Here is a 57671-nt window from a genome sequence, read left to right on the forward strand (position 1 = left end):
AGGAATGGCCGCGTCCCTGGTCTTCAAGGCGTCGACAAGCGAATCGATGACCACGGCGGAAAGAAAGGGACGCGCCGCATCGTGGATCAGCACATGTGTTGCCGCGCCGACCGCTGCGAGCCCGTTCGCAACCGACTCGCGCCGCGTCGCACCGCCGACGACGATCGTCGCATCGCCCCCAAGCGCAACGACCGCAATGTCCTGCTGCCCGTCGGCCACCACGACGATCGTCTCGGCAATCGCCGGATGCGCGGCGAACGCGTCATACGAATAGGCGATCATCGGTCGCCCGCCGATGCGCGCATATTGCTTGGGAACCGCGCCCCCGGCGCGCACGCCGGTTCCGGCGGCGACGATGATCGCGACGATACGCTGTCCATGGGCCATCCCCGCGCCCTAGCGGTTCGTCCCGACGCTCGCCAGTCTTGCGGCACACCGCAGGACAGGGTAGGGGGATGCCTCTTTTTCAGGCACATCCATGCGTAACTTGACCCCCATCCAGATCGGTCCCGTCCGGATCGAAAGCCCCGTCGTGCTCGCGCCGATGACCGGCGTCACCGATATGCCGTTCCGCACTTTGGTGCGACGCTATGGCTCCGGCCTCAACGTCACCGAGATGGTGGCGAGCCAGGCCGCGATCCGCGAGACGCGCCAGTCGCTGCAGAAGGCGGCGTGGGACCGGCTCGAGGAACCGGTGTCGATGCAGCTGATCGGCTGCACGCCGTACGAGATGGGCGAGGCGGCCAAGCTCAGCCAGGATCGCGGCGCGGCGATCATCGACATCAACATGGGCTGCCCGGTGCGCAAGGTCGTCAACGGCGATGCGGGCTCGGCGCTGATGCGCGACACAAAGCTCGCCAGTGCGATCATCGAAGCGACGGTCAAGGCCGTCGACGTCCCCGTGACGCTGAAGATGCGGATGGGCTGGTGCCACGACAGTCTCAACGCGCCCGATCTCGCGCGGATCGCCGAGGACCTCGGCATCAAGCTGATCACCGTCCACGGCCGCACGCGCAACCAGATGTACAAGGGCAGCGCGGACTGGGGCTTCGTCCGCAAGGTCAAGGACGCGGTGAGCGTGCCGGTGATCGTCAACGGCGACATCTGCACGATCGAGGATGCCGAAGCGGCCATGGACCAGTCCGGCGCCGACGGCCTGATGATCGGTCGCGGCAGCTATGGCCGTCCCTGGGTGCTCGGCCAGGTGATGGAATGGTTCGCCACCGGCCGCCGCATCGAAGACCCGTCGATCACCGAACAATATGACGCGATAGCAGGCCATTACGAGGCGATGCTCGAGCATTACGGGATCGAGACCGGCGTCAACATGGCGCGCAAGCATATCGGCTGGTACACCAAGGGACTGCCGGGTTCGGCCGAGTTCCGCAACAAGGTGAACCAGGTTCCCGACCCCAAGCAGGTCAAGGCGATGCTGGCCGAGTTCTACGCTCCCTGGCGCGAACTTGCAGCGGCGTGACACCAGCTTACGCGGACGGCCGGGCTTCGCCGACCTGTTCGCGGCCTTGCCGGTCGCGGTCGTCGTCGTCGATCCCGATCACCGCGTCGCGCATGCCAACGCGCTCGCCGAACAATTGCTGAACCTGTCCGAGCGGCTGATGATCGGTCAACCGCTCGACGCGATCATCCCGCCGCCCGACGATCCGCGCAACCGCGATGGCCACGGCCTGGCTGTCTACGACACCGAGATAGCGACCGCGCGTGGCGTGAAGATTCGCGTCGATTTCGCCGAGACGCAGATCGCCGACTATCCCGGCTGGCGCGCGATCACGCTGCATTCCGCCGCGACTTCACGGCGGCTCGGCCATTCCGCAGACCGCGCTGCCGGCGCTAGGGCTGCGGTCGGCGCCGCGGCGATGCTCGCCCATGAGATCAAGAACCCGCTGTCGGGCATCCGCGGTGCGGCCCAACTGCTCGGTGCAGGCGAACTCACCACGCTGATCGTGACCGAGGTCGACCGCATCGCCGCGCTGATCGACCGGATGCAGGATTTCAGCGACACGCGGCCCTTGCCGCTCGCCAGCGAGAACATCTACCCGCTGCTGGGTCATGCCCGTCGGCTCGCGCTGGCCGGGTTCGCACGCGGCATCGTGATCGAGGAACGCTTCGATCCGTCGCTCCCGCCCGCACAGATCAACCGCGACGCACTGCTTCAGATCGTCATAAACCTCCTCAAGAACGCCCGCGAAGCGGTTAGAGACGAACGCGAACCACGCATCGTGATGACGACCGCCTACCGCCACGGCATCACCGTCAGTTCGGCGCCGGGCAAACCGCGCCTGCCACTGCCGATCGAGATTTGCGTGTTCGACAACGGCCCGGGCGCGCCCGCCGATATCGCCGACCATCTGTTCGATCCGTTCGTGTCCGGCCGTCGCGAAGGGCAGGGGCTCGGCCTCGCGCTCGTCGACAAGCTGACGCGCGACATGGGCGGCATTGTCCAATACGCCCGCGAAGGGAATCCCGAGATGACCGTCCTCCGCTTGCTGCTTCCCAGAGCGGCATCATGAGCACTGTCCTGGTCGTTGACGACGACGCCGCAATCCGGACCGTCGTCGGACAGGCGCTCCGCCGGGCGGGACATGACGTCACGGTCGCCGACAGTTTGGCGCAACTCGAACGCGCGCTGACCGCGTCGCTGCCCGACGTCCTCATCACCGATGTCATCCTCCCCGACGGCGACGGCATCGACCACGTCCGCAGCGTCGCCGCGCGCTTTCCGTTGCTCCCGATCATCGTCCTCTCGGCCCAGAACACGCTGACCACCGCGGTCCGCGCCGCAGAAGTCGGCGCCTATGAATACCTCCCCAAGCCGTTCGACCTCGATGTGCTGACTCGCGCCGTCGCGGGCGCGCTGGCCCGCGGCGGGATGGCCAGCGAGGACGCGCTGCACGACGCGGATCGCGCACTCCCGCTGATCGGTCGGTCTGCCGCGATGCAGGACGTCTATCGGATCATCGCCCGCGTCGTGTCGAACGACCTGACAATACTGATCTCGGGCGAATCAGGCACCGGCAAGGAACTCGTCGCGCGCGCGATCCACGATCTCGGGCCCCGCAATGCGGCGCCGTTCGTGGCGATCAACATGGCGGCTATCCCGCGCGAACTAATCGAAGCCGAACTCTTCGGGCACGAGCGTGGCGCGTTCACTGGCGCGGCGACGCGCAATGCCGGTCGGTTCGAACAGGCGTCGGGCGGGACGCTGTTTCTGGACGAGATCGGCGACATGCCGATGGAGGCACAGACCCGCCTGCTCCGCGTGCTACAATCAGGCGAGTTCACCAGCATCGGCGGTGCGCGGACGATCCGCGTCGACGTCCGCATCGTTGCCGCCACCAACCGCGATCTCAACGCGCAGGTTGCCGCGGGGCACTTTCGCGAAGATCTTTTCTACCGCCTGAACGTCGTGCCCATCCTGCTGCCGGCGTTGCGCGAGCGACGACAGGATATCGCCTTGCTCGCGCGTCACTTCCTGGACCACGCCGCGGCACAGGGTCTTCCAAGGCGCCAACTCGCAAGCGATGCACTGACTGCCCTCGGCGCGCACGACTGGCCCGGCAATGTCCGCGAGCTCGAGAACCTCATGCGCCGGCTGGCGGTGCTCTCGCGCGACGAGGTGATCGCGGCCGACGCGATCCGCGCGATGATCGGAACATCAGCGACCGCCGATCAAGCCGCCGATGTCGACATCGCCCATGCAGTGCGTGCGCTGATCGAGCGGATCGCCCGTGACGATCCCGCGGCACTCGATGACGGAAGCTTGTACGACCGCGTGATCGGCGAGGTGGAACGTCCGCTGATCGAGGCGATGCTGGCGCGGCATGGTCAAAATCAGCTGCGGGCCGCGCGGGCGATGGGGATAAATCGCAACACACTGCGCAAGCGGCTCGATACGCTCGGCATCACGGTTGCCGACATGCGTACGAATGATCCGGATCAGCGATGAAATCGCGCATTATGTGGTTTCAAGGCAACGATTGACGTTGTACCGAAGCAACGATGATCGCTTCCGCGACGCTACCGATGGATGAAGACGGGCCTCTGCACCGGTTTGCGGTGACGCCTGCGATCGAGGCGCTGGTCCTCGCGGTGGCGATTGCGATCGGCGTCGCGAGCTACTTCATCATCACGGGCACTGACGCACCGCAGCGCCTGATCCCGCCGCCGCTGGTGGCGCTGCTGCTCATCGCCAATCTCGTGCCCGGGATCGCGTTGCTGATGCTGCTCGGCCGCCGCGTGGCGATGCGCCGGGCCGCACGGTCACCCGTAGGCGGCGGTGGACGCCTCCACGTCCGCCTTGTCGCGCTGTTCTCGATCGTCGCGGCGCTGCCGATGCTGCTGGTGACGATTTTCGCCTCGCTGCTGTTTCAGTACGGCGTTCAGTTCTGGTATTCCGATCAGGCACGCGGGATGCTCGAGAACGCAACCGGGCTCGCCCAGTCGTCCTATGGGCGCCAGCTCAACCGATGGCAGGAAGCCACGGTCACGATGGCAAGCGACATGTCGGCGTATCTGCGCGAACGCTCGCTGCAGAGCCCCGACTTCTCCGGTTGGTTCCTCCAACAGGTCTATTATCGCAGTCTTTCGGAAGCGGCGTTGTTCAAGGTGTCTCCACAGCAAGGCATCCAGACGCTGGCGATCGTCAACCCCTACGAGATCGACTTTACGCGTCGCGTCACGCCCGCGGCGATCGCTGAGCTTCGATCGGGCAAGAGCGCGGTTCTCGCAGTAACCGGCGATCGTATCCAGACGATCACGCTGCTGCCGGGATCGGACGAGCTGTTCCTCTACGCTGGCCGCGTCGAGGATACGAAATCTTTGTCCGAGCAGACGACGCGCGCAAACGAAGTGCTGAAGAGTTATCGGTCGCTGCTTGCCCGTTCGCGCAGCCTGCAATTGCGGTTCAACGCGGCGCTGTTGCTGATATCGCTGCTGATCGTCGGGGTCGCCGTGTGGATAGCTCTGGCGGTAGCGGATCGCCTCGTGCGGCCGGTCGGCGAGCTGGTCGACGCCGCCCGCCGGGTCGCCGCGGGCGATCTGACCGCGCGCGTGCCCGACCCGCGCAGTCGTGACGAGGTCGGTACGCTGGCCAATGCCTTCAACCAGATGACGGTGCGCCTCGAAGAACAGAACACCGAACTCGTCACCGCCAACGGCCAGCTCGAAAGCCGCCGCGCGCTGATCGAGGCGGTGATGGCGGGTGTGTCGGCCGGCGTCATCGCTACCGGTCGTGATCGTACGATCACGATCACCAATGCATCCGCGACGGGGTTGCTGGGAACGGGGGCCGGCAGCGTCAATCTCGTCGGGCGCAAGCTCGGCGATGTCGCGCCGGAACTCGACGCGATGCTCGACAGCGGCGACAGGGAGGCGATCGTCGAGGTCGGGCAGGGGGGCGAGATGCGCACGCTCGCCGTCCGGATCGCGCGACCCGCGACCGGACCGATCCTGACCTTCGACGACATTACGCAACAATTGCTCGATCAGCGCCGCGCCGCGTGGTCCGATGTCGCCCGCCGCATCGCGCACGAGATCAAGAACCCGTTGACGCCGATCCAGCTGGCAGCCGAACGGCTGCAGCGTCGGTATGGTGGCAAGATCGAGGCGCAGGACGGCACGTTCTCGCGGTTGACCGACACGATCATTCGCCAGGTTGGCGATCTTCGCCGCATGGTCGATGAATTCTCGTCGTTCGCGCGCATGCCCAAGCCAGTGTTCCGCGAGGAATCTCTGGTCGATGCCGCACGCCAGGCATTGTTCCTGCACGAGGTCGCGCATCCGGCGATTAGCTTCCAACTGGTGCAGGACGATCCCGGCCTCGCGCTGGTTTGCGATCGGCGGCAGATCGGCCAGGCGCTGACGAACATTGTCAAGAACGCGGTCGAAGCGATTGAAACACGGGGCGAACCCGGCGGTTCTGTGACGATGACGTTGACCAGCGATGCGAACACGGTCGGCATCGCGGTCGCCGACACCGGCATTGGCCTGCCGGCGGAACGCGACCGAATTGTCGAGCCCTATGTGACGACCCGTGCACGTGGCACGGGGCTCGGCCTTGCCATCGTCAAGAAGATCATCGAGGAACATTGCGGCACGATCGGCTTTTCCGATCGGCCGGGGGGCGGTACACTCGTCACCATGATCTTCGACGCCAAGGCGCTGGCCGCGCTCGACCAAGGGGCTCCCGCATCCGAGTTGGCTGGGGAGGGCCGACTCGACACTATGACCCGCAACCGGACATGATTTAATGGCGCTCGATATTCTCGTCGTGGACGACGAACGTGACATTCGCGAACTCGTGGCCGGCGTCCTGGAGGACGAAGGCTATGAGACCCGCGACGCTGGCGACAGTGATTCTGCCTTGGAAGCGATTGCCGCACGGCGTCCCTCGCTGGTGCTGCTCGACGTCTGGCTGCAAGGCTCGCGTCTCGACGGGCTGGAACTGCTCGACGAGATCAAGCGTCGCGATCCGTCGATCCCTGTGCTGGTGATTTCGGGCCACGGTAATCTGGATACGGCCGTCGCGGCGATCCGCCGCGGCGCGTCCGACTTCATCGAAAAGCCGTTCGAGGCCGAGCGGTTGTTGCTGATGGTCGCACGCGCGACCGAGACCGAACGCCTCCGTCGCGAAGTGGCCACGCTGCGCGCGAGTGTCGGTCGTGAAACCGACCTGACCGGCAGCTCCGGCTCGATCAACGGCGTTCGCGCGACGCTGAAGCGGGTAGCGGCAACCGGCAGCCGCGTGCTGATCATGGGCGGGGCAGGAGTCGGCAAGGAAGTCGCCGCGCGCCTGCTGCACGGTTGGAGCCTGCGGACCGACGCGCCGTTTATCGTCGTTAGCGCTGCGCGGATGACGCCCGAGCGGATGGACGAGGAACTGTTTGGCGTCGAGGAAGCGGGCGATCTCGTCCGTCCGGGCCTGTTCGAGCAGGCGCATGGTGGCACGCTGTTTCTCGACGAGATCGCCGACATGCCGATCGCGACGCAAGCGCGGATTCTCCGTGCCCTGACCGACCAGAGCTTTACGCGCGTTGGCGGTACGCGTGTCGTCAAGGTCGACGTCCGTGTCGTCTCGGCAACCGCCCGCGATCTGGTCATTGAAATAGCGGAAGGCCGTTTCCGCGAAGACCTGTATTACCGGCTCAACGTCGTACCGGTAATGATCCCGCCGCTGTCCGATCGTCGCGAGGACATCCCCGCACTAGTCCAGCATTTCATTGCGCATTACGCATCCGAACGCCGCGTGCCGACGCCGGAAATCGCGCCGGATGCGATGGTTGCGCTGCAGTCCTACGACTGGCCCGGAAATGTCCGCCAACTTCGCAATGTCGTCGAGCGTACGATCATCCTTGCACCGGGAGACCGGATCGGTCGCATCGATCTCGATCTGTTGCCCGCCGAGGTCCTGGGTGATCAAGGCGATATCGGATCGGCCGGATCGACCGCGATCATGGGGTCGCCTCTTCGTGAAGCGCGCGAGACGTTCGAGCGCGAATATCTGCGGGTTCAGATCCGGCGCTTTTCCGGCAACATCTCGCGCACCGCAAGCTTCATCGGCATGGAGCGTTCGGCGCTGCATCGGAAGTTGAAGCTGCTTGGCATCACCGAAACGCGCGAGGAATAGACGCCGCATTTTCGCCGCCCTCTGGATATAATAGGGCGGCGATCATAGATCAGTATCCGTGCCCGGGATCCGGGTGCATCTCCGACGCCGGGAAACGGCGCCTCGCGGGCAAAGTCCCGCCAAAAACAAAGGGTTATCCCATTGGCCGATAAACCAGGCTCGCTTCAGGATCTGTTCCTGAACGCACTCCGGCGCTCCAAGACGCCGGTCACCATGTTTCTTGTCAAAGGCGTTAAGCTGCAAGGTATCGTTACGTGGTTTGATAATTTTTCGGTTCTTCTCCGTCGTGATGGGCAGTCGCAACTGATCTACAAGCATGCCATCTCGACGATCATGCCTGCTGGACCCATGGACGTGTCGGCGATCGTCGATGCCGTTGGAGAGAACCAGAAGAAGCATCCGTTGTTGCAGGAGATATTCCTCAACGCCGTGCGCAAATCCGAAGACAGCGTGACGATGTTCCTGATAAACGGCGTGATGCTGCAAGGCCAGATCGCAGGCTTCGACCTGTTCTGTATGCTGCTTCAGCGTGAGGGTATGGCGCAGCTCGTCTACAAGCACGCTGTATCGACGATTCAGCCTGCGCGCCCGCTGAACCTGGCGGAAGAGCCAACTGATACGGATGACGCCGATGATTCGGACGGTGACGATTGAGTAGCGGGTTCGAACGCGATCGGGACGAGTTCGCCCGGGGCACACGCGCGATCGTCGTTCTCCCCGATCAGGGGGACGCGACGCGTGATGTCGATGCTCGACTGGAAGAAACTGCGGGGCTCGCTGCTGCGATTGGTGTGAAGGTCGTCGAGCGGATTGCGTATCGTGTTCGTCAAGCCAAGCCGGCGACGTTGATCGGGAGCGGGCAGGTTGAACTGCTCGCGACCCAGGTACGGATGGAAGAGGCGGGGCTCGTCGTCTTCGATGCGAGCCTGACGCCGATCCAGCAGCGCAATCTTGAAAAAGCACTTGAAGTGAAGGTCATCGATCGCACCGGACTGATCCTCGAGATCTTCGGCGAGCGTGCAGCGACGGCCGAGGGCCGTTTGCAAGTCGAACTCGCGCACCTCGATTACCAGGGTGGCCGACTCGTCCGGAGCTGGACCCATCTCGAACGCCAGCGCGGCGGCTTCGGCTTTCTCGGTGGTCCGGGTGAAACGCAGATCGAGGCGGATCGTCGGCTAATCCGCGATCGGATGGCGCGCTTGAAGCGTGAACTCGAGCAGGTTAGCCGAACGCGTGGGCTCCACCGTGAACGACGTCAGCGCGCACCCTGGCCCGTGATCGCGTTGGTCGGCTATACCAATGCCGGAAAGTCGACGCTGTTCAATCGGCTGACTGGTGCCGACGTCATGGCGGAAGATCTCCTCTTCGCGACGCTTGATCCGACGTTGCGGCAGATGCAGCTACCGGGCGTCGACAAGGCGATCCTCTCGGATACGGTCGGCTTCGTTTCGGATCTTCCAACCCAGCTGGTTGCGGCGTTCAAGGCCACGCTGGAAGAAGTCGTATCTGCCGACCTGCTCGTTCACATCCGCGATATCGCGCACCCCGATACCGAGGCGCAGCGCGCGGATGTAGAAACTGTGCTAGCCGAGATCGGTGTCGACGAGAATACTCCGAGGTTCGAGGTATGGAACAAGCTCGACTTGCTCGATGCAGATACGCACGACGAGATTGCCGGGCAGGCGGCGCATCGCGACGATGTCGTTGCGATCTCGGCGCTTAGCGGGGAAGGGGTGCAGCATCTCGTCGAGCAGGTGGCGGCGAAGCTGACCAACGCGCATCGGCGGTACAGCATCGCCATCGAGGCCAGCGACGGTGCGGGCGCTGCGTGGCTTCATGCGCACGGCGAGGTGCTCGGTAGCGTCAACGATGAACTCGAGACCACGTACGACGTTCGGCTATCCGAGACCGATTATGACCGGTTCATCCGCCGCGACGCTTGATGGTGGCCCATAATTCTTCCTTCTGATCGAGCGTCGAGCCAGCGAACGCCGCGCCGCCTTCGACCTCGATCGCTCGGAAGCGCGCCTCGAACTTTGCATTGCCTGCCCTGAGTGCGGCCTCAGGGTCAACGCCGAGATGCCGTGCCCAGTTCGTCACGGCAAACAATAGGTCGCCGACTTCCTCCGCTACTGTATCCGAACCAGCCTTGCGAACCTCCTCGATTTCCTCAAAAACCTTCGCTAGTGGACCCGTCGCATCAGGCCAGTCGAACCCTACGCGCGCCGCGCGCTTCTGCAGCTTCTCTGCACGAGCTAGCGCCGGCAGGCCACTTGCCACGCCAGCCAGCGCACTGCCATCGGCGCGGTCTGAACGCTCTGAGGCCTTGATCGTTTCCCAACCCGGCGACGTCCTGGCATCGCCGAATATATGGGGGTGCCGGCGTTCCATCTTGTCACTGATCGCGGTGACGACATCGGCCAGATCGAATGCGCCGGACTCCTCGGCGATCCGACTGTGGAACACTACCTGAAGCAGCAGGTCGCCAAGTTCGTCCTTGATGTCCGCATGGTGGTCACGCGCTATTGCGTCGGCAACCTCATACGCTTCCTCGATCGTATAAGGAGCGATCGAGGACCACGTCTGTGCTCGATCCCATTCGCAACCCTCCACCGGATCCCGCAATCGCGCCATGATGGAAGTCAGTCGTTCAATCATGAGAGATATCCGAAGTTAGCTAAATTTTGATTACTGAAATGAGATCGATAACATACATTATGTAAAATCTAAGCATGGATTGGGGTAAGTATGGGGGTGTTTTTCTCAACCCGCCACGACCCGAGTTTAGACAGAAAGTTCATGCCGATCACATCGGTATCGTCGAATGAAGGCGACGTGACGATACCCAGATCGGTCGTGGTGATCGTTCCGATCGTGACGCGCCTAACCGTCCCAGTGCGTGCCGAGACGTGGCCGTTGGCGGTCGCTATGATCACCGGGAACGGACTTTCTTCGCTGTCCAGCCCGGCCGCCTTCGCAGTGGCCGCCGACAGCGCGGTCGTGGTCGCTCCGCTATCGATCAGCATTCGCCGTCGTACGCCGTTCATATCGACATCGGCCCAGAAATGCCCGTCCTCGGCCATGCGGATCCGCGTTGCAGTCCCACTGATCTGCTGGTCGGCAAACAGCGTTTCCAGGCCCGACAACCGGTCCCGTTGGCTCGCGAACAGTAACCCCACCGCGAAAATCGCTACCCAAGCCAGCGCTTTCGTCAGCGGCAACCGACGCGCGACAAGTGCCGATAGCGGCAGGATCAGCATGATCGCGTACAGCGCGAATTGGGCGGCGAGGTCGAGTGTCACGCCGTCAGCACCATCCCGTCATAGCCCGGCTCGACACCTGCGGGCAGTTCGTGGCGCAATGTGGCGTAGTCCATTGTAGTGTCCATATGGATCAGTGCGGTTTGCGTGGGTTTCAGGCGTTCGACCCACTCCAGCACGGCGGGCAAGGCCATGTGCGTGGGATGCGGGCGGCGGCGCAATGCGTCGACGACCCAGATGTCGAGATCCTCATACAGGATGGCCATATCGTCGGTCATCACGTTGAAGTCCGTCGCATATCCGATCGAGACACCGTCCGCCTCGAACCGCAGGCCGGCGGCGTGGATGCTGCCGTGCGGCTGGTCCGTGACGCGGATGTCGATCCCGCCGATCGTCAGTCGATCGGGCAAGACCTCGGCGGCGATCGTCGGTGGATAGCCGGGGCGACCGTGAAAGGCATAGGTGAAGCGCGCGTCGAGTGCCGCCAATGTGAACGGCCGTGCATAGCCGCGGACCGGCGTGCCGGTCGCGTGAAAGAGTTGCCGCAGGTCGTCGATGCCGTGGCAGTGATCGGCATGGTCGTGCGTCCAGATCACCGCATCGACCTGGTCGATATCGGCGGCCAGCAGCTGCTCGCGCATGTCCGGACTCGTGTCGACCAGAATCCGCGTGCCGTCATGCTCGACCAGCGCGGAGGCACGCGTACGGCGGTTGCGGGGCTCGGCCGGGTCGCACTCGCCCCAGTCGTTGCCGATCCTCGGCACGCCGGAGGACGTGCCGGAGCCGAGGATCGTGATCTTCATGCGTCCGCCCCGTGCACCCGTGTCTTACCGAACAGCGTGTGGAAGTTCTCGGCGGTACGACGCGATAATTCCTCGACTTTTTCGCCGCGCAGGTCGGCCAGGAACTGCGCGGTGTCGGCGACGAAGCCAGGCTCGCCGGTCTTGCCCCGATGCGGTACCGGCGCGAGAAACGGCGCGTCGGTCTCGATCAGCAGCCGCTCGATCGGCAACCGCGCGGCGGTCTCCTGCAGGTCACGCGCGTTCTTGAACGTGACGATCCCCGATATCGAAATGTAGAGGCCCATGTCCAAGGCCTTGTCGGCGAAAGCACCGCTCGCGGTGAAGCAGTGGATGACGCCGGGATACGCCCCCTTCCCCATCTCGTCCGCCATGATCGCTGCGGTATCGTCCTCGGCATCGCGCGTATGAACGACGATGGGCAGCCCGGTCTCGCGCGACGCCGCGATGTGCGCGCGAAAGCTGGCCTGCTGGCGGGCGCGATCCGAGGTGTCGCGAAAATAGTCGAGGCCGCTCTCGCCCAGGCCAACCACGCGCGGATGCCGCGCGCGCTCGATGAGCTTGGCGGCATCGACGTCGGGATACACGTCCGCCTCGTTCGGGTGGATGCCGATCGTCGCCCAGACGTCAGGCTCGCGCTCGGCGGTCGCGACGATATCGTCCCATTCGCTCTCGCGCGTGGAGATATTGAGCATCGCGGTCACGCCGCGCGCCCGCGCGCGGGCAAGCACCGCCTGCTGGTCCTCGACAAGACCCTTGTAGTTCAGATGGCAATGGCTGTCGGCGAGCATCAGGCCCCCGCAGGCAGTTCGAGACGTGGGAACACCGGCGCGGGCGGTGCGATCAGGACGCCGGAAGCAGCGATGCGGTCGTACCAGCCATCGTCGTCGATCGCGGCATGATCACGCTCGGTCGCGCCGATCTGGTCGAGCACCTTCCCCGCGGACTCGGGCACGACCGGCAGGATGGTGATGGCGAGCATCCGGATCGCGCGGACCAGCGTGCGCAACACGGCGTTCATCCGCTCGGGATCGGTCTTGCGCAAGGCCCAGGGAGCCTGCGCGTCGATATACTGGTTGCACGCGAACACACCGCGCATCCACGCCTCGATCCCTTGCGACAGCGCGAGATCGGTGAAGCCTGACTTAAAGCCGGCACAGGCGATGATGACCTCCTCGATCAGCATGCCATCGGCATCCTGGACCGTACCAACCGTGGGAAACTCACCGCCCAAGTTCTTGGCGATGAAAGACAAAGTCCGCTGTGCAAGGTTGCCGAAGCTGTTGGCCAGCTCGGCATTGACGCGCGTCACGATCGCCTCGGGCGAGTAGCTTCCGTCCTGACCGAAACTCACGTCGCGCAGGAAGAAATAGCGTAGCGCATCGACGCCGAATGCATCCGCCAGCGCCATTGGATCGACGACGTTGCCGACCGACTTCGACATCTTCTCGCCGCGGGTGAGCAGGAAGCCGTGGCCAAACACGCTCTTCGGCAAAGGAATACCCGCCGAGAGCAGGAATGCCGGCCAATAGACCGCGTGGAACCGGACGATGTCCTTGCCGATTAGATGGATATCGGCCGGCCAGTATTTGGCCTTGTCGCCGCTCATGTTGGGATAGCCGATCCCGGTCAGGTAGTTGGTAAGCGCATCGACCCACACATACATGACGTGCCCAGGGCTGCCGGGTACGGGCACGCCCCAGTCGAAGCTGGTCCGCGAAACCGACAGATCCTTCAAGCCACCCTCGACGAAGCGCATCACCTCGTTGCGCCGGCTCTCGGGCCGGATGAAATCGGGATTGGCGGCGAAGAGATCGAGCAAAGGCTGCTGATATTTCGAGAGGCGGAAGAACCAGGTCTCCTCGGCGGTCCATTCGACCGGCGTGCCCTGCGGCGAGCGGCGATCGTCGCCCTCCCCGGTCAGTTCGGATTCGTCGTAAAACGCCTCGTCGCGGACCGAATACCAGCCCTCGTAGCGATCGAGATACAGGTCGCCCGCGTCCGCCATCGCCTGCCAGATCGCCGCGCTCGCTGCGTAGTGATCCTCATCGACGGTACGAATGAACCGGTCATACGAGATGCCCAGACGGTCTGCCATCTCGTGGAAATACGACGACATTTCGTTGGCAAGGTCACGCACTGGGATATCGCGTTCGCGCGCGGCCTGGACCATCTTGAGACCATGCTCGTCGGTGCCCGTCTGGAACAGCACGTCGCGCCCGGCCTGACGCTGGAAGCGCGCGATCGCGTCGGCGGCAATCATCTCATAGGCGTGGCCGATATGCGGACGCCCGTTGGGATAGTGGATTGCGGTGGTGATATAGAAAGGATCGGCCATGCCGCGCTCCTAGAGCATCGTCCCTAACAGGTGAAGCCTGTGCAGCCCGATCAATGGCGTAATGTCGCGACGATCCCCGCCATCTCGAACACCGTCGCCTGTGCGTCGAGCGACAGGCCGATGGCCGCCGCCGCAAGCTCGCGTGCCGCGGCATGTGCGTCGAGTGCGGCACGGAGCGCCGGCCCGGACCGGGTTCGTGCGGCATCGGCAACGAAGGCAGGCGCACGGTCGAGGAACGCCTCGTACCGCGGTTGTGCCGCCTTGAGCCCCAGCGCCTTGGCCAGTTTCAACCGGCGCCCGTTATCCCGGTCGCCATCCTGCGCGATCGCGGCGATGGCGTCGTCGATCGCGGCGATGTCGAGCCCGGCATAGCGAAGCGCGCGGCCGGGCGCGCCATCGCTCGCCCGAACCAGCGCGGCAACCTCGCCTTCGTCGGCATCGGGTTGCAAGGTCCGGATCGCGGTCGCGACCTCGCCGTCGGTGAGCGCCTCGAACCGCAGCAACCGACAGCGCGAGCGGATCGTCGGCAGCAATCGGCCCGGCGCATGGCTGACGAGCAGGAAGATCGTTCCCGCCGGCGGTTCCTCGAGGTTCTTGAGCAGCGCATTCGCCCCGCCCCGCTCCAGATCGTCGATCGCATCGATCACGACCACGCGCCTCGGGCTCATCGACGGCGTGGTCGCGAATAGCGGTTGCAGCGTCCGCACCTGCGCGATCGTAATGCTGCGCGCGAGATCCTGGTCGGGCTTGTCGAGGTCCTTCGGCAACCGCGCGAGCACGCGGAAGTCGGGGTGCGACCCGGCCTCCATCAGCGACCGCGTCCTGTTTCCCGGCGGAACCTCGAACCCGGCCGATCCGCCGTCGGGCTCGGCCGCATCCGCCAGCATCCGCATGGCCGCGGCCCGCGCGAAGCTGGCCTTGCCAACGCCCTGCGGCCCGGCGATCAGCCACGCGTGGTGCAACGATCCCCCGCGCATCGCCGCCATGAAGGCAGCCTGCGCGGCGGTGTTGCCGATGATCGGCGTCATGCGCGAAACGTCGTCGGCGCCGGGGTCATCAGCCGAAGAAGCCGGTCAGTCCTGCCCATGCACGACCGAAGAAGCCAGCGACCGCGACGTCCTTCTCGGCGACCAGCGGCATAGTCTGCTGGAGACCGTCGGACGTGGTGACGACGAGATCGGCGATATGCTGGCCAGCCTTGATCGGTGCCTTGATCGGACCGTCATAGACCACCTTGGCGGTCATGGTCGGCGAGGTCCCCGCGGGCAGCGTCACGGTCAATGCCTTGGGCGCGACGAGCCCGACCGACGAAGCATCGCCCATCTGGACCGCGGCGGTTTCGATCTTCTTGCCCTTCGCGACGATCGGCTTCGACTGCCATGCGCGGAAGCCCCATTCCATGAAGCGCACGGATTCTTCCGCGCGCTGGCCCGAACTGGTCAGGCCGGCGACGACCATCACCAGGCGACGGCCATTCTGGACCGCGGACCCGGTGAAGCCATAGCCGGCTTCCTCGGTATGCCCGGTCTTTAGGCCATCCGCACCAGCGACGCGCCCGAGGATAGGATCGCGGTTCGCCTGGGTGATGGCGCTGCCGCCCATCGTCTTGCCCCAGGTGAAGTCGCGCTTCGAATAGAACTGCTTGTACAGATCGGGATAGTTCGTGATCGTCGCGGCGGCGAGCTTGGCGAGGTCATGTGCCGTGACATAGGTCACGCCGTTGTCGGGCCAGCCGTTGGCGGTGCCGAAATGGCTGTCCTTGAGGCCGAGTTCGGCCGCCTTGCGGTTCATCCGCTCGGTGAACGCCTGCTCTGACCCCGAAATCCCCTCGGCGAGCACGATGCACGCGTCGTTGCCCGACAGCGTGACGATGCCGTACAGCAGGTTGGCGACGCTGACGTTCTCACCCGACGACAGGAACATCGTCGAACCCGCGGACGGACCATGCCATTTTGCCCAGGTCTCGGGGCGGACGGGCATCATCTGGTCGAGCTTCAGCTCGCCCTTCCTGACCATGTCGAACGCGACATAGACGGTCATCATCTTGGCGAGCGAGGCCGGCGGCATGCGACGATCCGCATCGCGCGCGAACAGGACCGCACCCGATGACAGATCCTCCATATAGGCGATCGGCGCAGCGGTCTGGAATTGGGGCGCTGCGGCAATGGACGGATGCGCCAACGCGAGGGCGACGAGCGGTGCGACGATCAGCTTCTTCATGGGGTATTCCGTGAGCAAAAGGGAACTCAATCCGTAGGCAGGACTTGTGCATCGCCATAGCCGCGCTCGGCGACCGCGTCACGCGCGCGTTGCAGGCTGGCGGCATCTTTGAACGGGCCGATGCGAACCCGGTACAGGCCCCCGCCTTCGACCACATCGGCATCGAGGCGTCGCGCCAATGCGGTCGCGCGGCCCGCGTTCGAGAAGGTTGCGACCTGCAAGACATATCGTCGTCCAGCTACCAACACGGGAAGTGGCTTGCGGGCGGGAAGCATGTCCAGGCTCGCCGCCTGAGTGAAAATTGGATTGCGCTCGCTGGCGGCTTTGCCGGCGCGTAGCAACGATGCGTCGTGTGCCGTCGGGACGATCGCGCGGATACGGACGGCTGCGACCTGGCGCCGGTCCGTCCCGAGCACATGCGCCGCGGCGCGCGAGAGGTCGATCATACGGTCGCGACGCCCTGGCCCGCGGTCGTTGATCCGGACCAGGATCGAACGGCCGGTCGCCACCGACGTCACCTCGACGAACGAGCCAAGTGGCAAGGTGCGATGCGCGGCGGTCATGGCGTCAGGATCGAACGCCTCACCCGATGCGGTGCGGTTTCCCGACAATTCCTCGCCATACCAGCTGGCTAGCCCGGTATCCTTATAACTGCCATAAAGGCCGCCGCCCGCCGGGAGTGGTGCGCCCACGCTTTCGCGCGCATTGCTGCATCCCGCCAGCGCGAGCGCCAGGCACAGCGTCCTAGCGCTCGACCGCATCGGCCAGCAAACCAACCGAGAGCGCGTAGAAGTTCGAGCAGTTATAATCGAGAATGACGCGGTAATTGCTGGTCAGCAGATAAGCGGTAGCCCCCTGCCCGTCCGGCTCGAGCAACGTTGCCATCACGCTGTCGGCGGGCAGGCTTCGGCCTTGCGGCGTCACGCCAAGCGCGCGCCATTCGGCGATCGTCCGCCAGCCGCTGTGGCGCTCGAACACGCGGGGACAACGCGGCGACACCAGCCGGTTGCGGACCTGCGACCGATCGAGCCCGGCGGGCACGTTGACCGCGACGCCCCAGGGCTGGCCCGGGCGCCAGCCGGCGTCGGTGAAGTAATTGCCGATCGATGCGAGCGTGTCGGCCGGACTGTTCCAGATGTCGGCACGGCCGTCGCCGTCGCCGTCGCGCGCCAGGCGCAGATAGATAGACGGCAGGAATTGCGGATTGCCCGTCGCTCCTGCCCAGCTGCCCTTCAACTGCTCGCGCGTCACGCCGCGGTCGAGCATCTTCAGTCCGGCGATGAACTCGCCTGCGAACAGCGACCTGCGCCGCCCCTCATAAGCGAGGCTGGCGAGCGAGCGGAGGAGATCGAAATTGCCGGTATAGCTGCCGTAATTCGTCTCATGCCCCCAGATCGCGACCATGACTGATTCGGGAACGCCGGTCTGCTGCTCGATGCGCTGCAGACGGGAGCGCTGCGCAAGATACGTCTGACGCCCGCGCGCGATCCGCGCCGCATCAACGTGCTGGGCCTTGTAGGGCGCGAACGCGGGGATGGCGCTCGGGTTGGTCGAACCGGGTTGAGCACGGTCCAACTCGATCACCCGCGTGTTGAGCGTGAGCGTGGGGAACACCGCGTCCGCCGTGCGCGCACTGACGCCGTCCGCAAGCGCCTGCTGACGCAGTACGCTCATGTACGATTGAAACCCTGCGTCGTCCTGCGCCGCCGCTGGTGCGCTACCGCACAGCAGGGCGATCATGCCGAATACGCCGTTGCGCAGCCAAGCTGCTCGTGATGCCCCACCCATGACGAGGATGTGCCACAGACGCCCGCCAACCGGAACCTCGCATCGTCGCATCAAGGGCACGCACAGCCGCGCGAACTGCGTTTACGATGGCGTATTCGCCGCCGCCGTTGAAGCTGGCGAACTCCGTGGTCGCCTAGGGCGACGATTTCGGCAAAGGGAGGCGATCAATCCTATCGCGTAAGGCGGTACAGCAGGGACCCGGTAGCCATATGGCGCGAAAGCATTCGAAACACGGTTTCACCGACGACCTACGCCACGAAGACGAGACCCCGGCAGAGACGCTGGCGTGCTGGCTCTGCGGTCGGCCGACCGGCAAGATCGTCGTCTGGCATCACCCCGTTCCAAAAAGCCGTGGCGGGCGGGACGTCGTACCGATGCACCCGATCTGCTAGCAGACGCTGACGGCCAACTTCACCAACTCCGAATTGCAGCGTCATGGCATGGATGCGGAGGGTCTGCTCGCGCACCCCGCCGTGCGCAAATTCGTCGACTGGGTCGCGAACAAGGAGCCGGATTTCACCGCCACCACGACCAAGAAACAGCGGTGACGCGCACATGGCCGGCACCGACCCTGGTCGCGTGGACGCACGCCGCGGCGAATGTCGTCGAACCGACATGCCGCGGCGTGCACAGGCTTATCTGACCGCGAGCGCCGCCGCGATTTCCGCGGACTTGGCCTGCCGCAGAACGCCGCAGTGCCGTATGACCTCCAGCGTGCGTTCGTATCCCAGCACGCCGACATCGGCCTTGCGGATCAGCGCGCCGACCTTCGCATCGATCCGGTCGGCCCGATCGGCCCCGCACTGCGTGGCCAGCGCCTGCGGGAGGCGGCTCGTCAGGAAGATGCCGTTACCGCCAGCAAGAAGCTTGTCGTAATTGGCCAGGATCCAGTCGGTACCGAGGTCGCGGGTGTCGGGATTGCCGACGACGCCGAAGATCAGGCCGATCCTGTCGTAGCTGCGCATCCGCGAATCATCGAGTCCGAGCAGATATGCGGCCGCATCGGCATGGCCGCTGGACGCCGCCGCGCCGATCGCCGTCTGGCGGAAGGTCGGGTCCTCGCTCGCCAGCGCCTTGTCGATCAGCGACTTTACTGCCGGCAAGCCGCCCTCCTGCGCCACCACGGTCAGCGCGCTGCCGAGGAAGCCGGTATCCAGCGCACCCGTGTTGCCAGCGAGGTATTTCTCGCCGGCGGTCTTGAGCGTGGTGCGCACGGCGGCGTCGCCGGCCTCGTCCGAGACCAGTTCGACGAGGTCGTGGCGCAGGCTCTGCCGGTCGGGATCGTCCTTCGCATAGGCACCGGCGGCGGGATCGAACCCCAGCGCGGCGAGCCGCGGCGTGTAGATCGACGCCAGCACCGCACGATATCCGGGCAGCGACGCCGCAGAGATGAGACCGCGTGCGCGCAACCCCGTGATCCGCCGCCCGCCGTCCATGCTGGCGGTCGCGTCCGGGTTCGCCGCAACCGCACGCGCTTGCGTGAACAGCCAAGCCGCCGGCGCCTTGCCCGCACGGAACGCCGCCCACAGGCTGTCGGTGGTGGCGAGCGCCTCACCCGGCGACAACGTCCCCGACGCCGCGATCAGCGACTGCCAGTCGGCGGGCGCGAGATTGAAGCGATAATAGCCCGCGCCGCCGACATTGGGCATGATCACGCCCGAACCCGGCGCGGCAAGCGAGGTCGCCGGCTTATCGAGCAGAGCGCACTGCTTCGCCGCACCGACTCGCACGCAGAACGGGATGGTCCAGCTGAGCGGCGGCGGGGTCGAGCCCAGAAAGGCGTAGCGTGACTGGGTCGCGACGACACCGCCGCCCTGTCGGCGAACGTCAACGACCGGGACTCCCTGCTGATCGACGAACGACTTGAGCGCGTCGAGGACGCGCGGGTCCTTTGCCGCATCGGAGATCGATTCGAAGAATTGCTCCGACGTCGCATTGCCGTACGCATGACGCTTAAGATGAAGCCGGACGCCTGCCTTGAACTTCTCGTCGCCGAGATAGGCGGCGATCATCGCCACGACCTGTCCGCCCTTGCCGTAGGTGATGTTGTCGAACGCGGAATCGATCTGGCCGTTTTCAGTGATCGGCTGGTGGATCGGGCGCCCGACCTCCAGCGCATCGGTATTCATCGTGCCGAAGCCCTCGGCTAGCGCGCCGACACCGATCTTGAGTTCCGGGCGCCATTCGTTGCCGATGCGATAGCCCATCCAGTTGGCGAAGCTTTCGTTGAGCCAGATGTCGTCCCACCAGGCCGGGGTGACCAGATCACCGAACCATTGGTGCGACAGCTCGTGCGCGACGATCATCCCGAACGACTGCTTGTCGCGGGTCGTTGCGCCCGGCGCCAGGAAGATGATGCCGTCGCCGTACGTGTCGGCGCCGGCATTCTCCATCGCGCCGGCCATGATCGGCGTGCCGATCTGGTCCAGCTTGGGGAATGGAAACGGCTCTCCGAAATAGTTCTCGAGCAACGAGACGATGCGGGGCGTCTCCGCCATCACATAGCCCATCTTGTCCTTCTGCGCCGCGGTCGCGGCCGCGCCATAGGGCATCGGCGCGGGCCGTTCGGGCGTCGGGCGGATCAGTCCGGTCTGGTGGACGAACGGTCCGGTGTCGAGCGCGACGAGGTAGGTCGGCAGTGGCTTGGTGGGCGCGAACTGGTGCTTCTCCATCCCGCCGGCGACCTTGGTGACCGAGACCTGCGGCGCGTTGCTGATCGCGACCAGACCCGGATGCGTCGTCACGGACACGGTGAAGGGCGTCTTGAAGCCGGGTTCGTCGAAGCTCGGGAAGGCGGCCCGGGCGTCGATGCTCTCGAACTGCGTCCAGCTATACCACGCTTCGCCGACCTTGACGTGGAACAGCCCCGACGCGCTATCGCCGAGGCTGCCGGTATAATCGAACGTCAGCGTCGCTGCGCCAGCGGGCAACGCCTGCGCGAAGTCCAGTCGCGCGGTACCGGTCTGATCGACCTGCGTGAACACCGCCGGCGTCGCCTTCCCCCCGACCAGCGCGACAGCCTTGGTGATCTTGAGGTCGCGACCGTGGAAGTAGAGCGATTTCGTCGATGCCTTCAGCATCACGTCGATCTCATTATGCCCCGCAAAGCTGTCCTTCTCGGGCAGGATCGTGAAATCGAGACGATACGCCTTGGGTATCGCCGCATCGGAAAGCCTGCCCTTCGGCGCGTTCGCGTCGGCAGTCACCGCCGCCTTGGTCGGCGCCTCGGGTGCGGGTGCGGGTGCAGTGCCCGCCTGCGCGGTCGTCGACAGCAACAGGGCGGTAAAACCGACGAAATATGAGGCGCGCATCTAAATTCCTGCAATGGTGTAGTAGTAGCGTAACTCAGCTGTGAGAGGCGAGCAAGCCCCCGTACCACCCGATCAAAACTATCGTTGCAAGCCCGTCGACGCGCGCGAGCCGGCGGACAAACCGATCTACATATCCGGCCATACTCACAAGGCGGTTTCGGGCCTTTTACGCCCTCGCCTATTCCGGCTATCCGTTCCGCATCAGGCAGTTCCATCGTAATGGATCGCCGAGTGATGGGACGAAGGAGTGACGTCGTGATCGAGATAAATTTCGATGGGATCGTCGGTCCTACCCATAATTACGCCGGGCTCTCGGTCGGCAATCGCGCATCCGCCGCCAACGCCGGCGCGGTATCGGCGCCTCGCGTCGCCGCGCTTCAGGGCATTGCGAAGATGCGGCGGATGATGGCGTTGGGGCTCAGGCAAGGCGTGTTCCTTCCGCATGACCGCCCGAATACAGGCTGGCTGCGCGCGCTGGGCTTCGTCGGCAGCGAGCAGGAAGCGCTCGCCTCGGCATGGATGGCCGACCCTGCGCTGGTGGCCAACGCGATGTCGGCTTCGGCGATGTGGACCGCGAATGCAGGCACCGTTTCGCCCGCATCGGATACGTCCGACGGACTGTGCCATATCTCGGTGGCGAACCTGTCGACGATGCCGCACCGCGCCAGCGAGGCGGCGCAGACCGAGCGCCAGCTTCGTCTTGCCTTCGCCGACCCGCGGTACTTCCGCGTCCATGGTCCGCTGCCCTCCGCGTTCGGTGATGAGGGGGCGGCGAACTTCATGCGGGTCGTGCCTGCCAATGGCGGTGCCGCCGTCGAGATCTTCGTCCACGGCGACGGCCATGCGGGCGGTTTTCCCTCGCGCCAGCATCGCACCGCAAGCGAAGCCGTTGCCAGGCGGCATGGAACCGATCCGTCGCGGACGCTGATGGTGCGGCAAAGCGACGCGGCGATCGCGGCGGGCGCGTTTCACAACGATGTGGTGGCCGTGGCGAACGGCCATGTGCTGTTCGCGCACGCACAGGCGTTCGCTGATCCTGCCGCGCTGTACGATGCCGTCACGGCACGTGTTCCCGGTGCGGCGATCGTCGAAGTCCCCGCGGATCGCATCAGCCTGGACACCGCGATCCGGACCTATCTGTTCAATTCGCAACTCGTCACAATGCCGGACGGCGGAATGACTCTCGTCCTGCCTGCAGAAGCGGGCGAGAATGCGGACGTGTGGGCGTGGTTGTCGGATCTGATGGCGACCAACGGTCCGATCACACGTCTGGAGGTCGTCGACGTTCGCGAGTCGATGCGCAATGGCGGCGGTCCCGCATGCCTCAGGTTTCGCGTTCAGGTCGATGCCGATGCCTGTGCGGCAATCGATCCTCGGTTCCTGCTCGATGACGCGGCTTGCGACCGGATCGAGGCCGTCATTGCACGCGAATGGCCCGAAGCGATTGCGCCCGGCGATCTCGGAAATCCGGATCTCTGGGCGCAATGCAAGCATGCACGGACGTCGCTGACGGCCGCGCTGGGATTCGGACCCGACGAGATTTAACGGGTCGGGGGCGTCCGATCCGTTCCCCGATCAACGGCGGACATCGAGCCCGCCGTCCAGATAGGCATCGATATCGGCCTGGCGGAACAGGCTGGCATCGCCCGGCAGCGAATGTTTCAGGGCGGCGAGCGCAAGGCCGATACGGGCGGTCGTCGCGATATCCTGGCCGGAGCGAAGTCCATGCAAAACGCCCGCTGCGAACGCATCGCCGCCGCCGATCCGATCGACGATCCCAGCCAGCACGACCTCGGCGGTCTGGACGTGTTCCTGCCGCGTGTCGATCCTTGCGGACAGGCGGTGGAGATCGACATGCTCGACGTGCCGCGCGGTCGAGGCGATCGTCTGCAGGCGAGGGAATGCCGCGAACGCCGCCTCGGCCGCTTCGCGCCGGCGGTCCTCCGCGTCGCCGGAGAATGCGCGGTCGAGCAGCAAGGCGATGTCGCGGTGATTGCCGAACATCAGGTCTGCGTGCTCGACGAGTTCGGTCAGAATGGTCCGCGGATCGGAATCCCACCGCTCCCACAGCTTGCCGCGCCAATTGCCGTCGAACGAGACCGGGATCCCTCGCTCCGTCGCGGCGCGGACGGCGGTGAGCGCCGCCTTCGCCGGAACCGGACCCAATGCCGGCGTGATGCCCGACAAATGAAAACGATCGACGCCCGCAAGCAACGCGGTCCAGTCCCAGTTCTCCGCGGGCGCCTGCGCAAACGACGACCAGGCGCGATCGTAGATCACTTCGGTTGCACGCAGTCCGGCGCCGGACGTCACGAAATACAGGCCCATCCGCTCGCCGTCGCGTATGATGGTCGACGTGTCGACACCATGTCCGCGCAACGTCGTTATCGCCGCACGTCCCAGATCATTGTCCGGGACCATGGTTGCCATCCCGACGTCATGGCCAAGCCGGGCAAGCTGCGTGACGACATTGGCCTCTGCGCCTGCGACCCAGACGTCGAACCTCGGCGTCTGCATCAGCAACTCACGGCCGGGCGGGGAAAGTCGCAGCATGATCTCGCCGAACGCCAGGAACTTTGTCATGCGATAGCTTTCTTACATCCGCGGCGGACATGGCGACGGGACCAGGCTGGCGACGCGTAGTTTCGCGTGCGTACCGTACGCAGGCAGCCTCTTCCAACCCCTGCGCTGATTTTCGAGCGATCTTGCCAAGCGCCCGGGTAATGCGATGCGGCGCGCCTCTGGAACACCAGTGCGCGCTTCCGACATTTAGGGTTCTCTGCTATCGCTCCGACATCTCTTGCGGTCCTGAAGATCGCATTGCGTGCTTGCCGCGCCTTTAACACCTCGAGGAGTCCGGTTTGCAGATTGTGACCTTGTGCCTGTTCCTGTTGCTCGCCGTCGTGGTGAGCGGCATCGCCTCGCGCATGCTGCCTTCGGCGCTGCCCCGGCCGCTCGTACAGATCGCGCTCGGTGCGCTGATCGGCATGGTCGCCCACGTCAGGGTCGAGCTCGATCCCGAACTCTTCTTCCTGCTGCTCGTCCCGCCCCTGCTGTTCCTCGATGGCTGGCGCATTCCGAAGGACGAACTTTTCCGCGATCGCGGTGCGGTTCTCGGCTTGGCGCTCGGCCTGGTCTTCCTCACGGTCCTCGGCATGGGCCTGTTCGTCCATTGGCTGATCCCGGCGATGCCGCTCGGCGTCGCGTTCGCCCTGGCAGCGGTCGTATCGCCGACCGATCCGATCGCCGTCTCCGCAGTCGCGCAGAACGCGCCGATCCCGAAGCGCATGATGCATATCCTGGAAGGCGAGGCGCTGCTGAACGACGCTTCCGGGCTGGTCTGCGTCCGGTTCGCGATCGCCGCGGTGCTGACCGGCACCTTTTCGTTTGCCGATGCCGCGGCGACGTTTGCGTGGATGGCGATCGCGGGTGTTGCGATCGGCGTCGGCGTCGCGCTGGGTATCGTCGCCACGAAGAGCGCGTTCGCACGACGGTTCGGCGACGAGGCCGGCTCGAACATCCTCGTCAGCCTGTTGATCCCGTTCGCGGCCTATCTGCTGGCCGAACATATCCACGCATCGGGCGTTCTCGCCGCCGCCGCCGCGGGCATCGCGATGACCTTCACCGATGCGACCACGGCCGTGGCCGCGGGAACGCGCATCCGCAGGCGCGCGGTGTGGGACATGCTGCAATTCACGCTGAACGGCGTGATCTTCGTGCTGCTCGGCGAACAATTGCCCGAAGTGTTCGTCCGCGCGCGCGATACCGTGACGTCGACCGGGCATGTCAGTCCGTGGTGGCTCGCGGTGTATGTCGTCGCCGTTGTCGCCGGGCTCGCGATCCTTCGCTACGGCTGGGTCTGGGTTTCGCTGCAGTTCACGCTGCTGCGCGCGCGGCGGCGCAACGATATGACCGGCGGCGAGAGCCCGCCACGGCGGATCATCGCGGCGATGTCGTGCGCAGGCGCCCGCGGCGCGATCACGCTGGCCGGCGCGCTGACGCTCCCGTTGAGTCTCGCCGACGGCACGCCGTTCCCAGCACGCGATCTCGTCATCTTCCTGGCGTCGGGCGTGATCCTGTCGTCGCTGGTGATCGCCGCGGTTGCGCTGCCGCTGCTGCTGCGCGGTCTCAGCCTGCCGCCTGAAACCGGGATCGGCGCCGCACGCGATCAGGCGCGGCTGGTCGCGGCGAATGCGGCGATCGCCGAACTCGACCGCGTCCAGCACCGGATGGCCGAAGGGCGCGACGATCCCGATCGCTTCACCGACGTCGCGGCGCGCTTGATGGACCAGTACCGCGAACGCATCGACAGCCTCTCGTCGCTGCCGGAGGACCGCGCGCGGCAGGGCGATGTGAAGATCGAACGCGACATGCGCCTCGCCGCCGTCCGCGCCGAACGCAACGCGATCTTCGACTTGGCGCGGCGGCGGGAGATTGGTGTCGAACTGGCGGAGCAACTGGGGCGCGAACTCGACCTGATCGATGCGCGATTGTCGCGGCAGGGCCTAGCCTGAGACACTTCGAGATGATCGAAGCGAAATAGCGCCCCGCCCGCCCGTGTGACTGAAACCGGCGGGGCGCTGAAGGTACGCGGTACTTGGGCGAAGCCTCTGCCTCGCGCTATGCCGTCTGAAAGTGAATTTGCCATGAACGAAGTGCCCCGCCCGTCCGTGCGACACTCTCGTATCCGGGCAGGGCACCGAGGATGCAGCGCCATTTGGCAGCGCATCGCTGTCACGCAAGCTAGCAGGAGACGGAGCGTTTAGAAGCGCAGTCCGTCACGTCAAAACCTCGCTTTGTCCGATATCTGGGTCGATGAAGGCACGGGAATAAGGCTAGGCGCCGGACTCAGGATTCGGGGGCGTCGGTAACTTGATCTTCCGCAATGCCGCGATCATCTTTCGGGAGCCGGGTGGCGCCACGCGCAGGAACAGATCGAACAGGTCATCGTCGTCAAACGCGTCGACATCCATGCCGATCGGGAGCGCGATCGCCTGGCGGCTTCGCGCGCCAGGCTGAGCTTCCAGGACGATCGTCCGCCACGCCATGCCGACCGGTGGCTGGCCGCCCACGTCGCTGAATTCGCCCACGACCATGTTGCGGATCCGCAGTCGTCGATCGGGGTGGTTGACGAACCAGGACGCATCCCCCGCCGTGGCGATCTCGACTGCCAATATCTTGCCGCTCATCTCGCTGTTCCATTCCGCTCATACTGTTCGGCATCGGGTGTTGCAGGATTGCCGCAGACGCAAGCGCTATATGGCGTGCGGTTGAACAGCTATTGATAATAGTTATCAGAAACATTAGCGGGGCGCGGTAACGTAAAGGGAATCATATGACACGTCGCCTTGGCATCGCCATCCTGCTGGGCTCCGCCGCATTCGCTACCGTGCCGGGCCATGCACAGACGGTGCGCGAAGACGCCTCCGACGTGATCGTCGTGACTGGACAGCATCCGCGTGATCAAGCGTCATCCGGCACGAAGACCGACACGCCGCTCGCCGAGACGCCGCAGTCAATCACCGTCATCACCGCCGACGACCTTGCAGGACGCAGTTTGCAGAACCTGAACCAGGCGCTCCGGTTCGTCGCGGGCGTGACCCCCGAGACGCGGGGATCGAGCGGCGAGGTCTATGACCAGTTCAAGCTGCGCGGCTTCGATGCGCCGGTCTATCTGGACGGCCTGAAGCAGTTCGGCAGCCCGACCGGCTATGCCGTCCCGCAGGTCGACGTCTCGCGTCTCGACCGGATCGAGGTCATCAAGGGACCAGCATCGGTATTGTACGGCCAGTCGAGCCCAGGCGGCCTCGTTGCGGAATCGAGCAAGCTTCCGCTCGACCAGGCGCTCTACGGCGCGATCAGTGGTACCTATGGCAATTACGATCTCTACCGCGTCGATGCCGACATCGGTGGCCGGGCGGGCGAAGGCGTCCTCTGGCGGATCAACGGGAGCGCGAATGGCGCCGACACACAGCAGAAGTTCGGCAAGCGCGAGCGCCAGACGATATCGGCCGCGGTGACTGCCGGCGCGGGCAGTTCCACCAGCTTCACGCTGCTCGGCGCCTACTCGCATGATCCGTACAACGGTGACTACGGCGTGTTCCCGGCCAGCGGCACGCTGCTCAGCAACCCGAACGGCAAGTTGCCGACCAGCTTCGACGGTGGCGAGGCGGGTAACCGCTTCAGCCGTGAACAGGCCGCGCTGACCTACATCTTCCGGCATGATTTCGGCGGCGGCTGGGCGTTCCGCTCGTCGGGCCGCTATCAGTATGTGAAGTCGGCGCTCGGGCTGATCTATACCGCAGGCGGCCTCGACACGGCCGACCCGACGCAGCAGACTTTCAGCCGCGCGTCCTACGCAACCCGCGAGCAGCTCAACAACTGGACGTTCGACAACCAACTGACCGGCACCGTGCAGACCGGCCCGATCAAGCACACGCTGCTGTTCGGCGTGGATCGCCAGGTCGCCCATTCGAGGGAGCTTGCCGCGTTCGGGGTCGCACCGTCGCTCAACGGCTTTGCCCTGGTCTACGGCACGGTGACGGTTCCGACGACGCCGGAGCAGATCGGTGGCCAGTTTCAGACCAATGTGCAGCAGCGTCAGCAGGGCGTCTACGCGCAGGACCAGATGGCGCTCGGCGACTTACGCGTGGTCCTGAGCGGGCGGCAGGATTGGGCGCGTGCGCATCAGGACGGGCGTAGCGCCAAACACGACGAGAAATTCACCTATCGTGCGGCCGCACTCTACACGCTTCCGTTCGGTCTTGCGCCGTATGTGAGCTATTCGACGTCGTTCGAACAGCAAGCCAGTCCGATCACGCAGAGCGACGGCCGACCTGGGCTTGCCGACCCTTCGCTCGGCAAGCAGATCGAGGCCGGTGCGAAATTCTCGATTCCTGGAACGCAAATCCTGCTGTCCGGCGCGTGGTTCCGTATCGACCAGACCAACGTCTTGACGTCCACGCCCAATTTCAGCGTGTCCCGGCAGACCGGCGGCGTTCGTTCGCAAGGCGTCGAGTTCGAAGGGAGCGCCCCCCTGCCCTACGGCTTCAACGCCCGTGTCGCGTTCAGCCGGCAGCGCGTCGAGGTTACCAGCGATGCCGATGCTCCGGCCCGGGTCGGTCGCGGACTTGAGACCGTTGGTCGTGGCGGCACGTCGGCCTATCTCGACTGGGCGCCTCGCGGCGGTGGTCTCGAAGGTCTGACCATTGGCGGCGCAGTGCGACATGTCGATCAGGTCTATGCAGGCGTCACGCCAGACGAGACCGTTGGCCGCAGCAGCCCGTCATACACCGTCTATGATGCGCTGATCCGCTATGACCTGGAGAAGTTCGCGCCTTCGCTGCGGGGTCTGAGCCTGGCGGTCAACGGTGCCAACATCTTCGACAAGAAGTATTTGACGTCGTGCTTCGCCAACTACAATTGGTGCTGGTACGGCAACCGCCGCACCGTCCAGGCGACGATCGGCTATCGTTTCTGAGCCGATGCGCTCGTCCGCGATCGAACCCTTGCTTGGATATCGATCGCGGCAGCGCGGACTGCCGCCAAGGATCGGGCGACCTGACCGTCCCTACGCGGTATGCGGGCGAGATGGCACCGATACTCTACAGCTTCCGACGCTGCCCCTATGCGATGCGCGCGCGGCTCGCGATCGCGGCGAACGATCGTCGTGTTGCACTTCGCGAGATCGTCTTGCGCGAAAAGCCGGCGGCGATGCTCGACGCGTCGCCCAAGGGAACCGTGCCGGTGCTCGTGCTGCCGGACGGGACGGTGATCGACCAGAGCCTCGATATCATGCGCTGGGCGTGCGCAAACACGGGCGATGCCGCGTGGCCGACCGGTAACGACGCGGGGTTGATCGCGGTGAACGACGGTGAGTTCAAACACCATCTCGACCGCTACAAATATGCCGACCGCTACGATGTCGATCCGATCGAGCACCGGGCCGCCGCAACGGGCTTGCTCCGCGACCTGGACGAAAGGCTCCGCGCTTCGGCCAGTCTCGGCAGCAGCGCGCAGTCGATGACCGATCTCGCGATCATGCCGTTCGTTCGTCAGTTCGCACAAACCGATCGATCCTATTTCGACGGCCTGCCTTTCGCGCGGCTACAGGCGTGGCTGGCGATGCACCTCGCATCGCCGCTGTTCGCGCGGGTCATGATACGCCCGGCGGCGTGGCAGCCGGGCGATCCTCCGCTGTCGTTCCCGACGACGGACGCGCATTAGGGGCTCCGGCAAACCCGGAGCCCCCTGCCCGCATCAGAAGCCGACGCTGATCGTCCCGAACACCTGGCGCGGTGCAACCGGGAACTGGTTGAACGTCCCGCTCGCCGCACCGATGCTCAGCGTCGAAGCGGCGCGCTTGTTGGTGATGTTGGTGACGTTCAGGCTAACCGTCGCGGTGCGGACGATCTGGCCTTCCGACAGCGGCACGCGCGCGGCGATGCGGCCGGATAGCGTGAAGTAGGACGGCACCGACAGGTCGTTGGTATAGGTGGCGAACCGCTTGCCGATATAGTCGCCGACCAGTTGCGCGTCGAAGATTCCGTAGTTCGCGGACGCGGTGAACTTGTTGAGCCAGTCGGGGCTTCCCGGCACCTTCTTGCCTGCGGTCGCGACCGTGCTCGTCCCGCTGATGTAGTTCTCCTCGTAGCGCGAGTTGTTGTACGACAGCGCATCGTAGAACGAGAAGTGCGACCCGAACCGGAACGTACCGGCGACGTCGAACCCATCGGTCTTCACCGCACCGACGTTCTGCAGGATCGCTGCACCGCTGACGACCGCGGTCACCACCGGCGTCGGGCTGATCCCGAGCAGGCGGTTGCTGAAATCGACATGATAGACGCTGATCTGGCCATCGAAACCCGTGAGCGGGCCAAGGTTCAGCGCGTGGTGCGAGCGAAGCCCGGCTTCATAGGTCCAGCTCGTCTCGGGCTCGACGTCCTGCTTGAACAGGTCGAACGCCGCCTGGCTGCCAAGCGCGAAGGGCGACAGGCCCGCCGCGGCGCTGGTCTGGAACTGGCGGATGTTCTTCTGGACGTTGACGAACACCTGTTCGTTGTCCGTGGCATCCCACAGCCCGCCAAGCTGTGGCAGGAAGTATTTGTGCGTGTCGATCTTGCCGACCGGCAGCGCGACCGAGCCGGTGAACGAGCCCGGGATCGGCTGCGTCGGCACGCGCTGCGACGCGTTCTGGAACGTGCTCTTGACGCCGCCCAGGATCGTGAGCGTGCGCAAGACCTTCCAGCTATCCTGGATATGCGCCTGGTATTCGTCGACGCGGACTTCGCTGTGATATTGCGTGATCAGCGGCGTCAGCTCTTCGCGCGGACGCTGGTACGGCGTGCTCGGATCGTTGACCGGGAACGGATACCACCGGCGATAGGCGGATGAGCTCTGATGCTCGTACCAGGCACCGAACTCGACGTGATGCGCGCCGAGATCGAGCGCGACGGTCGAGACGAGGCCGCCGCGATCGATCCGGTATTCTGTGGTGCGCGTCGCAAGGCCGGAGCCGCCGAACACCGACGTCAGGTTCTGGCCGGGGTAGTAGAACGAGAACAGCTTGGGCAGGCCGGCGACGTCGATCGGGCCGCCGATGACGCCCACGCCGTCATTGTGGTGATAATAGGCCTGGTTCGAGAAGGTCACGCGGTCGCTGACGTTCCAGTCGTATTTGACGTAGCCGAGATAGTCGGTGCGGGCGGCGACGCCGTAGTAATTGCGGTAGTTCGCCCCGTCCGCCTTGTACGCACCGGAGTTGAGATACGTCAGCATCTCGTTGAAATTGGGGTAGACGAACGGGCGGACGTACGGCGCGGTCGCTTGCGTTGCCGTCGTGATGACGGTCGAATCCTCATTCGGCTCGGTCTTGTCCGAGAAGGCGCCGTACAGCGTCAGCTTGCCGTTCGAATCATCGTGGACGAACTTGGCATTGGCCTGATAGCCGCCCTGGATACCGTTGAAATCCCAGGCCTTCGCCTTCTGACGCGACCCCGAAATGTAGAACGCGTTGCCGTTGCCGAGATCGCCGCTGTCGATCCGCGCGAACAGCCGCGAGGTCGAGTGGCTGCCAAGCGTCTGGTCGATCTGAACCCCGAGATCCTTCCGCGGATCGCTCGAAAAGGTATCGATCGTGCCGCCGAGATTGCTGGTCGACGCGGTCCCGAGATCGCCCGCACCACTGGCCAGCGTGACGCGCGAGACGTTCTCCGAGATGATCGCACGTTGCGGCGACAAGCCGTTGTAATTGCCGTAATTCTGGTCGCCGAGCGGCAGGCCATCGAGCGTGTAGCCAAGCTGCTGCGCGTTGAAGCCGTGGACGAACAGCGAGATGTTCTGCTCGTTATTGCCCCAAGGATCAGCGGTCAGGAACGTGACACCCGGCAGCGTCTGGAGCGCCTTCAAGGGACTGACGCCGGGAAGGATCTTCTGCATATCGACGCCGCTGACCTGCGTCACAGACCGCGTGTTGGCGCCGGTGACGACGATCGTGTCGTCCTGCCCGGCGGGCGGGGTTGCCGGATCGGCGGGATCGACCACCGGTGCGGGCGACCCCGGCGCCGCGTCCTTGGCCACCAGCGACTGCGCCGTGGCGGCGACCGGTACGCCGTACGCGACCAGACCAACAGCGCCGCACAACAGCCGCGCGGCCGCACGAGAAAACATCGTCATTCTTGAAAACCCCTAGCGAGATCGATCGATCGTCACTCCCGGGGCTGCGCCTATTGTCACTGCGAGACAGTCGGATGACCGTTACGCGACAGTTTTAATATGGTGCGGTGCGGCGAGCCAAATGACCGCCGCACCGCTGGCTGTGTTACTTGGCGCCCCCCGTCAGGCCGCGGTCTTCCAACATCGGGCCGATATCGGGATCCTTGCCGTAGAACGCCTTGAACATGGGCGCATAGTCTTGCGTATGCCCCTTAGACAGGATCATGTCGCGGAAGCGCTGGCCGTTTGCGCGCGTGAGCCCGCCATGGGCCATGAACCAGGCGTATGCATCGTTGTCGAGCATCTGCGTCCACAGATACGCGTAATAGCCGGCCGCATAGCCACCCGCCCAGATGTGCGCGAAATAGCTGGTGCGATAGCGCGGCGGCACGTCCTTCGTGTCGAGGCCCATCGAGTTCAGCGCCTTGGTCTCGAACGCGTCGACATCCTGCGGCCCGGCCGACGCCGGCAGCGAATGCCAGTCCTGATCGAGTGTCGCGGCCGCAACCAGTTCGCCCAGTTCATAGCCCTGGTTGAACTTCGCCGCGTTCTTGATCTTCGTGACCAGCGCCTGCGGCATCACCGCACCGCTGCGATAATCCTTGGCATAGTTCGCGAACACCTTGGGATCGAGCGCCCAATGCTCGTTGAACTGCGACGGGAACTCGACCCAGTCGCGCGCGGTGTTGGTGCCCGACACCAAAGGATAGGTCTGGTTCGCGAACAGACCGTGCAGCGCATGGCCGAATTCGTGGAACATCGTCGTCACGTCGTCGAACGTGATCAGCGCGGGCTGGCCCGGCGCCGGCTTGGTGAAGTTACCCACGTTATAGACGACCGGCTTGGTCTTGAAGAGCTTCGACTGGCCGACGAAGTTCGACATCCACGCGCCGCCCGCCTTGTTGTCGCGCTTCCAATAGTCGAAATACATCAGCCCCAGTTCGGAACCGTCCTTGTCGTAGACAGTGAAGACGCGGATGTCCGGCTGATAGGTCGGGATGTCGCGGCGTTCCTTGAAGGTGACGCCGTAGAGCTGGTTGGCGGCGAAGAACACGCCGTCCTGCAACACGCGGCCGATCTCGAAATACGGCTTCAGCTCGTTCTGGTCGAGGTCGTACTTGGCTTTGCGCACCTTGTCCGAATAGAAATCCCAGTCGGACGGCGCGAGCGGGAACGAGGCGCCGGTCGCGTCGATCGTCTTCTGCAACTCGGCGGCCTCGCGGCGCTGCTCGGCGGCGGTGGCAGGAACGAGCTGCGTCATGAAACCCTTTGCCGCCGCCGGCGTCTTGGCCATCTGATCGTACAGCGAATAGGCGGCATAGTTCGGATAGCCGAGCAGCTGCGCCTTCTGCGCGCGCAACTGCGCGATCGTCCGGATCAGCGCACGCGTATCGTTCGCGTCGCCGCGTTGCGACCGGTTCCAGCTCTTCTCGAACAGCGCGGCGCGGGTCGCGCGGTCGGTCAGCGAGGCGAGCGCGGGCTGCTGCGTCGTGTTCTGCAGCGACAGGACGTATTTGCCGGGCATCCCGCGCTCCTTCGCGCCTTCCGCCGCCGCGGCGATCTCGGCCTCGCTCAGGCCGGCGAGCTTCGCCTTGTCGTTGACCACGAGCGCGCCCGCCTTGGTGCCCGCGAGCAGCTTCTGCTGAAAGTCGGTCGTCGCGGTCGAGATCTGCGTGTTGAGCAACCGTAGCTTGGCCTTGTCGGCGTCGTTCAACTGCGCGCCGGCGTGGAGGAAGTCGCTGTGGTAGATCTCCAGCACCTGGCGCTGCTCGGCATCGAGACCGAGCGAGTCCTTCTTTGCATAAAGCGCCTGGACGCGTGCGAAGAGCTTGGGATCGAGATAGATCGCGTCGCTATGCTGCGCGAGCTTGGGCGCCTCCGCGGACCGCACTGCGTCGAGTGCGTCATTGGTGTTCGCCTGCGATACGCCGAAGAACGCCTGGCTCGCGCGATCGAGCGTCCGGCCGGAGCGTTCCATCGCCTCGATCGTGTTGGCGAAGGTTGGCGCGGCGGGGTTGTTAGCTATCGCCTTCATCTCGACGATCTGCTCGGCCATGCCCTGCTCGAGCGCAGGCTGATAGTCGGCATCGGTGATCTGGTCGAAGCGCGGCGCTTGGAACGGCAGCGTGCTGGGCACGGTCAGCGGGTTGACGCGGGAGGGTTTGGCGGGGGTTTGCGCGGACGCGGCGCTGGCGATGCAGCAGAGAATGGCGGCGGAACGAAGCAGGCTGGAACGCGACATTGACGACTCACAATGGCAGGAGTGATGCCCCTCTCATTGCCCTGCCCCAGCCCTTGTTACAATCGGTTAGCAAACCACCGGGTTGAGCGCTTGCGCTGTCGCGCGTGCGCAGGCAGTAGGCGGTCAAACCCCAGGAGTTCGGACATGGCAAATACCCTCGAAATCGATCAGGCGAGCGTCGTCGACAACGACATCCAGAAGCAGATCGAATTTTCCGGCGAGTTCGACGGCGACGAATATGAGTTCGCGGTCAAGTACGCGGTTCTGAAGGAACTGAGCGGCGACGAGCCCGAGGACGACGGCATCGAGCTGTTCAATCGCTTCAACGACGATATCGTCGATGCGTGCCTCGCGGCCATCGAGCGCAAGCCGAATGCGTCGACGATCATCGTCGACGAAGACGACCTTGAATAAGCAACGATAAGGCGGCGATCGGCGACGTCTCGGACGCGCCGATCGTTCCTTTCGCGTGACGTCTACCTTCGGTCATAAACCGAGCGATACGGGTCCAGTAGAGACGGCCGACCAGCCGGTGGCGCGGCGTAGAAGATAGATGTCCATGATCCAGCCATGCCGCTTGCGAAGCGCAGCACGTGTCTGGATGATTTCGGCAGCGACGTCGTCCAGCGAGCCGGCGATCAGCGCCTGATGCGCCATCCCCAGATACGCACCCCACCATATCGAGATACCGGGCGGGTCCAGCGTCTGGAACGCGCAATCGCCGTCGAGCATGACTGCGATCGTATCGGCGTTCGCAGGCCACCCCCCTGCTCTCAACCTTCGCCCCGTCGTGATGACCACCGGCGCGCCGACAGTGTTCAACGGTATCGCATGTGCAGCGGTCAGGGCCTGCAGACTGGTGATCCCGGGTTCGACTTTCATGGTCATCGCCGAGCCATCCGCGCGCAGCCGATCGGCGATCCGAAGCGTGCTGTCGTACAGCGACGGATCGCCCCATACGAGCAGCGCAAGGCGGCCGCCGTTCGGCAGATGTCGTGCGATCTCGTCTTTCCAGGCGACCGCGATCGCGTCGTGCCATTGGTCGACCGCACGCAGATACGGCGCGGCCGGGTCGCGGTCCGGCAGGTCGAACTCGACGACGCGCGTGGCACCGCTCAGAACGTCTGCGCAGATCGTGCGGCGTAGATCGATCAGGTCGGACTTCGCATCGCCCTTGCGCGGCAGCAGGATCAGGTCGGCGGCATTCATCGCGGCGATCGCGGCGCGGGTGAGGTGATCGGGGTTGCCGGTGCCAATGCCGATCAAGTGGAGGTCAATCATTCCTCGGTCTCGTCTTCCATCAGCGGACCGTAGAGGATCAGCGCAGGCTTGCCGGAGAAGCCGGCCTCCAGTTGGGCCGCGAGGCTTGCAATCGTCGAGCGCGTCAGCGACTGGTCGGGGTGGCCGACATTCTCGGCGATCAGCGCTGGCGTATCCGGGGAAAGCCCATGCTCGATCAGCGATGCGGCCAGCGCCGGGAAGGTTCGCTTCGGCATGAACACGACCGTCGTCGCCTCGGCGTCGGCAAGCGCGGCCATGTTGCGCTGTTCGGGCAGGTCGCCGGTCACGTCGTGCCCCGTCACGAACTGGACGCGGCGGGCGCTGAGCCGGCGGGTGAGCGGGATCTGCGCGGCGGCGGCAGCGGCGCTGGCGGCACTGATGCCGGGGATGATCTCAAACGGTACCCCTGCAGCCCTGAGCGCGACGATCTCTTCTTCGAGGCGGCCGAACATGCCCGCGTCACCGGACTTGAGCCGGACGACACGGATACCGGTTTGGGCGTACTCGACGAGCAGTTGCGAAACATGCGCCTGGCTGGGCGAGGGGCGACCGGCACGCTTGCCGACCGCGACGAGGTCGGCACCGGGGCGGGCATGACCCAGAACCGCGCCGGACGACAGGTCGTCGAACAGCACCGCGTCCGCGGCCTGCAAGCGCGAGACCGCCTTCAACGTCAGGAGTTCGGGGTCGCCAGGTCCGGAGCCGACAAACGAGACAAAACCGGTCATGGATTGGTTGCGATCATGTGGAAGAAACTGCCCGATACGGGGCCACGATACGAGCCGGTTTCCGCGACCGCATTACCCTCGGCATCGCAGACGTGCGCGAGCGGGATGTCGGGCTGGTCGATGATCGTGGAGTAATGGAACTCGTGGCCAGTCAGCGACGCCCCGGTCGCGACACCGCCCATCGGCGCAAGCAACGTGGCACGGCGGTAGCCTAGGTGCATCTTGCGCTGAGCATAGCTGGTGACGAGGCCGAGCAAACCAGCCATCCGGTGGCGAACGCCGTCCGCGTCGATCAGTGCTTCGCCTAGCGCCATATAGCCGCCGCACTCGCCGTGGACCGGGCGGGTCTTCGCGAAGTCGGCCAGGCCGGCCTGGAATTGCCGTGCTTCGGCGAGCTTGCCGGCGTGGAGTTCGGGATAGCCGCCGGGGAGCCAGACGAGGTCGGCGTCCGCAGCTGGCGACTCGTCGGCAAGCGGGGAAAAAGGCAGGATTTCCGCGCCTGCACGCCGCCAGCCTTCGAGGACGTGTGCATAGGTGAACGAGAAGGCGGCGTCCTGTGCGAGTGCGATGCGCTGCGCCGGAGGACGTATCCAGCTTGGCGCGCTTGCCGGTCGGGCGCTCGCGCTAGCCGCGTCGCGGAGCGCGGGGATATCGACATGCGCGCGGAGGAAGCTGGCATATTCGACGATCCGAGCGTCGAGGTCGGGATGCTCGACCGCCTGTACCAGCCCCAGGTGGCGTTCGGGCAGCTTCAGGTCGCCGCGCCGTGGCAACGCGCCGAATACGCGGATCCCGACCGCGTCCATGCCGCTTCGGGCGAGGCGTTCGTGACGGGGACTGGCAACGCGGTTGAGGATTACCCCGGCGATCCGCACGCTGGGGTCGTAACGGCCAAAGCCGAGTGCGGTGGCGGCGGCGGACTGCGCCTGTCCGGAGACGTCGATCACCAGCACGACCGGCCAACCCATCCGGCGGGCGATATCGGCGCTCGCACCGTTGCCGGTCGCGCCTGGTTTCGCGACGCCGTCGAACAGACCCATCGAGCCTTCCGCCAGTGCGAAGTCCGCGTCGTCGGCCTTGGTAACGAGGGTGTCGAGCATCGTCGCGGGCATCGACCAGCTATCGAGGTTGAACGACGCACGGCCGCTGGCGGCGCGGTGGAAGGCCGGGTCGATATAATCGGGTCCGCTCTTGAACGGCTGAACCGCGAGGCCGTCGTCGCGAAGTGCGCGCAGGAGGCCGAGCATTACGGTGGTCTTGCCAGTGCCCGATGCGGGCGCTGCGATCATCAGGCCGGGCGTCATGCTTCGCCTCCTGCAAATTTCGAGTCCGCCGATTGCGGGCGGAAGCGGCGGTCATAGCCTGGTGCGTAGAGACTGCTGTCCGCAAAATCCCGCGCGCCGAGCGCCTGGCCGACGAGGATCAACGCGGTCCGGTCGGGTTTGCCCGCCACGGCATCCGCGATCGTCGCGAGTGTCGCCCGCGCGATCTGCTGGTCGGGCCAACTTGCGCGCCAGACGATCGCAACCGGGCAGTCTGCGCCGTAGTAAGGCGTGAGGTCCGCGATCACTCGTGCGAGATTGTGGACCGAGAGATGGATGGCGAGCGTCGCGCCGGTCGCGGCAAAGGCGGGCAGCGTCTCGGCAGGCGGCATCGTACTGGCGCGGCCGGGCGTACGGGTCAGCACCACCGACTGCGCAAGTTCGGGCAGCGTGAGTTCGACCTCCAGCGCCGCGGCGGCAGCGGCGAAGGCGGGCACGCCGGGGGTGATCGTGAACGGGATGCCGAGCGCGCGAAGACGGCGGAGTTGCTCGCCCATCGCCGACCAGATCGAGAGATCGCCGGAATGGAGACGCGCGACGTCCTGGCCGGCATCGTGCGCGGCCTGGATCTCGGCGATGATCGCGTCGAGCGACAAAGGCGCTGTGTTGACGATCCGCGCGCCGGGCGGACAATGAGCGAGCATCGTCGCAGGGATTAGCGAGCCTGCGTAGAGGCAGACGGGCGATCCGGCGATCCGGTCCCGACCTCTGAGCGTGAGGAGGTCGGGCGCGCCGGGGCCTGCGCCGATGAAATGGACGGTCATGCGGCAGATCCTTGAGTGCCCGATCGAGCAAGCGCGCAGGTCGCCATCCGGTCGGGGGAGATGTGGCGAGTGGCGAGGAGTCGCGCGCCGGGTCCGGCGGCGGCAAGAGCGCACGCTTCGGCGACGCTGCCGGTATGGCGGGCACCGATGCTCGCGCACGATTGCGTCGGCGTTTGTACCCCGCGGACCACGTCGGGAGCTATGGCGACCAGTGGGAGGTTCAGCAATTCCGCCAAACGTTCGACCAGAATCGTCTTATCGTCCGGGGTGGCGAGCAGCGTGACCTGTGGCTGGCCGTGCTGCGCGCTGGCAAGCGCCTCTTGCAGGGCGGACAGCGTTGCCGCCGCGCGGAACCCGAAGCCGGCGACGATCACAGCGTGACGCTCCACTGGACGACCGGATAGCGGGCGCGCCAGCCGCGGCGGGTGCCGAGCGGCAGGGCGTCGGACAGTTCGATCCGCATTAGGGTGCCACCTTTGACACCGTGCCAGCGCGCCAACACTGCCTCGGATTCGAGCGTCACGGCGTTGGCGACCAGCCGCGTGCCGGCCGGCAATCTCGCCCATAATGCGTCGAGCAGCGCGTCGGATAGTCCCCCTCCAACAAAGACGGCGTCCGGTGTTGCATGGTCTTCAAGAGCGGCGGGTGCGCAGCCTTGAACCACCCGGATGCGCTCGACACCCAGGGCTGCGGCATTGCTCTCGGTTCGGGCGGCGCGGACGGGGTCCGCTTCGAAGGCAATGGCCTGCGTAGAGGGATGGGCGAGCAGCCATTCGATGCCGATCGAGCCCGACCCCGCGCCGATATCCCACAGCGTCTCGCCGGGCTCGGGCGCGAGCGCAGATAGCGTCAGCGCACGGATCGGGCGCTTGGTCAGTTGACCGTCATGCTCGAACCAGGCGTCTGGCAGGCCGGATGTACGCGGCAGGACAGCGCCTGCGCCCGCGAAGACGACCCCGATCGCGACGGGATGCGCGATGTCGTCGAAATCCAGCGTAGCGGCCGTCGTTTTGCGGATACGCTCGCGTGGTCCGCCTAGCGCTTCGAGGACGTGCAGACGGGATCTCCCGAACCCGAGATCGCAGAGATACCGGGCGAGCGCGGCGGCCGCGGACCCGTCGCGGACCAACACGATCGCGCGGCGGTCCGGCGCGATATGTCGGCTGAGGCGCGCGAGGGGAGCGGCGTGGAGGCCAAGGCAGGCGGTGTCCTCGACCGGCCAGCCGAGCCGGGACGCGGCAAGGCCAAAGGTGGAGGGTGCGGGGTGCGCGACCCATTCGCCCGGCGCAAGGTGGCGGGTGATCGACGTCCCCGCGCCGAACCAGAACGGATCGCCGGACACGAGCATCGCGACACGCTTTCCGCGGTGCGTCAGCAAGCGCGGTATCCCGTCGTCGAACGGGACTGGCCAGGGTTCGACCGCGCTCTTAAGGTCGGGGAGCAACGCGAGGTGGCGGATCGCGCCGGTGACGAATTCGGCATCCGCCAGCGCGGCTTTCGCTGAGGCGGACAGGCCATCCGCGCCGTCTTCACCCAGTCCGATGATCGTCAGCCAGGGAATGTCAGCCATGTCGAACATCCTGGTGCTGGGCGGCACGACCGAGGCTAGCGCGCTGGCCGCCACGCTGTCTGCGCGCGGCGATGATGCGGTGCTGAGCTATGCCGGACGTGTCACGACTCTGAAAGCCCAGCCGATCCCGGTACGCGTGGGCGGTTTTGGCGGTGTCGAGGGGTTGGAAGCGTATCTGCGCGCGCACGGCGTAACCCATCTGGTCGACGCGACGCACCCGTTCGCGGCGCGGATGAGCGCCAACGCCGTCGCTGCCGCGAAGCGTGCGGGTATTGCGCATATTGCCCTGACGCGGCCAGCCTGGACTCCGGTTGCCGGCGATCGCTGGACGCGGGTGGCGGATATCGACGCCGCCGTCGCTGCATTGGCTGGGCCGTCGCGGCGCGTGATGCTGGCGCTCGGGCGAATGCATGTCGATGCGTTCGCGGTGCAGCCTCAGCACGACTATCTGCTGCGGTTCGTCGATAGGCCCGATCGTCCGCCAGGGTTGCCGCGCCATCATCTCGTCGTCGATCGCGGGCCGTTCGATGTCGAGGACGACCGGCGGCTGATGGAGGCGCATGCGACGCAGGTCGTGGTCTGCAAGAACGCAGGCGGCACGGGGGCATCGGCAAAATTGCATGCGGCGCGCTTGCTCTCGCTGTCCGTGATCATGATCGATCGCCCTACCCTGCCCGCTCGCCAAGAGGTGCATGCGGTGGCGGATGTGGTGCGCTGGCTCGATCATGGCGCGGACCGCGGGGTGTAGAGGATCGGGCCGGCCGGGCGTTCGATGATCCGCGTCAGGCTGGAGCCGACGATGATCATCGTCCGCATGTCGGCCATGTCCGCTCTGGCTTCGGTGAGGGGGACGATGCGAAGCGTTTCCTCCGGGGTGGAAACCGCGCGGGCGAACAGGACGGGCCGGTCGTCACGGCAGGTCTCGCGAAGGATGTCGAGGATCCGGATCAGGCCGTCCGGGCGCGCCTTCGATCGGGGGTTGTAGAAGGCTATTGCGAAGTCAGCTTCCGCGGCCAAGCGCACGCGGCGTTCGATCACGCTCCACGGTTTCAGATTGTCCGACAGGTTGATCGCGCAGAAATCATGACCGAGCGGCGCGCCGGCGCGTGCGCTCGCGGCGAGCATCGCGGTTATACCGGGGAGTACGCGGATATCGAGGTCGCGCCATTCGAGAGGGCCGGCTTCGAGCGCTTCGAACACTGCGGCGGCCATCGCGAACACGCCGGGATCGCCGGACGATACGACTACGACGCGGTGGCCCTTTGCCGCGAGGTGGAGTGCGTGCGCGGCGCGGCTCAGTTCGACGCGGTTGTCGGTCGCATGCAGCGTCAGGCCGACACGCGGCGTAACGCGCGCGACATAGGGAATGTAGCCGATAACGTCGGTCGCCTCAGCGAGCGCCGCGGTGACTTCGGGGGTCACGAGCGCTTCGTCTCCAGGGCCGAGGCCGGCGATTGCGAGCCAGCCGGTCATGGCCGCCGCCCCTGCCCATGGATCAGCAGGATCGAGAAATAGGGGGTGATAGCGTCCGCCTCGCACAGCTTCGTCACGCGCTGATCCGCCATTGCCGCATATTCGACCAGCCATGCTTCGTCCGCACGACCCGCCGCGGCGACGGCACGGCGAATCTTGGCGAGATGACGACCGATCTTCATCACGACCAGCGCGTCGGTATCGCGGATGCGGCGGACCAGATCCTCTTCGGGAAGCGTGCCCATCAGGACCGTGAGGACGTCGTCCCCCCAAGTGATGGGCGCGCCGCTTGCGGTCCAGGCGCCGGACATGCCGGTGATCCCGGGCACGACCTGCACCGGCGCGATCGTCTGCAGGCGCGTGTAGAGGTGCATGAACGAACCGTAGAAGAAGGGGTCGCCTTCACACAGGACGACGACGTCTTCGCCGGTGCGGGCCAGCGTGGCGAGATGATCGATGCAGCGCTCGTAGAACGACGACAAACATTCCGTGTAGCGCGGGTCGGAAACCGGGATCTCCGTGGTGACCGGGTATTCCATCGCGAACTCGTCCACGTCGGCACGAAGCATGCCGTCGACGATTTTCCGCGCTTGCCCAGGGCGGCCGGCCTTGCGGAAATACGCGACGTGGCGCGCGCCGCGGACCAGGCGGTCGGAACGGACGCTCATCAGGTCTTGCGCGCCCGGCCCCAGGCCCACGCCGTGGATCGTCCCGATTCTCATTCGGTGCCGCTCGCAAGCGCGTTGATCGCGGCGACGGTGATCGCGCTGCCACCCATCCGGCCCTCGACGACGACGCAAGGTACCGGCTGGTCAACCCAGAGCGCCGCCTTCGACTCCACTGCGCCGACGAAGCCAACCGGGCAGCCGATGATCGCCGCCGGGCGCGGGCAATGGGGGTCTTCGAGCATGTTGAGCAGGCGGAACAACGCGGTCGGCGCGTTGCCGATCGCGACGACGGCGCCAGCGAGATGCGGACGCCAGAGCTCGAGCGCCGCGGCCGATCGCGTGTTGCCCATCGAACGGGCCAGATCCAGTGTCTCGGGCGCATGGAGCGTGCAGATGATAGCGTTGTCGGCGGGCAATCTGGCGCGCGTGATGCCTTCGGTGACCATGCGTGCGTCGCACAATATCGGCGCACCGGCCTGGAGCGCCTTGCGGGCTGCAACGGCGAACGTTGGCGAGAAACGTATGTGCTGCGCGAGCCCGACCAGTCCGGCGGCATGGATCATACGGACGGCGACCGGCTCTTCCGCGGACGAGAAGCGGGCAAGGTCGGCTTCCGCGCGGATCATCGCGAAGGACTGACGGTAGATCGCCGCGCCGTCGGTTTCATAGGCGTACGGCATTCAGGCGGCTCCGAAATGAGCGAGGATCTGCGCGGCGTCGAGGCCAGCGCGGGAGGGTGGTGCGCCGGCTCGCGCGCCGAACGCGAGGTCGTAGCGGCCTTCGCGCCCGGTCAGCGTCACGTCGGCGGGGGCGGCGCGCGCGCATCCCTTCGCGCATCCGGAGACGTGCAGTCGACCGGCGACGTGCGGCGCAAGACGGTGTGCAAGGCCGCGCGTTTCGACGGTGGCTTGCGGACAGGCCGGCGCACCGACGCAGGCATCTGTGCGCAGGAGCGATGACGATGGATCGGTAATGAAGTCGGCAGGGTCGGGTTGGTTCGCGACCAGCGCATCCGTTTCGCAGATCATGACGCGCCAGGGCGTGAGGCGGATCGCATCGATCGCGGGCTCGGCGCGGAGGAAGCGGGCAAGCGCGGCCGCTACGACCCGACCGAATGGCAAGCCGAACGCGATGCCACGTGCATGCATGCCGGGTTGGACGTAAGCCGTGGATGCCGCCGGGGGCGTCGTGCCGGCCGCCCATTCAGGAAGCGGAACATGGTGGCGCGCCATGCGACCGCTGACGACACCGCCGCTTTCTACGAACCACCCCGCCAGCGCGATCAGGTGGTCGACTTCGGTCCCGGGCGACAGCGGTTTGCCAGTCACGCGGCCGTCTGCGCGCAGGATCAACTGTCCGGATACGGCACGTTCGATACGGAAGTCGGCCGGGGCGTCTTGGAGCGTCGGCGTAGAGCCGGCGTCGATCGCGAAGCCGATCTTGCCAGGAAGATGAGGTAATTCGGACAAGCGGCCGCGCACCTCTTCGGCGATGCGATGCGTATCGTCGCCTGCCCGCCATTCGGGTGCGACGAGGATGTTGGCGCGGGCTTCTCGCGTCGGATTCGGGTCGATCAGGCCGAGCGCGAGAAGCGCGTCGATCAGCGGGCGCCAGCTATCCTCTCGGACTCCGCGGATCTGGAGGTTAGCGCGGGTGGTGGCGTCGATCTGACCGTTGCCGTGCCGCGTTGTAGCCTCGCACAGGCCGAGCACCTGCGTGCGTGTCAGGCGGCCAAGCGGGGGGCGGACGCGCACCAGCAGGCCGTCACCGGCCATCATTGGGCGCCACGCGTCGGGGCACCAGCCTTTGACCTCGAATGCGCTCATGCCGGCAGGTCGAGACGTGCGAGGATCGAGTTTCGGCGCGTCGGCCAGAGGTCGGCGTCGTGTAGGGCGGCGAAGCGCGCCTGCATCGCCGCGAGCGCGCTGGGGTTGGCTTCGGCGAGGAAGGCGTGGACGTCGTCTCGGCCCAAGGTGGCGTCGTAGTAAAGGTCGATCAGTTCGGGGCTGACGACGCTGGCGAGGTGCGCGAAGGCCCCGAGGTGGTCGAGCGTGGCGGCGATCTCTGCGCCGCCGCGGAAGCCGTGGCGCATCATGCCGTCTACCCAGCTTGGGTTTGCAGCGCGGGCGTGTACGACGCGGGCTATCTCCTCGCCCAGCGGGCGCGCTTTCGCGTGATCCGGATTCCGCGCGTCCAGATGGTAGAGCGAGGCGCGTCCCCCTGCGACCGATTGCGCGGCGGCGAAGCCGGCCTCGTGCGCGGCATAGTCCGCGGCCAGCAGGAGATCGGTTTCGGGCAAGTCCTGGACGTGGACGAAGGCATCGGCCGCAGCGACACGGTTGCGGATGCCGGTCGGGTCAAAGCTGTCTTGGCCGTCGTCGAGCGCATGGCTGGAGGCGGATAGCCACGCTTCGCCGGCCGCCAGCCGCGCCTCTGGCGTGTAGGTTCCGGCGGCGCTGCCCATGTTCAGGCCGTAACGGCCTGGTTCAGGGCCATAGACGCGGGCGCTGACCGCCTTGCCGACGAAGGGATTCCAGTCGGCCGGTTCGTCGCGGGCGCCGAGCGCCCGGACCGCTTGGCCGAACATCGTGCAAAGCGTCGGGAAGGCGTCGCGAAACAGACCGGATACACGCAAAGTGACGTCGATGCGGGGGCGGTCAAAATTGGCCAGCGGCAGGATTTCGATACCCGTCACGCGGTCGGACTGAATGTCCCACACCGGCTCTGCGCCCAGCAGGTGAAGCGCCATCGCGAATTCCTCGCCCGCCGTGCGCATCGTCGCGGAGGCCCAGAGGTCGACGACCAGATTGCGGGGATAGTCGCCATGATCCTGCAGGTGGCGACGGATCAGTTCGTCGGCGAGCTTCACACCCTGGGTATGCGCAGCGCGCGACGGCACCGCGCGAGGGTCAGTGGTGTAGAGATTGCGGCCGGTTGGAAGAACGTCGGCGCGGCCCCGCCACGGGGAACCGGAGGGGCCGGGTGCGACGCGTTTGCCTTGGAGGGCCGTCAGCAATCCCGTACGTTCGGCAGCGCCGTGCTCGCCGCGGCCGTAGATGTGGAGGCCGTCGCCGTACTGGCTCTCCTTCACGTCACACACGAAGGTATCGATACGCGTGATCGCTTCGGCTTGGGACTGCGCGTGAACAAGCCCCAGCGTGGCGGCGAGGCCCGTGGCGGTGGCTTCTTCGCGGATGTCGCGTTGCAGGCGATCGCGGCGCGCCGGGTCGAGGCCGTCGGCGTTGGAGAATTCGTCGAGCAGCGCTTCAAGGCGGCCGAGGCCAGCGCCGGTACGGCTGCGTTCGAGCGGTGGCGGGACGTGACCGAGCGTGACCGCGCCGATCCGGCGCTTGGCTTGGGCGGCTTCGCCGGGGTCGTTGACGATGAACGGGTAGATGACGGGAATCGCCGCCGTGAGCGCTTCGGGCCAGCAGGCGTCGGACAGCGCGACCGACTTGCCGGGCAACCATTCGAGCGTGCCGTGCGCACCGACATGGACGAGCGCATCGGTGCCGCGCACGCGAAGCCAGAGATAGAAAGCGACATAGGCGTGGCACGGGCATCGCGACAGATCGTGATACTCGTCCGCGCGGTGCTCGCTACGGCCGCGTTCGGGTTGCAGCGCGATTAGTGCTCCGCCGCGATCGACCGCGGTGAAGGTGAAGTCTTCGGTGGGGACGCCCCAGCTTTGCCGGAGGTCGTTCCGCAGCGCTTCGGGGAGGTGCGCAAGCGCCGCCTGATACTCGGCGAGCGGCCAGTGGATGCGGGACGTAGCTAGGTCGCTGACTTCGGGAGTGATCGCGTAGCCGGCTTCGGCAAGGTCGGCGAGAATGGCGTGCGTCGAGGCGAGCGCGTCGAGGCCGACGGCGTGCGCCATCTGGTACGCCTTGCCGGGGTAGGTCGAGAGGACGAGCACGATCCGGTGGTCGGCGACGGGTTTGCTGGCGAGCTTGATCCAGGATTCGATGCGCGCGGCGATGGCGGTAACGCGTGCAGCGTCGGCGCGGTGTTCGCGGCGGGTGTATTCCAGGTCGCCGTCCCGCGTTGCGGCTTCCTTGAAGCTAGCGACGCCGGCGAACAGGCGGCCGTCCACCTCTGGCAGGACGACGTGCATGGCGAGATCAGCGGGCGACAAGCCGCGCGTCGCGCCCGCCCAGGCGGCGCGGTCGGAGGTGGCGAGCGCGATCTGGAACACGGGCACGTCGGCGCCGTCGAGGGGTGTGGTGTCGGTGGCGCCGCGTGCCGAAAAGGCGGTGGCATTGACGATCGCGGCGGGCTCCAGGGTTTCAACCCAGCGGGTCAGCCAGCCGGCTGCGTCGGGCGCTTTCAAAGACGGCGCGAACAGGCCGATGGCGTCGAAGCCCCGCGCGGTCAGTTCGGCGTGAAGAGCTTCGATCGGGTGCAGGTCGGCGGCGGTGAGGTAGGAGCGGTAGAAGACGATCAGGATGCGGGGGCGGTCCGCGTTGAGCGCGAACGCGGCGGGACAGGTCACGCCGTCATGCGGTTGCCAGCCGCCGACGTCGGCGATCGCGCGGACGCCGGTCACGGGGCCGGCATAGCAACCGGCAGCCAGCGCGAACTGCGCGAGGGCCGCTTGCGCCGCAACCGCGCCACCTGTGTCGCAGAGGTGCGCCAGCCGGCGGAGCGTCGAAAGCAAGATCGTCGAGGCGGCATCGAGGCGCGCGTCGATCCGACCATCGGCGGCAAGGACTGCAAGCGCAATGCCCTTCTCGCGCGCGAGAGTCTCGACCTGTTGCAGGCCGTAGCTCCAATAGGAGCGCCCGCCGATCAGTCGGATCAGGATGCCCTTCGCACCGGCCAGCGTCTGCTCGACATAGGTGTCGACCGAGAGCGGGTGCTGAAGCGCGGTCAGGTTTGCCAGGCGCAGCGAGGGCAACCGGCCTCCGGCCGCGGCCGCACGTCTCCAGCCTGCAGCGAATGCGCCGAGGTCGCCGTCGGAAAAGGATAGGACGACGAGGTCTGCGGCAGATTGGGCGAGGTCCTGTGGGACCGCGCTTTCCTCCAGCCCGTGGGTCTCGCGGAAGACGACGTGCATCGCGGGCCTCAGGCGTCCAGCGCGGCCTTAATTCGGGCCTCGTCGATGCGGTCATGCTCGGCGATGATCACCAGCTGCGTGCGGCGGGGTTCGTCGGCGCGCCACGGGCGGTCATACTGCGTCCGGACCCGCGCGCCGACCGCCTGGACGAGCAGGCGCATCGGCTTGCCGGCGACCGCGGCGTATCCCTTCACGCGCAGGATGTCGGCGCTGCGGGCGAGCGCTTCGATCCTGGCGGCAAGTTCGGCAGGATGGGCGATCTCGCCGAGCGCGACGACGACGCTGTCGAAATCGTCATGCTCGTGATCGTCTTCGCCGTCGTGATGTGATGGGCGACTGGCGATGTCGTCCTCGGCGGCGGCGTTCAGGCCCAGGATCACGCGCGGGTCGATGATGCCGTCGGTCAGGTCGATCACCGGGAGCGGGCGGGCGGACTCGGCGGCGATGACCGCGCGCGCCTTGGCGACGCCCTCGGGACCGGCGAGATCGACCTTAGTGAGCAGGACGAGATCGGCGCACGCGAGCTGGTCCTCGAACACTTCGGACAGAGGCGTCTCGTGATCGACGCTCGGATCGGCGGCGCGCTGCGCATCGAGCGCGGCGACGTCGGGCGCGAACCGTCCGGCGGCGACCGCCTCCGCATCGGCAAGCGCGATGACGCCGTCGACGGTGATGCGCGAGCGGATCGCCGGCCAATCGAACGCTTTCAGCAGCGGCTTGGGGAGCGCGAGGCCGGACGTTTCGATCAGGATGTGATCGGGGCGCGGGTCGAGCGCGAGCAGAGTCTCGACGGTCGGAATGAAGTCGTCAGCTACCGTGCAGCAGATACAGCCGTTCGCCAGCTCGACCACGTTCTCGGCCGGGCAATCGGGGATTGCGCAGCCCTTGAGAATGTCGCCGTCGATGCCGAGCGTTCCGAATTCGTTGACGACGACCGCGAGACGGCGACCGTTCGCGTTGCGGATCAGGTGGCTGATCAGCGTGGTCTTGCCGGCGCCCAGGAAGCCGGTAACGATGGTGACGGGGACTTTTGCCAGGGTTGGCGAACGGTCCGACATTGTTGTTCTCCTTCGAGCATACGCGGGCACGCACGACCTTTCGGCCGCACGCGTTCGTCGCTCAGACGGAGTACCGTGCCGCGACCATCCCCTGGATCAAGGCAAGAGCGACCGTTGCGCTGGCAGGTCTCCTGGCTCACGGGTCAAAGCTCGACATACGCCTTCCCAGGTTTGCACCCAGTGGCTGCCCCCTCGCGAAGGGCTTGTGCGTCTCGCTCACCGCTTACAGTTGCAGGGACAGCCGCGGCATTGGGAGGATACCTCCCGCACCGCATTCCCATTCAAGCCCCGAAGGGCACCGGCGCGATCTGTCGAGGTTCGGTGAAACCGAGCCTCGAGGGTGGGTTAGAGGAATATCTTTGGCGTGCCAACTCGCTCGGTCCCCTCATCCTGATGAAAGTCAGGATCCAGATTGACGGACGCTGTCGCCTGTGGCTCTGGATCCTGGGTCAAGCCCATGATGACGGGGTGCACTCGTCATCCGTGCACGACCTCGATCTCGTCGAAGCGTTTCCAGCGGTAGATCGCGAAGCTCAGCACCCAGCACAGCACGAACAGGCCGATGATCGCAAAGCCAAGGCCGTTGAAGTTCTCGCCGAGCGCGGTCGCCACGTCCCAGGTGCCGCCGGTCAAGCCAAGCTTCGCGCCCAGCAGTGCCAGCGTCTCGATCCCGCCGATCGCGATCGCGACGATCGCCGAGATCAGCGTGATCGTGATGTTGTAGTAGAGCTTGCGGATCGGCTTCACGAACGCCCATTCATACGCGCCGAGCATGACGACGCCGTCCGCCGTGTCGACCAGTGCCATGCCCGTCGCGAAGAGAATCGGGAGCACGAGGATGGTGCCGATCGACAGACCGTCCGCCGCCTGGCTCGCGGACAGGCCGAGGATCGCGACCTCGGTTGCGGTGTCGAAGCCTAGCCCGAACAGGAACCCGAGCGGGGCCATATGCCAGCTGCGCGTGACGAGCCGGAACATCGGCCGGAACAGGCGCGCGAGCAGCCCGCGGTTGCCGAGCAGCAGATCGAGGTCTTCCTCGACATAGACGCCGCCGCCGCGGACATGGCCGAACGTCCGCCACACGGAGCGCAGGATGACGAGGTTCATCGCCGCGATCGTGAACAGGAACACCGCCGAAATGACGGTGGCGACCACGCCGCCGACTTGCTTGAACGCCTCGAACTGCGCCAGCGCGCTGGCGGTGAGCGCGATCGCGACCGCGGCGATCAGCACGATCCCCGAATGGCCGATCGCGAACCAGAAGCCGACCGCGATCGGGCGCTGGCCGTCCTGCATCAGCTTGCGCGTCACGTTGTCGATCGCGGCGATGTGATCCGCATCGACTGCGTGGCGCAAACCCAGCCCCCAAGCGAGCAACGCGGTGCCGAGCATCAGCGGCTGCGCATTAAAAAGTGAGAACGCCCAGCCCCAGGCGGCGATGTTGGCCACGACAAGGGCTGCGAACATCCAGCCGATGCGTTTGCGCGTCGACAGTCGCCTGGGTTTATCGAGCGTCGCCGGTTTCTCGATCGTGACAGTCGTCATGCAGAACTCCCCGGCGTCCGACGAGGACCGGGGCCTGCCGCGAACGGCCGGGCCGTGCGACGACCGGACGCCATGAGCGACCGACGCACGACGCCGATGCGGCCCCCGCCACAAGGTCGTCGCTCAGACGGCGTTCACCGTGCCTCGGCCACCCCCTGGACCGGGACAAGAGCGACCAGACGCCGGCAGGTCTCCTGGCTCGCGGGTCAACGCTCGGCACCCACGCCTTCCCAGGCTCTTCGGCCCAGTGGCTGCCCTCGCGAAAAGGGCTCGTGCGCTTCGCTCGCCGCTTACAGTTGCAGGGACAGCCGCGGCATAGGACGGCGAACCGTCCGCACCGCATTCCCAATCAAGCCCTTCCGGGCACCGACGCGATCACGGGAAACGGCTCGAAGCCGCGTCCCGCGCGATCGGTACCCTGCTTTCGATCGCGTGCCAACGGGCGTGCTATTTCGTCAGGCCAAGTTGTTGCAGCATGAACGCCTGCCATTCGGCATTCTGGCGATAGCGTTCGAAGCGGCCCGACTTTCCGCCATGCCCAGCCTCCATGTTGACCCGGAACAGCAGCGGGTTCGTGTCGGTCTTCAGTTCGCGCAGCTTCGCCACCCATTTGGTCGGCTCGTAATATTGCACCTGGCTGTCCCACAGCCCGGTGCCGACATAGAGCGCCGGATACGCCTTCGCAGCGACGTTGTCGTAGGGCGAATAGCTCAGTATGTAATCGTACGACGCCTTCTGCGCGGGGTTGCCCCATTCGTCGTACTCGAACGTCGTCAGCGGGATCGACGCGTCGAGCATCGTCGTAACGACATCGACGAACGGCACCTGTGCGATGATCAGCTTGTAGTCCGCCGGCGCCATGTTCGCGACGCCGCCCATCAGCAGTCCGCCCGCGCTGCCGCCCATCGCGGCCACACGGTTCTTGGCGGCATATTTCTGCGCGACGAGATAGCGGGTGACATCGATGAAGTCGGTGAAGCTGTTCTTCTTGTTGAGCAGATGCCCGTCGTCATACCAGCCGCGCCCCATCTCCTGCCCGCCGCGGATGTGCGCGATCGCGTAGACGACGCTGCGATCGAGCAGGCCGATCCGGCCCGGATCGACCGCCGGATCGCTCGAAATGCCGTAGCTGCCATAGGCGTATTGGAAGAGCGGCGCGGTGCCGTCGCGCTTCACACCCTTGGCATAGACCAGCGAGACCGGGATCCGCGTACCGTCGCGAGCGGGTGCCCAGACGCGTTCGGTTACGTACTTCGCGGGATCATAGCCCGGCACCGGTGCGACCTTCAGCACGCGCCGCTCGCCGGTCTGCGCGTTGACCTCGTAGGTCGTCGTCGGGGTCACGAGCGAGCCATAGGTGTACCGAACCCACGGCGTCGCGGTTTCCTCGTTGACGTCGAGCGACATGCGATAGGCGGGTTCGTCGGCGGTGACGGGGGTCGACTTGCCCGCGTCGCTCAGCACGCGGATCATGCGATTGCCACCCTCGCGCTGGTCGATTGCGACGAACCCATCGAACGGCTTGAAGCTCTCGATGAAGACCCTGTCGCTGGCAACGGTCAGGTCATGCCAAGCAGGCCTTCCTTTGCCAAGATCGGCGTCGGCGACGGTGACGAGCTTGTAGTTCTCGGCATCCTTGTTGGTGCGGATAATCCAGCGTTTGCCGAGATGATCCGACCTGTAGCGGAACTCTCGCGCCCGCGGCGCGACGATCGTGAAATTCGTTGGCGTAGCGGCGGGAGCGCAACGCTGCTCGTCGCTGACCGTGCTGCTCACGCCGATGCACACGAACCTGTCGTCCGACGTACGCGAGACGTCGATCGAGAAGCTGTCGTCTTTCTCCTCATATAGCAGCCGGTCGCTCGCGACCGGGGTGCCGAGGACATGCGCCTTCACGCGGTAGCCGCGCAGCGTCACCGGGTCCTTCTCGACGTACAGGATCGTCTTGTTGTCGTCCGCCCAGACGACGTTGGGCTCGATGTTCGAGAGGGTGTCGGCGAGGAGCGCGCCGGTCGCGAGATCCTTCACCTTCAGCACATATTGGCGGCGCCCCACCGTATCCTCGGCCCAGGCGACGCGGCGGTTGTCGGGGCTCACCGCCCAATCGCTCAGCGCGAAGAAGCTGTGGCCCTTGGCCATTGCCGGCTGGTCGAACAGCATTTCGGGCGGCGCGGTGCGGCTGCCCTTGCGGCGCTCTAGGATCGGATAATCCGCGCCCGTCTGGAACCGGGAGCCGTAATAATAGCCGTTCTTGGCATAGGGGACCGAGCTGTCGTCCTGCTTGATATGCGCGACGGTGTCTTCGTAGAGCTTGGCCTCGAGCGGTTTCAGCGACGCGAGCTGCGCATCGGCATAGGCGTTCTCCGCGGCGAGATAGGCGAGCATCTGCGGGTTCTTGCGCGTGTCGTCGCGCAGCCAGTAATAATCGTCCTCGCGCGCGCCGTTGGGCGACGTCACCTGGAACGGCTTCTTCGCAACGCGCGGTGGCTGGACCTGCGCCACCGCGGCCGTCGCGAGCAGCGCCACACCGGCCAGCATCATGTAGCGCATCGTCATATCTTGCCCCGCCCAGTTGGTCGGCTGCGAAGATGACGAATTGTTACGGCGAAGCAAGCGGAACGAACGTCACCGGCAGACCGTCCTTCGGGCGTGGGATCGGGAACACCTGCCACGCATCACCGCTGCCCGGCGCCGCCTCGATCCGGTAGCGCGTCAGCAGATGCGCGATGAGCAGTCGCATCTGCATCGTCGCGAAGTGCAGCCCGATGCACATATGCGCGCCGCCGCCGAACGGCACCCACGCGAACCGGTGGCGGCCCTTCGACGCCTCGGGTGTGAAGCGCAGCGGATCGAACCGCTCGGGATCAGGCCAATATTCCGCCATGTGATGCGTATAGGTGATGCCGACGCCGACGCTGGTCCCCGCCGGAATGTCGAACCCGCCGAAGCGGAACGGCTTCAGCGCCCGCCGCGGGATCGACGGGACCGGCGGCATCATCCGCAGCGATTCCTTGAACGCATATTCGGTGAGGACGAGGCGATCGAGCTGCTCGGTCAGCGGCAGCGCCGTATCCAGCGCCGCGACCTCGCCACGCAACCGCTCCTGCCAGTCCGGGTTGCGCGCGAGCAGCATGACGAGGCTGGTCGCGGACGAGGTGATCGTGTCGTGCGCGGCCATCATCAGGAAGTTCATGTGGTCGGCGATCGCCAGCGCGGTCAGCGGTGCGCCGTCGTCATCGGTCGCACGGCAGAATTGCGAGAAGAAATCCTGTCCATCGCCGCTACGTCGCGCGGGGATCTCGCGCTCGAAAAAGTCGACGAGGTAGGCGCGCGAGCTATGTTGGAAAATGGGTGACGGTGGAGGATTGAAGGCGGCGTATCGAGGCGGGTGATGAGCCTGCCGGAACCTCTCAAGGAGAGCGATACGCCATGACCGATACTACCAACGTCGTTCAATTTCGCCAGCCCGATGATGTCGACGATCCGTTGACCGAGGTGCTGCGTGCCGGAGCTCGCCGGCTGCTTGCGCAGGCGGTGGAACTGGAGGCCGAGGCGTTCCTGGCGGCGCGAGACGACCTGCGACTACCCGATGGACGGTCGCGCCTGGTGCGCCACGGGCACGGGCCAGAGCGTCAGGTCCAGACCGGGATTGGCCCGGTGCCGGTGTCGCGCGTGAAGATCCGTGATCGCGGGGGGGCCGAGGAAGGGGAGCGTGTGCGCTTCTCGTCGGCAATCCTGCCGCGCTGGGCACGGCGGACCAAGAGCCTGGATGCGCTGCTGCCGGTGCTGTATCTGCGCGGGGTTTCGACCGGCGATTTTCAGGAGGCGCTCACGGCGCTCCTTGGCAAGGACGCGCCCAACCTTTCGCCGGCGGTGGTCGGTCGGCTCACCGCTGAATGGCAGGTCGAATACGAGCACTGGCAGGCGCGCGACCTATCGGCCCGCCGCTACGTGTATGTGTGGGCGGACGGCGTCTACCTGCAGGCGCGGATGGAGGATCATTCCGAGTGCATGCTGGTGCTGATCGGCGCCACGCCTGAGGGCAGGAAGGAACTGGTCGGCTTCCAGGTGGGCGTCCGTGAAAGCGCTCAGAGCTGGCGCGAGCTGCTCGTCGAGGTGAAACGGCGCGGCCTCGCAATCGCACCCGAGATCGCGGTGGGCGATGGCGCACTCGGCTTCTGGAAAGCGCTCGACGAAGTCTGGCCCAGCACGCGCCACCAGCGCTGCTGGGTGCACAAGATCGCCAACGTACTGAACAAGGTGCCCAAGTCGGTGCAGCCTGCAATAAAAGCTGACCTGCGCGAGATATATAGCGCGCCTGAGCGCGCAGCGGCGGAGAAGGCGATCGCCGTCTTTGTCGAGAAATATAGCGCGAAATACACCAAGGCCGTCGAATGCCTGACCAAGGATCGCGAGAGGCTGCTCACCTTCTTCGACTTCCCCGCCGAGCACTGGGACCATCTGCGGACGTCGAACCCGATCGAGAGCGTGTTCGCGACCGTGCGCCACAGGACGGTGCGTACCAAGGGCGCGCTGTCACCAAAGACGGCACGCCTCATGGTCTTCAAACTCGTCATCGCCGCGTCCAGGAAATGGCGCCGGCTGAAGGGCGAGAACCAGTTGCCCAAAGTCGTCGCTGGTGTCACATTCCGTGACGGCACCGAAGTCGTCGACGGCCAATCAACCCGCGCCGCCTGATCGCCTCGTCACCCAAATTCCGGCATAGCTCTAGGCGCGCGCCTTCACGCCCTTGCGCATCTGCGTGCCGGGCCAGGGTTTGCGGATCGGCGAGACGCTCGCCTGCACCTCGTCGACGAATGCCTGGTTGATCCGGTCCGCCTCCGCACCGAGCGGCACGCCGAGGAAGCTGGTCGCGGCGAGATCGAGCGTGAGTTTCTTCACGACGTCGTAGAAGCGCACCGTCTGGCCAGCCCAGCCGCCGATCGCGGCCGCGATTCCCGTGTCGAGTTCGGTCGTGTAGTGCCGCATCGGCTCGGGCTTGAACGCCACCGACAGCGTTTTCCGGTCGGCGCGGTGCTGTTCGAAATCCATCAGCATCAGGCCGCGCGGGAACAGCAGGTTGAGGAGCGGGCCCCATCCCTGCTCGGACGAGAAAGTCTTGTCGCGATCGAACAGGATCAGCTCGTTCGCGTCGGGCCCGAGCAGCATGATGCTGGTCCCGCCAAGCGCTGTATTGCGATAGACCGGCCCGTACCGCGCGACCATGCGCTGCGCAAAGCCGGTGGGGTCGGCGAGCAGGCGGAACGTGTTGCCGACGATCGGCCAGCCGTCGTTGCCGGGAATGTGATCGAGCGCGCGCTTGGGCTGGCGGGGCAGCCAATGCGGGCTGGCATTGTCCAGGACGGCTTCAGTCATCGTCGGATTCCTGTTCGACATGGCGGCTTGGCAAGCCTCGAATACGGGCATAACTAATGTTCTGCAACCGGGACGCGGATCTCGGGGCTTTGACAGGAGAGATGCATGGACCTCGAACACAGCGCTGCCGTCGTGACGGGCGGCGCATCGGGCCTCGGCGCGGCGACCGCGCGCGCGTTGGCGGCAAAGGGGGTAAAGGTAGCGATCTTCGATCTCCAAGCGGACAAGGGCGAGGCGCTGGCCGAAGAGATTGGCGGTGTGTTCTGCAAGGTCGATGTGACGTCGGACGACAGTGTCGATGCGGGGTTTGCGGCGGCGCGCGCGGCGCATGGGCAGGAGCGGATCCTCGTCAATTGCGCGGGCACCGGCAATGCGGCGAAGACCGCGGGGCGATCGAAGCAGGACGGCTCGATCAAGCATTTCCCGCTCGATGCGTTCGACCGGATCATCCAGATCAACCTGGTGGGGACGTTCCGCTGCATCGCCAAGTCGGCGGCGGGGATGCTGACGCTGGAGCCCGGCGCGGACGGCGAGCGCGGCGCGATCGTCAATACCGCGAGCGCGGCGGCAGAGGACGGCCAGATGGGCCAGGCCGCCTATTCCGCGTCAAAGGCCGGCGTGGTCGGCATGACCCTGCCGATCGCGCGCGACCTGATGAGCGAGGGGATTCGCGTGAACACGATCCTGCCGGGGATCTTCGACACGCCACTGCTGGCCGCCGCGCCGCAACCGGTGCGCGATGCGCTGGCGGCGTCGGTGCCGTTTCCCAAGCGGCTAGGGCGGCCGGAGGAGTTCGCGGCGCTCGCGCTGACGATGATCGAATGCGGGTATTTCAATGGCGAGGACGTGCGGCTTGATGGCGCGATCCGGATGGCGCCGCGGTAACGGCGGGCCGAGCCGCCCATTCCGCCCCACCGCCATCCTGACGAAAGTCAGGAACCAGGATCACAAGCGATATCGTTCGTGGCTCTGGGTCCTGACTTTCGTCAGAATGACGGGACGGTATGGGGGATGGCGGAGGCCCCCATCGTGCGTCCAACAATCCCACCACCCCGGCGGAGGCCGGGGCCCAAGTGGGGGACGGTACTGACTGAGGATCGCGCGCCGTTACCGTGACCTTCCCAATTGGGCCCCGGCCTCCGCCGGGGTGGTGTTGGGGGGAAGCGGTTCCTAAGCCGCCCGCGCCAACTGCCGTCCCCGGATCATGTCCGCCGCCTTCTCCGCGATCATGATCGTCGGTGCGTTGGTGTTCGAGCCGATCAGCGTCGGCATCACCGACGCATCGATCACGCGCAGTCCGTCGAGCCCACGCACCGCGAGCGTCGCGTCGACCACCGCCATCGTGTCGTCCGCGGTGCCCATCTTGCACGTCCCCACCGGGTGATAGATCGTCTCCGCGGTCCGCCGCACCCACGCGTCGATCTCGTCGTCGCTCCGAACGTCCCCGCCCGGCGACAACTCCCCCGCCCGATACGGATCGAGCGCCGCCTGCCGCGCGACATCGCGGCCGATGCCGACGCATGCGCGCATCACCCGGCGGTCCTCCGCGGTCGCCAGATAGTTCGCGGTGATCACCGGATCCGCGAACGGGTCCGCCGAAGCGACCCCGATCCGCCCCCGGCTTTCCGGGCGCAACTGGCAGAGATGCAGCGTGAAGCCGTCCGCGGTCGCCTTGACCTTGCCGTGATCCTGCATGATCGCGAGCACCGCGTGGATCTGCACGTCGGGGCGCGACAGCCCCTCGCGCGACGACACGAACGCGCCCGCCTCGAGGAATTGCTGCCGCCCCGCGCCCTTGCCGCGGAGCAGGTAATTGAGCCCCACGCCGAGCATCCCGACACCCTTGGTCATCGCATAGCCGGTGCGCAGCCCGCGCGACGTCCAGTTCATCACGACGTCGAGATGATCCTGCAGATTCTCGCCCACGCCGGGCAGTGCGTGGAGCACGCCGATCCCCGCCGCGGTCAGCCGGTCGGGATCACCGATCCCCGACCGCTGGAGGATGTGCGGCGACTGCACCGCGCCCGCGCACAGTAGCACTTCGCGGGTAGCCGTCACCGACTGCGGCTTCGCACCCTTGTCGAGCACATAGTCGACGCCAGTCGCACGCCCCTGGTCGATCCGGATCCGAGTCGTCCGCGCGCCGGTGACGCAGGTGAGGTTGCGCCGCGCCAGCACCGGCCGTAGATACGCCGCCGCCGTGCTCCATCGCCTGCCGTCCGCAACGGTCAGGTCGTAGCGCCCGAACCCCTCCTGGCTCGCGCCGTTGAAGTCCTCGGTGACGGGATAGCCCGCCTGCCGCCCCGCCTCGACCAGCGCGTCGTAGAACGGGCTGTCGGATTCGCCGCCGGAGATCGTCAACGGGCCGCCGCCGCCGTGCAGGTCACAGTCCCCGCGATGATGCCCTTCGAGCCGCTTGAAATAGGGCAGCACGTCGTCGAACGACCATCCCGGCAGCCCCATCTGGCGCCACTCGTCATAATCCTGCGGATGCCCCCGCGTGTAGATCATGCCGT

45 protein-coding genes, 3 pseudogenes and 2 riboswitches (2 of these 50 cut by a window edge) are annotated in these 57671 nt (G+C 65.8%); of the genes and pseudogenes, 16 read left to right on the top strand and 32 right to left on the bottom strand.

The features are described 5' to 3' along the window. A protein-coding gene (locus tag HMP09_RS03510) for a bifunctional 2-C-methyl-D-erythritol 4-phosphate cytidylyltransferase/2-C-methyl-D-erythritol 2,4-cyclodiphosphate synthase (protein WP_176499207.1) crosses the window boundary here: on the bottom strand, nt 1-387 show its 5' end (the start). The gene continues 765 nt to the left of window position 1, outside the view; 387 of the gene's 1152 nt are visible here — the first part of the coding sequence; its start codon is at nt 385-387; the stop codon falls past the left edge of the window. A 91-nt stretch (nt 388-478) separates the two neighbouring features. Here HMP09_RS03510 and dusB point away from each other — a divergent pair, with 91 nt between their 5' ends. From dusB to hflX, 7 genes are all read left to right on the top strand, one after another. Next, nucleotides 479-1477, top strand: a complete 999-nt coding sequence (gene dusB, locus HMP09_RS03515; protein ID WP_176499208.1) for a tRNA dihydrouridine synthase DusB — start codon at nt 479-481, stop codon at nt 1475-1477. Beyond that, nucleotides 1464-2528 (top strand): two-component system sensor histidine kinase NtrB, encoded by a 1065-nt coding sequence (locus HMP09_RS03520; RefSeq protein WP_176499209.1) that lies wholly within the window; start codon nt 1464-1466, stop codon nt 2526-2528. The genes dusB and HMP09_RS03520 overlap by 14 nt, the downstream gene beginning before the upstream one ends. After that, complete coding sequence (ntrC, locus tag HMP09_RS03525; protein ID WP_176499210.1) at nt 2525-3964, top strand: nitrogen regulation protein NR(I); 1440 nt, start codon at nt 2525-2527, stop codon at nt 3962-3964. Before HMP09_RS03520 ends, ntrC begins: the two co-directional genes overlap by 4 nt. Before the next feature lie 53 nt (nt 3965-4017). Beyond that, nucleotides 4018-6261 (top strand): sensor histidine kinase, encoded by a 2244-nt coding sequence (locus HMP09_RS03530; protein ID WP_176499211.1) that lies wholly within the window; start codon nt 4018-4020, stop codon nt 6259-6261. A 4-nt stretch (nt 6262-6265) separates the two neighbouring features. Then, nucleotides 6266-7642, top strand: a complete 1377-nt coding sequence (gene ntrX / locus HMP09_RS03535) for a nitrogen assimilation response regulator NtrX (protein WP_176499212.1) — start codon at nt 6266-6268, stop codon at nt 7640-7642. A gap of 141 nt (nt 7643-7783) precedes the next feature. Continuing rightward, entirely contained in the window at nt 7784-8296 is a 513-nt protein-coding gene (gene hfq, locus HMP09_RS03540) for an RNA chaperone Hfq (RefSeq protein ID WP_232090625.1), read from the top strand. Further along, complete coding sequence (gene hflX, locus HMP09_RS03545; protein WP_176499213.1) at nt 8293-9585, top strand: GTPase HflX; 1293 nt, start codon at nt 8293-8295, stop codon at nt 9583-9585. The genes hfq and hflX overlap by 4 nt, the downstream gene beginning before the upstream one ends. On the opposite strand, the gene mazG is transcribed toward hflX, so the two are convergent. From mazG to HMP09_RS03590, 9 genes are all read right to left on the bottom strand, one after another. Then, a complete protein-coding gene (gene mazG, locus HMP09_RS03550) occupies nt 9566-10300 on the bottom strand; it encodes a nucleoside triphosphate pyrophosphohydrolase (protein ID WP_176499214.1) in 735 nt (244 codons plus the stop codon). The two genes, hflX and mazG, sit on opposite strands and share 20 nt — an antisense overlap. Nucleotides 10301-10368: 68 nt before the next feature. After that, nucleotides 10369-10944 carry a retropepsin-like aspartic protease family protein gene (locus HMP09_RS03555; RefSeq protein ID WP_232090627.1) on the bottom strand — a complete coding sequence of 192 codons (576 nt, stop codon included), beginning with the start codon at nt 10942-10944 and terminating at the stop codon, nt 10369-10371. Continuing rightward, nucleotides 10941-11705 carry an MBL fold metallo-hydrolase gene (locus tag HMP09_RS03560; RefSeq protein ID WP_176499215.1) on the bottom strand — a complete coding sequence of 255 codons (765 nt, stop codon included), beginning with the start codon at nt 11703-11705 and terminating at the stop codon, nt 10941-10943. The genes HMP09_RS03555 and HMP09_RS03560 overlap by 4 nt, the downstream gene beginning before the upstream one ends. Next, nucleotides 11702-12493, bottom strand: a complete 792-nt coding sequence (locus tag HMP09_RS03565; RefSeq protein ID WP_176499216.1) for a TatD family hydrolase — start codon at nt 12491-12493, stop codon at nt 11702-11704. The genes HMP09_RS03560 and HMP09_RS03565 overlap by 4 nt, the downstream gene beginning before the upstream one ends. Beyond that, nucleotides 12493-14040, bottom strand: coding sequence for a methionine--tRNA ligase (metG, locus tag HMP09_RS03570; RefSeq protein ID WP_176499217.1), 1548 nt, complete (start codon nt 14038-14040; stop codon nt 12493-12495). Before metG ends, HMP09_RS03565 begins: the two co-directional genes overlap by 1 nt. A gap of 50 nt (nt 14041-14090) precedes the next feature. Further along, nucleotides 14091-15068 (bottom strand): AAA family ATPase, encoded by a 978-nt coding sequence (locus HMP09_RS03575; RefSeq protein ID WP_176499218.1) that lies wholly within the window; start codon nt 15066-15068, stop codon nt 14091-14093. 28 nt (nt 15069-15096) lie between these two features. Beyond that, nucleotides 15097-16260 (bottom strand): D-alanyl-D-alanine carboxypeptidase family protein, encoded by a 1164-nt coding sequence (locus HMP09_RS03580; protein WP_176499219.1) that lies wholly within the window; start codon nt 16258-16260, stop codon nt 15097-15099. 26 nt (nt 16261-16286) lie between these two features. Further along, on the bottom strand, nt 16287-17021 hold the full coding sequence (locus HMP09_RS03585; RefSeq protein ID WP_176499220.1) for a septal ring lytic transglycosylase RlpA family protein: 735 nt from the start codon (nt 17019-17021) through the stop codon (nt 16287-16289). Then, nucleotides 17005-18000 (bottom strand): lytic murein transglycosylase, encoded by a 996-nt coding sequence (locus tag HMP09_RS03590; protein WP_232090629.1) that lies wholly within the window; start codon nt 17998-18000, stop codon nt 17005-17007. The genes HMP09_RS03585 and HMP09_RS03590 overlap by 17 nt, the downstream gene beginning before the upstream one ends. Nucleotides 18001-18257: 257 nt before the next feature. On the opposite strand from HMP09_RS03590, the pseudogene HMP09_RS03595 reads away from it, so the two are divergent. After that, nucleotides 18258-18596, top strand: a pseudogene (locus HMP09_RS03595) (hypothetical protein). Nucleotides 18597-18683: 87 nt separating this feature from the next. Here the strand turns inward: HMP09_RS03595 and HMP09_RS03600 are convergent. After that, nucleotides 18684-21359 (bottom strand): M1 family metallopeptidase, encoded by a 2676-nt coding sequence (locus HMP09_RS03600; protein WP_176499221.1) that lies wholly within the window; start codon nt 21357-21359, stop codon nt 18684-18686. A 234-nt stretch (nt 21360-21593) separates the two neighbouring features. On the opposite strand from HMP09_RS03600, the gene HMP09_RS03605 reads away from it, so the two are divergent. Then, on the top strand, nt 21594-22904 hold the full coding sequence (locus tag HMP09_RS03605; protein WP_176499222.1) for an N-succinylarginine dihydrolase: 1311 nt from the start codon (nt 21594-21596) through the stop codon (nt 22902-22904). A 30-nt stretch (nt 22905-22934) separates the two neighbouring features. Here HMP09_RS03605 and HMP09_RS03610 read toward each other — a convergent pair whose 3' ends face one another. Further along, nucleotides 22935-23942, bottom strand: coding sequence for a sugar kinase (locus HMP09_RS03610; protein ID WP_176499223.1), 1008 nt, complete (start codon nt 23940-23942; stop codon nt 22935-22937). Nucleotides 23943-24220: 278 nt separating this feature from the next. On the opposite strand from HMP09_RS03610, the gene HMP09_RS03615 reads away from it, so the two are divergent. After that, on the top strand, nt 24221-25873 hold the full coding sequence (locus HMP09_RS03615) for a Na+/H+ antiporter (RefSeq protein WP_176499224.1): 1653 nt from the start codon (nt 24221-24223) through the stop codon (nt 25871-25873). A gap of 321 nt (nt 25874-26194) precedes the next feature. Here HMP09_RS03615 and HMP09_RS03620 read toward each other — a convergent pair whose 3' ends face one another. Beyond that, the gene (locus HMP09_RS03620; protein ID WP_176499225.1) at nt 26195-26548 is read right to left on the bottom strand and encodes a hypothetical protein; all 354 of its coding nucleotides are present in this window, start codon (nt 26546-26548) and stop codon (nt 26195-26197) included. 146 nt (nt 26549-26694) lie between these two features. Between HMP09_RS03620 and HMP09_RS03625 the strand changes: the two genes are divergently transcribed. Then, nucleotides 26695-28839, top strand: a complete 2145-nt coding sequence (locus tag HMP09_RS03625) for a TonB-dependent siderophore receptor (RefSeq protein ID WP_176499226.1) — start codon at nt 26695-26697, stop codon at nt 28837-28839. 110 nt (nt 28840-28949) lie between these two features. Beyond that, nucleotides 28950-29585 (top strand): glutathione S-transferase, encoded by a 636-nt coding sequence (locus HMP09_RS03630; RefSeq protein ID WP_176501553.1) that lies wholly within the window; start codon nt 28950-28952, stop codon nt 29583-29585. Between the two features lie 33 nt (nt 29586-29618). Here HMP09_RS03630 and HMP09_RS03635 read toward each other — a convergent pair whose 3' ends face one another. Continuing rightward, on the bottom strand, nt 29619-32033 hold the full coding sequence (locus tag HMP09_RS03635) for a TonB-dependent receptor (RefSeq protein WP_232090638.1): 2415 nt from the start codon (nt 32031-32033) through the stop codon (nt 29619-29621). Nucleotides 32034-32178: 145 nt separating this feature from the next. Continuing rightward, nucleotides 32179-34314 carry a M3 family metallopeptidase gene (locus HMP09_RS03640; protein ID WP_176499227.1) on the bottom strand — a complete coding sequence of 712 codons (2136 nt, stop codon included), beginning with the start codon at nt 34312-34314 and terminating at the stop codon, nt 32179-32181. Between the two features lie 144 nt (nt 34315-34458). Between HMP09_RS03640 and HMP09_RS03645 the strand changes: the two genes are divergently transcribed. After that, a complete protein-coding gene (locus HMP09_RS03645; protein WP_056058830.1) occupies nt 34459-34728 on the top strand; it encodes a DUF1488 family protein in 270 nt (89 codons plus the stop codon). A gap of 72 nt (nt 34729-34800) precedes the next feature. Here the strand turns inward: HMP09_RS03645 and cobF are convergent, their stop codons facing one another. The 6 genes from cobF to cbiE are packed head-to-tail and all read right to left on the bottom strand — an operon-like array spanning nt 34801 to nt 39979. Continuing rightward, nucleotides 34801-35595 (bottom strand): precorrin-6A synthase (deacetylating), encoded by a 795-nt coding sequence (gene cobF / locus HMP09_RS03650; protein WP_176499228.1) that lies wholly within the window; start codon nt 35593-35595, stop codon nt 34801-34803. Next, the gene (gene cobA / locus HMP09_RS03655) at nt 35592-36323 is read right to left on the bottom strand and encodes a uroporphyrinogen-III C-methyltransferase (RefSeq protein WP_176499229.1); all 732 of its coding nucleotides are present in this window, start codon (nt 36321-36323) and stop codon (nt 35592-35594) included. Before cobA ends, cobF begins: the two co-directional genes overlap by 4 nt. After that, nucleotides 36320-37627 carry a cobyrinate a,c-diamide synthase gene (locus HMP09_RS03660; protein WP_176499230.1) on the bottom strand — a complete coding sequence of 436 codons (1308 nt, stop codon included), beginning with the start codon at nt 37625-37627 and terminating at the stop codon, nt 36320-36322. Before HMP09_RS03660 ends, cobA begins: the two co-directional genes overlap by 4 nt. Beyond that, a complete protein-coding gene (cobM, locus tag HMP09_RS03665; protein WP_176499231.1) occupies nt 37624-38409 on the bottom strand; it encodes a precorrin-4 C(11)-methyltransferase in 786 nt (261 codons plus the stop codon). The genes HMP09_RS03660 and cobM overlap by 4 nt, the downstream gene beginning before the upstream one ends. Continuing rightward, a complete protein-coding gene (locus HMP09_RS03670; protein WP_232090640.1) occupies nt 38406-38798 on the bottom strand; it encodes a cobalamin biosynthesis protein in 393 nt (130 codons plus the stop codon). The genes cobM and HMP09_RS03670 overlap by 4 nt, the downstream gene beginning before the upstream one ends. Further along, nucleotides 38780-39979, bottom strand: coding sequence for a precorrin-6y C5,15-methyltransferase (decarboxylating) subunit CbiE (gene cbiE / locus HMP09_RS03675; protein ID WP_176499232.1), 1200 nt, complete (start codon nt 39977-39979; stop codon nt 38780-38782). The genes HMP09_RS03670 and cbiE overlap by 19 nt, the downstream gene beginning before the upstream one ends. On the opposite strand from cbiE, the gene HMP09_RS03680 reads away from it, so the two are divergent. Then, entirely contained in the window at nt 39978-40727 is a 750-nt protein-coding gene (locus HMP09_RS03680) for a cobalt-precorrin-6A reductase (RefSeq protein ID WP_176499233.1), read from the top strand. The two genes, cbiE and HMP09_RS03680, sit on opposite strands and share 2 nt — an antisense overlap. Here HMP09_RS03680 and cobJ read toward each other — a convergent pair. The 9 genes and pseudogenes from cobJ to HMP09_RS03725 form a co-directional block, all read right to left on the bottom strand. Then, the gene (cobJ, locus tag HMP09_RS03685; protein WP_176499234.1) at nt 40703-41452 is read right to left on the bottom strand and encodes a precorrin-3B C(17)-methyltransferase; all 750 of its coding nucleotides are present in this window, start codon (nt 41450-41452) and stop codon (nt 40703-40705) included. The genes HMP09_RS03680 and cobJ overlap by 25 nt on opposite strands. Further along, a complete protein-coding gene (gene cobI / locus HMP09_RS03690) occupies nt 41449-42174 on the bottom strand; it encodes a precorrin-2 C(20)-methyltransferase (protein WP_176499235.1) in 726 nt (241 codons plus the stop codon). The genes cobJ and cobI overlap by 4 nt, the downstream gene beginning before the upstream one ends. Beyond that, on the bottom strand, nt 42171-42800 hold the full coding sequence (locus HMP09_RS03695) for a precorrin-8X methylmutase (RefSeq protein WP_176499236.1): 630 nt from the start codon (nt 42798-42800) through the stop codon (nt 42171-42173). Before HMP09_RS03695 ends, cobI begins: the two co-directional genes overlap by 4 nt. Continuing rightward, nucleotides 42801-43946: a precorrin-3B synthase gene (gene cobG, locus HMP09_RS03700; protein ID WP_176499237.1), complete on the bottom strand. Its 1146-nt coding sequence runs from the start codon at nt 43944-43946 to the stop codon at nt 42801-42803. It abuts the gene before it with no gap. After that, the gene (gene cobN / locus HMP09_RS03705) at nt 43943-47176 is read right to left on the bottom strand and encodes a cobaltochelatase subunit CobN (RefSeq protein ID WP_176499238.1); all 3234 of its coding nucleotides are present in this window, start codon (nt 47174-47176) and stop codon (nt 43943-43945) included. Before cobN ends, cobG begins: the two co-directional genes overlap by 4 nt. Before the next feature lie 8 nt (nt 47177-47184). Then, complete coding sequence (gene cobW / locus HMP09_RS03710) at nt 47185-48234, bottom strand: cobalamin biosynthesis protein CobW (RefSeq protein ID WP_176499239.1); 1050 nt, start codon at nt 48232-48234, stop codon at nt 47185-47187. Between the two features lie 104 nt (nt 48235-48338). Then, nucleotides 48339-48552: riboswitch (cobalamin riboswitch) on the bottom strand. 159 nt (nt 48553-48711) lie between these two features. Beyond that, nucleotides 48712-49779 (bottom strand): HoxN/HupN/NixA family nickel/cobalt transporter, encoded by a 1068-nt coding sequence (locus tag HMP09_RS03715; RefSeq protein ID WP_443026439.1) that lies wholly within the window; start codon nt 49777-49779, stop codon nt 48712-48714. Nucleotides 49780-49946: 167 nt separating this feature from the next. After that, nucleotides 49947-50165: riboswitch (cobalamin riboswitch) on the bottom strand. Nucleotides 50166-50226: 61 nt separating this feature from the next. After that, complete coding sequence (locus HMP09_RS03720) at nt 50227-52335, bottom strand: S9 family peptidase (protein WP_232090646.1); 2109 nt, start codon at nt 52333-52335, stop codon at nt 50227-50229. A gap of 43 nt (nt 52336-52378) precedes the next feature. Beyond that, nucleotides 52379-53113, bottom strand: a pseudogene (locus HMP09_RS03725) (cytochrome P450); the annotation flags it as partial. Nucleotides 53114-53208: 95 nt separating this feature from the next. Here HMP09_RS03725 and HMP09_RS03730 point away from each other — a divergent pair. Continuing rightward, nucleotides 53209-54477: an IS256 family transposase gene (locus HMP09_RS03730; RefSeq protein ID WP_176498995.1), complete on the top strand. Its 1269-nt coding sequence runs from the start codon at nt 53209-53211 to the stop codon at nt 54475-54477. A 33-nt stretch (nt 54478-54510) separates the two neighbouring features. Here the strand turns inward: HMP09_RS03730 and HMP09_RS03735 are convergent. After that, nucleotides 54511-55155 (bottom strand): annotated as a pseudogene (locus HMP09_RS03735) (cytochrome P450); the annotation flags it as partial. A 105-nt stretch (nt 55156-55260) separates the two neighbouring features. Between HMP09_RS03735 and HMP09_RS03740 the strand changes: the two are divergent. Beyond that, nucleotides 55261-56040, top strand: a complete 780-nt coding sequence (locus HMP09_RS03740; RefSeq protein WP_176499241.1) for an SDR family NAD(P)-dependent oxidoreductase — start codon at nt 55261-55263, stop codon at nt 56038-56040. A 285-nt stretch (nt 56041-56325) separates the two neighbouring features. Here the strand turns inward: HMP09_RS03740 and HMP09_RS03745 are convergent, their stop codons facing one another. Further along, a protein-coding gene (locus HMP09_RS03745; protein ID WP_176499242.1) for a choline dehydrogenase crosses the window boundary here: on the bottom strand, nt 56326-57671 show its 3' portion. The gene runs 274 nt beyond the window's last position; 1346 of the gene's 1620 nt are visible here — the last part of the coding sequence; the start codon falls outside the window, past its right edge; its stop codon occupies nt 56326-56328.

This window comes from Sphingomonas sp. HMP9, assembly GCF_013374115.1.
Taxonomy (GTDB): domain Bacteria; phylum Pseudomonadota; class Alphaproteobacteria; order Sphingomonadales; family Sphingomonadaceae; genus Sphingomonas.

Bases quoted from the DNA above. Each gene is read 5' to 3' on its own strand.
- HMP09_RS03645 (WP_056058830.1), top strand. From the start codon at position 34,459: ATGGCAAATACCCTCGAAATCGATCAGGCGAGCGTCGTCGACAACGAC.
- dusB (WP_176499208.1), top strand. From the start codon at position 479: ATGCGTAACTTGACCCCCATCCAGATCGGTCCCGTCCGGATCGAAAGC.
- HMP09_RS03610 (WP_176499223.1), bottom strand. From the start codon at position 23,942: ATGACAAAGTTCCTGGCGTTCGGCGAGATCATGCTGCGACTTTCCCCG.
- cobW (WP_176499239.1), bottom strand. From the start codon at position 48,234: ATGTCGGACCGTTCGCCAACCCTGGCAAAAGTCCCCGTCACCATCGTT.
- HMP09_RS03640 (WP_176499227.1), bottom strand. From the start codon at position 34,314: ATGTCGCGTTCCAGCCTGCTTCGTTCCGCCGCCATTCTCTGCTGCATC.
- HMP09_RS03680 (WP_176499233.1), top strand. From the start codon at position 39,978: ATGTCGAACATCCTGGTGCTGGGCGGCACGACCGAGGCTAGCGCGCTG.
- cobG (WP_176499237.1), bottom strand. From the start codon at position 43,946: ATGAGCGCATTCGAGGTCAAAGGCTGGTGCCCCGACGCGTGGCGCCCA.
- HMP09_RS03730 (WP_176498995.1), top strand. From the start codon at position 53,209: ATGACCGATACTACCAACGTCGTTCAATTTCGCCAGCCCGATGATGTC.
- cobI (WP_176499235.1), bottom strand. From the start codon at position 42,174: ATGAGAATCGGGACGATCCACGGCGTGGGCCTGGGGCCGGGCGCGCAA.
- HMP09_RS03695 (WP_176499236.1), bottom strand. From the start codon at position 42,800: ATGCCGTACGCCTATGAAACCGACGGCGCGGCGATCTACCGTCAGTCC.
- metG (WP_176499217.1), bottom strand. From the start codon at position 14,040: ATGGCCGATCCTTTCTATATCACCACCGCAATCCACTATCCCAACGGG.
- HMP09_RS03635 (WP_232090638.1), bottom strand. From the start codon at position 32,033: ATGACGATGTTTTCTCGTGCGGCCGCGCGGCTGTTGTGCGGCGCTGTT.
- HMP09_RS03630 (WP_176501553.1), top strand. From the start codon at position 28,950: ATGGCACCGATACTCTACAGCTTCCGACGCTGCCCCTATGCGATGCGC.
- HMP09_RS03715 (WP_443026439.1), bottom strand. From the start codon at position 49,779: ATGACGACTGTCACGATCGAGAAACCGGCGACGCTCGATAAACCCAGG.
- cbiE (WP_176499232.1), bottom strand. From the start codon at position 39,979: ATGGCTGACATTCCCTGGCTGACGATCATCGGACTGGGTGAAGACGGC.
- HMP09_RS03740 (WP_176499241.1), top strand. From the start codon at position 55,261: ATGGACCTCGAACACAGCGCTGCCGTCGTGACGGGCGGCGCATCGGGC.
- HMP09_RS03585 (WP_176499220.1), bottom strand. From the start codon at position 17,021: ATGCGGTCGAGCGCTAGGACGCTGTGCCTGGCGCTCGCGCTGGCGGGA.
- HMP09_RS03600 (WP_176499221.1), bottom strand. From the start codon at position 21,359: ATGCGCGCCTCATATTTCGTCGGTTTTACCGCCCTGTTGCTGTCGACG.
- HMP09_RS03575 (WP_176499218.1), bottom strand. From the start codon at position 15,068: ATGACGCCGATCATCGGCAACACCGCCGCGCAGGCTGCCTTCATGGCG.
- cobM (WP_176499231.1), bottom strand. From the start codon at position 38,409: ATGACCGTCCATTTCATCGGCGCAGGCCCCGGCGCGCCCGACCTCCTC.
- HMP09_RS03720 (WP_232090646.1), bottom strand. From the start codon at position 52,335: ATGACGATGCGCTACATGATGCTGGCCGGTGTGGCGCTGCTCGCGACG.
- HMP09_RS03530 (WP_176499211.1), top strand. From the start codon at position 4,018: ATGATCGCTTCCGCGACGCTACCGATGGATGAAGACGGGCCTCTGCAC.
- mazG (WP_176499214.1), bottom strand. From the start codon at position 10,300: ATGATTGAACGACTGACTTCCATCATGGCGCGATTGCGGGATCCGGTG.
- cobN (WP_176499238.1), bottom strand. From the start codon at position 47,176: ATGCACGTCGTCTTCCGCGAGACCCACGGGCTGGAGGAAAGCGCGGTC.
- HMP09_RS03580 (WP_176499219.1), bottom strand. From the start codon at position 16,260: ATGAAGAAGCTGATCGTCGCACCGCTCGTCGCCCTCGCGTTGGCGCAT.
- HMP09_RS03565 (WP_176499216.1), bottom strand. From the start codon at position 12,493: ATGCTCGCCGACAGCCATTGCCATCTGAACTACAAGGGTCTTGTCGAG.
- HMP09_RS03620 (WP_176499225.1), bottom strand. From the start codon at position 26,548: ATGAGCGGCAAGATATTGGCAGTCGAGATCGCCACGGCGGGGGATGCG.
- HMP09_RS03590 (WP_232090629.1), bottom strand. From the start codon at position 18,000: ATGATCGCCCTGCTGTGCGGTAGCGCACCAGCGGCGGCGCAGGACGAC.
- ntrX (WP_176499212.1), top strand. From the start codon at position 6,266: ATGGCGCTCGATATTCTCGTCGTGGACGACGAACGTGACATTCGCGAA.
- cobA (WP_176499229.1), bottom strand. From the start codon at position 36,323: ATGACCGGTTTTGTCTCGTTTGTCGGCTCCGGACCTGGCGACCCCGAA.
- cobJ (WP_176499234.1), bottom strand. From the start codon at position 41,452: ATGACCGGCTGGCTCGCAATCGCCGGCCTCGGCCCTGGAGACGAAGCG.
- HMP09_RS03560 (WP_176499215.1), bottom strand. From the start codon at position 11,705: ATGAAGATCACGATCCTCGGCTCCGGCACGTCCTCCGGCGTGCCGAGG.
- cobF (WP_176499228.1), bottom strand. From the start codon at position 35,595: ATGATTGACCTCCACTTGATCGGCATTGGCACCGGCAACCCCGATCAC.
- HMP09_RS03625 (WP_176499226.1), top strand. From the start codon at position 26,695: ATGACACGTCGCCTTGGCATCGCCATCCTGCTGGGCTCCGCCGCATTC.
- HMP09_RS03605 (WP_176499222.1), top strand. From the start codon at position 21,594: ATGGGACGAAGGAGTGACGTCGTGATCGAGATAAATTTCGATGGGATC.
- HMP09_RS03660 (WP_176499230.1), bottom strand. From the start codon at position 37,627: ATGACGCCCGGCCTGATGATCGCAGCGCCCGCATCGGGCACTGGCAAG.
- ntrC (WP_176499210.1), top strand. From the start codon at position 2,525: ATGAGCACTGTCCTGGTCGTTGACGACGACGCCGCAATCCGGACCGTC.